Source organism: Nocardiopsis sp. iso_40 (assembly GCF_056173285.1).
Genome location: NZ_CM149666.1, coordinates 5780006 through 5837037 on the forward strand (window position 1 = coordinate 5780006; position 57032 = coordinate 5837037).

General features: G+C 71.2%; 48 protein-coding genes and 1 tRNA gene (1 of these 49 cut by a window edge). 27 read left to right on the plus strand and 22 right to left on the minus strand.

Annotated elements, in window-relative coordinates; translation table 11 throughout:
* On the minus strand, positions 1 to 51 hold the start of the coding sequence (locus AC0VYD_RS25295) for a sigma-70 family RNA polymerase sigma factor (protein ID WP_475477810.1). Its footprint begins 2880 nt before the window's first position; only the first 51 of its 2931 coding nucleotides appear in the window; the start codon lies at positions 49 to 51; its stop codon lies off the left edge, out of view.
* Positions 52 to 270: 219 nt separating this feature from the next.
* Between AC0VYD_RS25295 and AC0VYD_RS25300 the strand changes: the two genes are divergently transcribed.
* The 4 genes from AC0VYD_RS25300 (at position 271) to AC0VYD_RS25315 (ending at position 5584) form a co-directional block, all read left to right on the plus strand.
* Entirely contained in the window at positions 271 to 1026 is a 756-nt protein-coding gene (locus tag AC0VYD_RS25300) for a hypothetical protein (protein WP_475477811.1), read from the plus strand.
* A 230-nt stretch (positions 1027 to 1256) separates the two neighbouring features.
* Positions 1257 to 3131: a hypothetical protein gene (locus AC0VYD_RS25305; protein ID WP_475477812.1), complete on the plus strand. Its 1875-nt coding sequence runs from the start codon at positions 1257 to 1259 to the stop codon at positions 3129 to 3131.
* Between the two features lie 9 nt (positions 3132 to 3140).
* Entirely contained in the window at positions 3141 to 3791 is a 651-nt protein-coding gene (locus tag AC0VYD_RS25310; protein WP_475477813.1) for a hypothetical protein, read from the plus strand.
* A 1205-nt stretch (positions 3792 to 4996) separates the two neighbouring features.
* Entirely contained in the window at positions 4997 to 5584 is a 588-nt protein-coding gene (locus tag AC0VYD_RS25315) for a hypothetical protein (protein ID WP_475477814.1), read from the plus strand.
* On the opposite strand, the gene AC0VYD_RS25320 is transcribed toward AC0VYD_RS25315, so the two are convergent.
* From AC0VYD_RS25320 to cutA, 3 genes are all read right to left on the minus strand, one after another.
* A complete protein-coding gene (locus tag AC0VYD_RS25320) occupies positions 5581 to 6237 on the minus strand; it encodes a GNAT family N-acetyltransferase (RefSeq protein ID WP_475477815.1) in 657 nt (218 codons plus the stop codon). The two genes, AC0VYD_RS25315 and AC0VYD_RS25320, sit on opposite strands and share 4 nt — an antisense overlap.
* A gap of 72 nt (positions 6238 to 6309) precedes the next feature.
* Positions 6310 to 6891 carry a hypothetical protein gene (locus AC0VYD_RS25325; RefSeq protein ID WP_475477816.1) on the minus strand — a complete coding sequence of 194 codons (582 nt, stop codon included), beginning with the start codon at positions 6889 to 6891 and terminating at the stop codon, positions 6310 to 6312.
* On the minus strand, positions 6888 to 7229 hold the full coding sequence (cutA, locus tag AC0VYD_RS25330) for a divalent-cation tolerance protein CutA (protein ID WP_475477817.1): 342 nt from the start codon (positions 7227 to 7229) through the stop codon (positions 6888 to 6890). Before cutA ends, AC0VYD_RS25325 begins: the two co-directional genes overlap by 4 nt.
* A 71-nt stretch (positions 7230 to 7300) precedes the next feature.
* Between cutA and pyrE the strand changes: the two genes are divergently transcribed.
* Both pyrE and AC0VYD_RS25340 read left to right on the plus strand, forming a co-directional pair.
* Positions 7301 to 7834 (plus strand): orotate phosphoribosyltransferase, encoded by a 534-nt coding sequence (gene pyrE / locus AC0VYD_RS25335; RefSeq protein ID WP_191267811.1) that lies wholly within the window; start codon positions 7301 to 7303, stop codon positions 7832 to 7834.
* A gap of 179 nt (positions 7835 to 8013) precedes the next feature.
* Positions 8014 to 9351: an IS4 family transposase gene (locus AC0VYD_RS25340; protein ID WP_475477818.1), complete on the plus strand. Its 1338-nt coding sequence runs from the start codon at positions 8014 to 8016 to the stop codon at positions 9349 to 9351.
* 25 nt (positions 9352 to 9376) lie between these two features.
* On the opposite strand, the gene AC0VYD_RS25345 is transcribed toward AC0VYD_RS25340, so the two are convergent.
* On the minus strand, positions 9377 to 9760 hold the full coding sequence (locus tag AC0VYD_RS25345) for a RodZ domain-containing protein (RefSeq protein WP_452543557.1): 384 nt from the start codon (positions 9758 to 9760) through the stop codon (positions 9377 to 9379).
* 417 nt (positions 9761 to 10177) lie between these two features.
* Here AC0VYD_RS25345 and fbaA point away from each other — a divergent pair, with 417 nt between their 5' ends.
* Both fbaA and AC0VYD_RS25355 read left to right on the plus strand, forming a co-directional pair.
* Positions 10178 to 11200, plus strand: a complete 1023-nt coding sequence (fbaA, locus tag AC0VYD_RS25350; RefSeq protein ID WP_452543319.1) for a class II fructose-bisphosphate aldolase — start codon at positions 10178 to 10180, stop codon at positions 11198 to 11200.
* Positions 11201 to 11890: 690 nt separating this feature from the next.
* Entirely contained in the window at positions 11891 to 12223 is a 333-nt protein-coding gene (locus AC0VYD_RS25355; RefSeq protein ID WP_475477819.1) for a hypothetical protein, read from the plus strand.
* A gap of 187 nt (positions 12224 to 12410) precedes the next feature.
* Here the strand turns inward: AC0VYD_RS25355 and AC0VYD_RS25360 are convergent, their stop codons facing one another.
* Entirely contained in the window at positions 12411 to 12608 is a 198-nt protein-coding gene (locus AC0VYD_RS25360; protein WP_475477820.1) for a hypothetical protein, read from the minus strand.
* 986 nt (positions 12609 to 13594) lie between these two features.
* Between AC0VYD_RS25360 and AC0VYD_RS25365 the strand changes: the two genes are divergently transcribed.
* From AC0VYD_RS25365 to AC0VYD_RS25395, 7 genes are all read left to right on the plus strand, one after another.
* On the plus strand, positions 13595 to 14275 hold the full coding sequence (locus AC0VYD_RS25365) for a hypothetical protein (RefSeq protein WP_475477821.1): 681 nt from the start codon (positions 13595 to 13597) through the stop codon (positions 14273 to 14275).
* Between the two features lie 45 nt (positions 14276 to 14320).
* Positions 14321 to 14737 (plus strand): DUF3151 domain-containing protein, encoded by a 417-nt coding sequence (locus AC0VYD_RS25370; RefSeq protein WP_452543310.1) that lies wholly within the window; start codon positions 14321 to 14323, stop codon positions 14735 to 14737.
* 227 nt (positions 14738 to 14964) lie between these two features.
* Complete coding sequence (locus tag AC0VYD_RS25375; protein WP_475477822.1) at positions 14965 to 16248, plus strand: adenylosuccinate synthase; 1284 nt, start codon at positions 14965 to 14967, stop codon at positions 16246 to 16248.
* A gap of 49 nt (positions 16249 to 16297) precedes the next feature.
* Positions 16298 to 17548 carry a phosphoribosylamine--glycine ligase gene (gene purD, locus AC0VYD_RS25380; RefSeq protein WP_475477823.1) on the plus strand — a complete coding sequence of 417 codons (1251 nt, stop codon included), beginning with the start codon at positions 16298 to 16300 and terminating at the stop codon, positions 17546 to 17548.
* Positions 17549 to 17643: 95 nt separating this feature from the next.
* A complete protein-coding gene (locus tag AC0VYD_RS25385) occupies positions 17644 to 18549 on the plus strand; it encodes a phosphoribosylaminoimidazolesuccinocarboxamide synthase (RefSeq protein ID WP_475477824.1) in 906 nt (301 codons plus the stop codon).
* Between the two features lie 374 nt (positions 18550 to 18923).
* Entirely contained in the window at positions 18924 to 20219 is a 1296-nt protein-coding gene (gene murA / locus AC0VYD_RS25390) for a UDP-N-acetylglucosamine 1-carboxyvinyltransferase (protein WP_191268060.1), read from the plus strand.
* Between the two features lie 250 nt (positions 20220 to 20469).
* A complete protein-coding gene (locus AC0VYD_RS25395) occupies positions 20470 to 21735 on the plus strand; it encodes a transcriptional regulator (protein ID WP_191267818.1) in 1266 nt (421 codons plus the stop codon).
* A gap of 151 nt (positions 21736 to 21886) precedes the next feature.
* On the opposite strand, the gene hisC is transcribed toward AC0VYD_RS25395, so the two are convergent.
* Positions 21887 to 22969 carry a histidinol-phosphate transaminase gene (gene hisC / locus AC0VYD_RS25400; RefSeq protein WP_475477825.1) on the minus strand — a complete coding sequence of 361 codons (1083 nt, stop codon included), beginning with the start codon at positions 22967 to 22969 and terminating at the stop codon, positions 21887 to 21889.
* Positions 22970 to 23077: 108 nt separating this feature from the next.
* On the opposite strand from hisC, the gene AC0VYD_RS25405 reads away from it, so the two are divergent.
* Positions 23078 to 23797, plus strand: a complete 720-nt coding sequence (locus AC0VYD_RS25405) for a hypothetical protein (protein ID WP_475477826.1) — start codon at positions 23078 to 23080, stop codon at positions 23795 to 23797.
* Here AC0VYD_RS25405 and AC0VYD_RS25410 read toward each other — a convergent pair.
* Both AC0VYD_RS25410 and AC0VYD_RS25415 read right to left on the minus strand, forming a co-directional pair.
* A complete protein-coding gene (locus tag AC0VYD_RS25410; protein WP_475477827.1) occupies positions 23772 to 24761 on the minus strand; it encodes a MauE/DoxX family redox-associated membrane protein in 990 nt (329 codons plus the stop codon). The two genes, AC0VYD_RS25405 and AC0VYD_RS25410, sit on opposite strands and share 26 nt — an antisense overlap.
* Positions 24762 to 24764: 3 nt before the next feature.
* A complete protein-coding gene (locus tag AC0VYD_RS25415; RefSeq protein ID WP_475480370.1) occupies positions 24765 to 25727 on the minus strand; it encodes a hypothetical protein in 963 nt (320 codons plus the stop codon).
* A gap of 273 nt (positions 25728 to 26000) precedes the next feature.
* Here AC0VYD_RS25415 and AC0VYD_RS25420 point away from each other — a divergent pair, with 273 nt between their 5' ends.
* From AC0VYD_RS25420 to AC0VYD_RS25430, 3 genes are all read left to right on the plus strand, one after another.
* Positions 26001 to 26528 (plus strand): SigE family RNA polymerase sigma factor, encoded by a 528-nt coding sequence (locus AC0VYD_RS25420; protein WP_475477828.1) that lies wholly within the window; start codon positions 26001 to 26003, stop codon positions 26526 to 26528.
* Positions 26529 to 26859: 331 nt separating this feature from the next.
* Positions 26860 to 28812: an ATP-binding cassette domain-containing protein gene (locus AC0VYD_RS25425; RefSeq protein ID WP_475477829.1), complete on the plus strand. Its 1953-nt coding sequence runs from the start codon at positions 26860 to 26862 to the stop codon at positions 28810 to 28812.
* Positions 28813 to 28906: 94 nt separating this feature from the next.
* Positions 28907 to 28993 (plus strand) — tRNA-Ser (locus AC0VYD_RS25430).
* 115 nt (positions 28994 to 29108) lie between these two features.
* Here the strand turns inward: AC0VYD_RS25430 and AC0VYD_RS25435 are convergent.
* The 6 genes from AC0VYD_RS25435 to AC0VYD_RS25460 all read right to left on the minus strand — a co-directional run bounded on the left by AC0VYD_RS25435 (position 29109) and on the right by AC0VYD_RS25460 (position 35893).
* Entirely contained in the window at positions 29109 to 30413 is a 1305-nt protein-coding gene (locus AC0VYD_RS25435) for a TrkH family potassium uptake protein (protein ID WP_475480371.1), read from the minus strand.
* A gap of 86 nt (positions 30414 to 30499) precedes the next feature.
* Positions 30500 to 31210, minus strand: coding sequence for a response regulator (locus AC0VYD_RS25440; protein ID WP_475477830.1), 711 nt, complete (start codon positions 31208 to 31210; stop codon positions 30500 to 30502).
* A 142-nt stretch (positions 31211 to 31352) separates the two neighbouring features.
* Positions 31353 to 31922 (minus strand): K(+)-transporting ATPase subunit C, encoded by a 570-nt coding sequence (kdpC, locus tag AC0VYD_RS25445; protein ID WP_475477831.1) that lies wholly within the window; start codon positions 31920 to 31922, stop codon positions 31353 to 31355.
* 1 nt (position 31923) lies between these two features.
* Positions 31924 to 34077, minus strand: coding sequence for a potassium-transporting ATPase subunit KdpB (gene kdpB / locus AC0VYD_RS25450; protein WP_475477832.1), 2154 nt, complete (start codon positions 34075 to 34077; stop codon positions 31924 to 31926).
* A gap of 8 nt (positions 34078 to 34085) precedes the next feature.
* Entirely contained in the window at positions 34086 to 35804 is a 1719-nt protein-coding gene (kdpA, locus tag AC0VYD_RS25455) for a potassium-transporting ATPase subunit KdpA (RefSeq protein ID WP_475477833.1), read from the minus strand.
* Positions 35804 to 35893 carry a potassium-transporting ATPase subunit F gene (locus AC0VYD_RS25460; protein ID WP_475477834.1) on the minus strand — a complete coding sequence of 30 codons (90 nt, stop codon included), beginning with the start codon at positions 35891 to 35893 and terminating at the stop codon, positions 35804 to 35806. The genes kdpA and AC0VYD_RS25460 overlap by 1 nt, the downstream gene beginning before the upstream one ends.
* A 410-nt stretch (positions 35894 to 36303) precedes the next feature.
* Here AC0VYD_RS25460 and AC0VYD_RS25465 point away from each other — a divergent pair, with 410 nt between their 5' ends.
* Positions 36304 to 38892: a sensor histidine kinase gene (locus AC0VYD_RS25465; RefSeq protein ID WP_475477835.1), complete on the plus strand. Its 2589-nt coding sequence runs from the start codon at positions 36304 to 36306 to the stop codon at positions 38890 to 38892.
* A 90-nt stretch (positions 38893 to 38982) separates the two neighbouring features.
* Here AC0VYD_RS25465 and AC0VYD_RS25470 read toward each other — a convergent pair whose 3' ends face one another.
* Positions 38983 to 40953, minus strand: a complete 1971-nt coding sequence (locus AC0VYD_RS25470; RefSeq protein ID WP_475480372.1) for a M3 family metallopeptidase — start codon at positions 40951 to 40953, stop codon at positions 38983 to 38985.
* 100 nt (positions 40954 to 41053) lie between these two features.
* Complete coding sequence (locus AC0VYD_RS25475; RefSeq protein ID WP_475477836.1) at positions 41054 to 42592, minus strand: type 1 periplasmic-binding domain-containing protein; 1539 nt, start codon at positions 42590 to 42592, stop codon at positions 41054 to 41056.
* Between the two features lie 376 nt (positions 42593 to 42968).
* On the opposite strand from AC0VYD_RS25475, the gene AC0VYD_RS25480 reads away from it, so the two are divergent.
* Both AC0VYD_RS25480 and AC0VYD_RS25485 read left to right on the plus strand, forming a co-directional pair.
* Positions 42969 to 44759: an ABC transporter ATP-binding protein gene (locus AC0VYD_RS25480; RefSeq protein WP_475477838.1), complete on the plus strand. Its 1791-nt coding sequence runs from the start codon at positions 42969 to 42971 to the stop codon at positions 44757 to 44759.
* Positions 44756 to 46498, plus strand: a complete 1743-nt coding sequence (locus AC0VYD_RS25485; protein WP_475477839.1) for an ABC transporter ATP-binding protein — start codon at positions 44756 to 44758, stop codon at positions 46496 to 46498. The genes AC0VYD_RS25480 and AC0VYD_RS25485 overlap by 4 nt, the downstream gene beginning before the upstream one ends.
* A gap of 56 nt (positions 46499 to 46554) precedes the next feature.
* Here the strand turns inward: AC0VYD_RS25485 and AC0VYD_RS25490 are convergent, their stop codons facing one another.
* Both AC0VYD_RS25490 and AC0VYD_RS25495 read right to left on the minus strand, forming a co-directional pair.
* Positions 46555 to 46971 carry a VOC family protein gene (locus tag AC0VYD_RS25490; RefSeq protein ID WP_475477840.1) on the minus strand — a complete coding sequence of 139 codons (417 nt, stop codon included), beginning with the start codon at positions 46969 to 46971 and terminating at the stop codon, positions 46555 to 46557.
* 2 nt (positions 46972 to 46973) lie between these two features.
* A complete protein-coding gene (locus tag AC0VYD_RS25495; protein ID WP_475477841.1) occupies positions 46974 to 47573 on the minus strand; it encodes a GNAT family N-acetyltransferase in 600 nt (199 codons plus the stop codon).
* A 178-nt stretch (positions 47574 to 47751) separates the two neighbouring features.
* On the opposite strand from AC0VYD_RS25495, the gene AC0VYD_RS25500 reads away from it, so the two are divergent.
* The 4 genes from AC0VYD_RS25500 (at position 47752) to AC0VYD_RS25515 (ending at position 51217) form a co-directional block, all read left to right on the plus strand.
* A complete protein-coding gene (locus AC0VYD_RS25500) occupies positions 47752 to 48321 on the plus strand; it encodes a DNA-3-methyladenine glycosylase I (protein ID WP_475477842.1) in 570 nt (189 codons plus the stop codon).
* Positions 48322 to 48460: 139 nt separating this feature from the next.
* Positions 48461 to 49453: an ATP-binding cassette domain-containing protein gene (locus tag AC0VYD_RS25505; protein WP_475477843.1), complete on the plus strand. Its 993-nt coding sequence runs from the start codon at positions 48461 to 48463 to the stop codon at positions 49451 to 49453.
* A gap of 52 nt (positions 49454 to 49505) precedes the next feature.
* A complete protein-coding gene (locus AC0VYD_RS25510) occupies positions 49506 to 50363 on the plus strand; it encodes an ABC transporter permease (RefSeq protein WP_475477844.1) in 858 nt (285 codons plus the stop codon).
* A 74-nt stretch (positions 50364 to 50437) separates the two neighbouring features.
* Positions 50438 to 51217 (plus strand): TetR/AcrR family transcriptional regulator, encoded by a 780-nt coding sequence (locus AC0VYD_RS25515; RefSeq protein ID WP_475477845.1) that lies wholly within the window; start codon positions 50438 to 50440, stop codon positions 51215 to 51217.
* Between the two features lie 119 nt (positions 51218 to 51336).
* Here AC0VYD_RS25515 and eda read toward each other — a convergent pair whose 3' ends face one another.
* The 3 genes from eda to zwf all read right to left on the minus strand — a co-directional run bounded on the left by eda (position 51337) and on the right by zwf (position 55378).
* Positions 51337 to 51975, minus strand: coding sequence for a bifunctional 4-hydroxy-2-oxoglutarate aldolase/2-dehydro-3-deoxy-phosphogluconate aldolase (gene eda, locus AC0VYD_RS25520; RefSeq protein WP_475477847.1), 639 nt, complete (start codon positions 51973 to 51975; stop codon positions 51337 to 51339).
* A gap of 77 nt (positions 51976 to 52052) precedes the next feature.
* Positions 52053 to 53903: a phosphogluconate dehydratase gene (gene edd, locus AC0VYD_RS25525; protein WP_475477848.1), complete on the minus strand. Its 1851-nt coding sequence runs from the start codon at positions 53901 to 53903 to the stop codon at positions 52053 to 52055.
* Positions 53900 to 55378 carry a glucose-6-phosphate dehydrogenase gene (gene zwf, locus AC0VYD_RS25530; RefSeq protein WP_475477849.1) on the minus strand — a complete coding sequence of 493 codons (1479 nt, stop codon included), beginning with the start codon at positions 55376 to 55378 and terminating at the stop codon, positions 53900 to 53902. Before zwf ends, edd begins: the two co-directional genes overlap by 4 nt.
* 203 nt (positions 55379 to 55581) lie before the next feature.
* On the opposite strand from zwf, the gene AC0VYD_RS25535 reads away from it, so the two are divergent.
* Positions 55582 to 56769, plus strand: a complete 1188-nt coding sequence (locus tag AC0VYD_RS25535; protein WP_475477850.1) for an ROK family transcriptional regulator — start codon at positions 55582 to 55584, stop codon at positions 56767 to 56769.
* Positions 56770 to 57032 lie beyond the last annotated feature (263 nt).

Below are 57032 nucleotides of genomic sequence, written 5' to 3' on the forward strand. Positions count from 1 at the left end.
TTCGGCGTCACCGATCAGTGTCTCTGTGTGATCGCCTTCGGCGTCGGTCACCCAGCGCCCTTTCGTGGTCAGCTCCCCCGCCGCGAGCCAGCCGGGGGCACGGGGGCGGGGTCGGTGTCGAAGAATCGCGTGCTCGAAAAAAATATCCCGTATCCGCGTCATAGCCGCCACCGATCTCCGTGATTGGAGTGAGGGAGAACGGAGGGGTCCACCGCGGGGGCGCGGACCCACCTCCGTTCACCTGGCCGAACAACGACCGGGAGCAGTGCCATGGGCGAGATCGATGTGGGTGCCGGGGCGCGGGACCGTATGGTTCGACGCGCCCGGGAACTGCGTGCGCCGTGGGGGCGCCGGAGCAGGGAGGAGGGGTGGAACCCCGCCGAGGACTGGTGGACGCCCTCGGTGGACGCCGTCTGTGAGGCCCACGCGAGCGGGGGCGACCTGACCGGTGCCTGCTCCCGGCTCGGCCAGGCCCGGGCCCGCTCCGGGATCGGCATCGGCCGGGCCCTGACCGACCTCGACGCCTTCGCCCGGGTCGCGGGCTGGGACCCGGTCCCGTTCCACCTCGTCCTCGCGCTGGCCGAGGGCTGGGTGGAGGGCGGACGCGGACGGAACACCTGCCAGGACCCGCTCACCGGCCTGGCCGGCGAGGAGTACCTGCGCACCCGGGTCGGTGAGCTCTACCGGGGCGCGAACGAGACCGTCCCCGCCGCTTTCGGGCACCAGCTCGTCGTGGTCGCGCTGGACCCCTCGCTCGACCCCTGGCGACGGACCGCCCGGATGATCGTCCTCGGACACGAACTGCGCCGCTTCTTCACCCGTGGAGAGTCGGTGTGCCTGGTCAGCCGCGGCCGGATCGCCGTGGTCACCAGGGACGGCCCCGGGTTGACCGCGGAACTGGACGAGCTGCGCGAGGGGATCTGCTGGGACCACGGAGCCGCCGTGTGGTCGGTCCCGTTGCCCGGAACCCACCGGGAGGCCGCTTCCCTGCTCGACGGCCTGGGGAGGCCGCGACGGGGCGGATGACCCACTGACGCCGTCCCGGACCGCGCGGCCCTCCTTGAGGGGGGAGGGCCCGGTTCGGACGGCAACGCCGACCGCCGCGCGAAGCTGAGGGGACGAGCGCGAAGCGGTCGGCACCGTCCGACGGGGTCCCCGGGCCCTCTGGCCCCCACGAGAGGGCGGCCCGCGGGATCCGTCGGACGGTACAGGCGCCGCGCGACGGCGGCGCCCGGAGGCGCGCTCACACAGGGGAGGTGGGCGCGCCTTCCGTCATCTCAGCGGATGACCGGGCCCCGGGTGAGAGGTCATCCGACCTTGAGCAGACCGAAGCTGGCCCGGAAGAGCGCCCTTCCCAGCAGGGAGGCGGGCACCGCCCGCACCCCGGCGATGCGCTCCTCGAACAGAACGGCTGGGCCAGCGACAACGAGGAGTACCTCGACAACCTCGAGACGGCCTGGACCGACACCGCTCTGGACGCGGGGGAGCTGTTCGGTGTCCGCAACGAGGACGGCTGGCTCTACGACTACCGTAGCGACGACCCCACGGAGAACCTCAGCTGGGACTGGTGGCTGGGCAACGCCAAGAACTCCCTGGGCGAGGTGTGGGAGGGCCACTCGGCGTGGTCGAAGCGCGAGAGCGATCCCGCGTACACGGGAACCCACACCGCGATCAACACCGCCATGCTCGTGACCGGCCCGGTCAAGTTGGGCATCGAGGTCCTCAACCTGGGCAACGGCCGTTCCGGAGACGGTGCGGGGGCCGAGGCCGGTCCGTACGGCGGCCAGGGCTGGAGTCCCGGCGTCGGAGAGTCGGACCGCGAGATCGCGGACATCATCGGGGAAGGCCGTACTCCGATCACCGAGCGCCTCGGGGACGTCCTGGAGCAGACACCCACTCTGCCGCCCATCGCCCCGGACCGCCCCAGCACACCGCCGCCCTCAGGCCAGCCCGACCCCGTGACACCGACGCCGGGCCAGACCCCCACCAACCAGGGCCCCACTCAACAAGACTCCACCCAGCAGGGCTCTAACCAACCGGACCCCAGGCCCACAACCGCCCCACCTGTGAACGGGAGGGACGGTCAGGGTAACGAGCCCAGACAGCCAAGGAGTGAGGAAAGCTCACACGATGATGACCGACAGGGTCACGGGCCCGGTGACGAAGAACGTCGCGGCAATGACTCGCCCACACACCCCAGAAGCGAGGAACAACATCCAGAGAGGCCTCCTGGTCGCCGTAACGACGAGCAGGGGCAAACTGGACAGGAGAAAACCGGATCCGAATCACGGACGAGGCAGGATGAAGAAGCGGAACTGCCCCCTGAGGCAGACGCCGGTGGTAGTGGAAATGGCAATAGAGATGGGGATCCGCCAAGAACCGAAGGTGAGGATGGTGACGGTGATGGCGACAACGACCGCGATGGCAGCGACAATTATCCCCAAGATCGACCTGAACCTACGCATCCGGACAACCGCAAACCGGATCACGACGGACCAATGCCACCCGAACTCCGGCCCGCTCTCAAGGAAAGCATCCAGCAGGTCCCTGGTTTCAAACAACTCGGCTTCAACGACAAAGATTTTGCAAACCTGTTCAACTCACTAGAAAACAAGAGATCCAACACCGGAGCACAAACAGCCGATATAATCTTACAAGGACGCCTGTCCAAATTTGAGGGATTCAGCGAAATAATCGCTTCACTGAAAAATAAAAACGACCTCCCTGCAAGAAACCAAGAAATGAGAATAGCCCTGGATCTTCTGGATTCCGGATTTCCGGAAGATCGTGTTTCATTCCCCGGGAAAAACCAAATAACCGGTGAGGATCTTGACGTGGCCGCAAGGAGGGATGATGGGGCCATCGAGTACGGCTACCAGGCCAAGGTGGTCGAAAACCCCGAGGGCATCAGGAGTGCGCTAAGGAAGATCAAAAAACAGTTCCCCCAAACCTCTGAGGCGAGCCACAGAGCTGGGGTCATCGAGGCTAACTTCAACATTGACCAGCTTCTGGACAGAGACTTGAAGCCTCTTCATGACGCGATCAAAAAGCAGAATATATCATTCCATATCCATTTTCAGGATGGAACTCTCGATTTCCCCCCAGGGGCCTCAATCTACCCGAACAGATAAGGAAAATATATGCCAACTCTCATGCGGTCACCTGATGAAGTCGGATCGTGGCTCTGGTACGTAGAAGCGCCCGAAAACCCTGACATAAGAGACTGCCTCGATGTCCTTGCCAGGGTCGCAGGAGTTTTGGAAAAACACGACCTGATGAAGTCGAATGTCATAGAAACCTGCTGGAATCAATATGGCAAGGGAAAGATCGGAATCTGGACAAAGTCATCTCTCAACACCCCCTTCTCCGATCCTTCATCCGCAGAATTCGTACAGCAGAGCAAACCTGCTGGATTCCCTGATTCTTATGCTGATTATATCGAGACCGTGAGCCTTGGCACCTGGATCGACGCAACTGGCCGAAGGCGCCAGGAGATACAACTAATAAATTTGTCAATATCTCCCGAACCCGGAGAGATTCAGGTGGAAATTCGTGTTCACCATGATATCTGGTCCTGGTACGACTTCTCGGGGCACCCCCATCCCAAGGTATACAAACAGAACGCTCCACGTCTTGCTGCGGCGCTCGAAGAAGTGGGAAAAACGCTCGAAGTCGATACTGAGAACGGAGAAAGTACGTACTTCGGTGTCTCGGAAGGCTTCTGGATCAAGCGCCCAGACGAAGAAGAACTTGTGGATGGACTTGCCATGGATGCCACCGACAGACTGTGAACCATGGAAAAGGAAATGATTTTCTAAAATTAACCAGGAGAAGACCAGGGAAGCGTGAACTTGGTTTTGACCTACCTCACGCGCGAGCGCACCCACCCCAAGGAACATGCCACCGACCGCGGAACCTGCCTGCCACATACTCCTTGAGGATAAATTTATGAAGACTCAAATAATACAGGCCCTCGAATGGAGAAATAAATAAGACAAGGAGAGAGGTTATCTGCGGAGACATCTGAAGGAAACAGCTTCACCAAGATTCGGTCCTTGAAGGCGTATCGGGATCACGCCACCGCGGAGCTGGCGGTAGGAAGCACCAGCAGAAACGTCTCAAGGCAACTGTTGATCCTAGCCTGTCTGGCCAAGGACGGTTGTCCTCCCTGGAGGTCGAGCCCGACTACCTTCCCGCGAGGATAGTGAACGGTGTCTGGCTCAACGCCTTCCCTGTGTGCGCCGGGTCCCTGTTTGTTAATTCCGTGAGGAAGTGAAGCCCATGGTGTTCGTTCGCCAGTTCCGGTGTCGGTCGATCAGACCGGGATCGAGCAGATCGAATCCGGTCTTTCAGCACTCGAACTGAACCTGCCGGTCTTTCCTCCAGCCGGATCTGTTGCGCGCCTTCCTAGATGGTGAGCCGGAGGAGTTCGAGCAGACCCTCGTCCAGGAGCTGGAGTCGTTCAGGGAGTACAACGCTCAGGAGGAAGGGCAGGGGATTCGCTCGCGCAGGTGCTGCCGCTCGGGTTGCCGGTAATCCGGTCGCACCTGGAGTCTCGGACTGATCGCCCCCGAACATGAGACGGCCACCGCTGTGAGCATGTGGGTGTTTTGGAACCAGAGGATCGGCGGCGCCCGTGCCGCCCACCGTAGTAGCGATCGCCCCACTCGACTGGGTGAGGGGGTAGGTCGGGCGTCTCGGCACGGGGCGTGCTCGCGGCCTGACGGCAACGGCGTGGGCGAAGTGCTCAGGCCGCTGTCCCTTCTCAAACACGCTCCGAGTCCTCCGCCGAGCCAACTCAGCCCCGGCCCCCTGCCAGGGGCTTCAGTGTTTCCGGCCGGGGCGGGGATGACGTGGTGGCACGAGGAGGGGCGGCGTGCCAGCACGGGGAGGCAGGCACCCCCAATTTCATTCACCTATGAATCAAAATGCTCAAAACTTCACATAAGACCCAAAAGTCAGTACCGACATCGATAGCGGTTGGTACCTTCCAGGGATGCTCGCACGCTTCTCGGGGTTCTTCGTCGGTTCGGTGTTCGGATTGGCGTTCGTGCTGATCAACAGTGGTCCGCCCCTGCCACCGGCCGTGTCCCTCGCGCTGCGGGCCCTGGCCGTCGCCGTGGCCGTGGCCGTCGTCGTGCTGGCGGTTCTCGCCATGCGCAGGGACAGCCGGAACGCGGGAGGCTCCGCCCACGAGCAGGGGGAACGACCGGTCGCCCCGCGTTTCGGGACCCTCTTCGGCACCGTCACCCTGGTCGAGTTCGCCCTGATCCTCGGCGGGGTGGCGGCGCTCAACTCCTTCGGGGCCCCGCCCCAGACCGGGGTGGCCTGGGTCGCCCTCATCGTCGGCCTGCACTTCTTCCCGCTGGGCCTGGCCTGGCGGCAGCGGGAGATCCTCCACCTCGCCTGGTACGCGACCGCGCTCGGCGCGCTCGGCCTGGTCATGGTGCTCGCCGGGTACCCGGACTGGGTTCCGCTGGTCAGCGGGGTCGTCACCGGCGCGGGGATGCTGCTCGGCGCCCTCACGGCCCTGGTCCTGGTGCACCGCGAGGCCGCCGCCCCGGCGTCCGAACACCCGGCCTAGTCGGGCAGTTCGCCCAGCCCGAAGTAGGGCAGGCACGGCTCCAGGCCCTCGACCGTCACCGGGACCGTGCGGTGCCTCTCCCAGTCCTGCCTGGTGAGTCGGTACACGGTCTCGCTGACCTGCCTGCCCCTTACCGCGACCAGGCGTGAGCCGTCCGGCCGGTACCCCAGCCGCCGGGACACCCCGTGCGAGGCCGCGGAGTCCTGGAAGGCCTCCGAGACGGCCGCGTCCGCGCCCAGGCACTCGAAGGCCAGGTGGAGCACGGCGGCGCGCATCTCCGTGCCCAACCCCATGCCCTGGTGGCTCAGTGCCAGCCACGAACCGGTACCCACCTGTCGGGCGACCGCGAAGTCCTTCGCCGTCATGTCCTGGACGCCGATCACGGTGCCCTCGTGCACCACGGCCGCGTTGAACGTCCACTTCTCCGGTGTCCACGAGGCCATGGACGACCAGTTGTGCTGGATGACCCCGAGCGCCAGGCGGCGGGGCGTCTGGTCGGTCCACGGAACGACGAAGGGCATCCGCTCCGGTTCGTGCACCCCCGAGACCGCGGCCTCGGCCAGTCGGGCGAGGTCGTCGTCGGAGGGCATCCTCAGTTGGAGCCGGGGCGTGTTCAGGCGCAGCCCCCTCGGGGGGAAGTACTCGGCGATCATGTCCCGATTCTGGCCGCGCGGCGCGCCGCTGTCACCCGTGTTTCGGCGCACCGGAGAGCGTCGGGCCGCCGTTCAGCGGGTGAGCTCGCCGACGAGTGCGGCCAGCTCGTCCGCCGCCCGGGCGGGTTCGCCCGTGACGTCCCGGACCACCCACCCGCGCATCCCGGCCAGGTGAGCGGGGTGCGCGAAGGCGGGGTCGGTGAGCAGGTAGCCGCAGGGCGCGTCCGGCCAGTCCGGGACCGTGGGCAGGCGCTCGGTCCGGTAGGCGGCGGGTTCGCCATCCCGGCCGGGGAGCCCGTCCAGCCCCTGGTTCCGGGAGATGTCCGCGCGGGTCGGGCTGCCCGGCTGGGGCAGCGGAGCGTCCACCAGCACGTAACCGAGGACCGGACGGTGCGCGGCGCGCTGGGCGGCGCCGATCGCGCCGAGGAGCGGACCGGAGTCCCCCTCGGCGACGAGTACGGCCGGCGCCCCCTCGGCGGCCAGCCGGTTGATCTCCAGGCTCGCCCGTGCGACGTAGCGGGCGGCGTGGGGCGGCGTGTCGTCGTCCGGAACCTCGGGGAGGACCGGGGTGCGCTCCCGGGCGGTGAGCGCTTCCGCCGCGCCCGGGAGGGAGAAGGGGGTCCGGAGGGTGGGGGGCAGCAGGACGGTGATCACGCGGGTCCGTCCTGGCGGGTCTCGTCCCGGACCCAGGCCAGATAGGCCGGGTTGCCGCCCGCGACCGGCACCGCCACGATCTCCGGCACCTCGTAGGGGTGCGTCCGGACCAGGTGCGCCACCAGACCGTCCAGACGGTCCGCCGCGGTCTTGGCCACCACCAGCCACTCCTGGTCGGCCTGGGTGGCGCCCTCCCAGCGGTAGAAGCTCGTGATCGGTCCGCTCACCTGCGCGCAGGCGGCCAACCGGTGGTCGACCAGCGAACGGGCCACCTCCTCGGCGCCCTCGCGGCTGTCGACGGTGGTCTCCACCCGGACGGTCCCGGTGTGCTCCTGCATGCTCGTCCCAACTCCGGGTCGGGGCAGCCCTGGTCCGCGCGGCCCCACCCGGTGTCCTAGGCTCACTGGTCATGAGCGAACGTGATGAACTCCTGCGTCAGATCAACGATAAGGCGGTCGTGCGCGGGAAGGTGACCCTGTCCTCCGGCAAGGAGGCCGACTACTACGTCGACCTGCGCCGGATCACCCTGGACGGGGAGGCCGCGCCCCTGGTCGGCTCGGTACTGCTGGACACCGTCTCGGACCTGGAGTTCGACGCGGTGGGCGGTCTGACCCTGGGCGCGGACCCGGTGGCCGCCGCGATGCTGCACGCGGCGCACGCGCGCGGCCGCAGGCTGGACGCCTTCGTGGTGCGCAAGGCCGGCAAGGCGCACGGGCTGCAGCGGCGGATCGAGGGGCCGGACGTCCGGGGCCGCCGGGTGCTGGCGCTGGAGGACACCTCCACCACAGGCGGTTCGGTGATGACGGCCGTGGAGGCGCTGCGCGAGGAGGGCGCCGAGGTCGTGGCGGTCGCGTTGATCGTGGACCGCGGCGCGCGCGCACGGCTGGAGGAGGAGGGCCTGGAGTACCGGCCCGTCTTCGAGGTGTCCGACCTGGACGTGTGACCCCGGCTCAGCGGCGGTTCGCGGGCGGGGCCGGTCGGCCCTGCCCCGGACCGGGGCCCGGTCTAGGGGCAATGCTGTTCAGTTAAGGGTTGTGGTGGTCCGTCAACCCTGACCCAGACGAAGAAGGGGCTCCCTGGTAGGACAGCTGTATCTCACCCCAGCTGTTCCCAAGGAGCCCCTTGCCCGACCATTGTGTCACGACCCGACAGACCCACCACGCACCCGGCGCCCTGGCCCCCGGCCACCTGGGAGAACTCACCCAGATCGTGCCTTTTGAGATGGTCGATTCCGTCCTGGAGGAATCCAACAGCCACCAACGACGCTCACGCCTGCTTCCCTCCCGCGTGGTCGTCTACCTCCTGCTCACAGCCGGACTCTTCACCCACTGCGGCTGGCCCGCCCTGTGGCGCAAACTCACCGCCGGGGTGAGCCTGTGCACCCAACCGGCCGCCTCCGCACTGTTCTACGCCCGCAAACGCCTGGGCCCAGCACCCCTCAAAGCTCTGTTCGAGCTGCTCTCTGGCCCCACCCACAGCGCCCACCGCTTCCACGGGCTGCTGGTGTGCGCCATCGACGGCACCCTGCTGGACGTACCCGCCACACAAGCCAACCGGGCCGTGCACCGCTCCAGCGGAGCCACCCGCTGGGCCGGGGCCGGCTACCCCCAAGTACGGTTGCTCGCCCTGGTCGCCACCGGATCCCGGGCACTGCTGGGCGCGGTCTTTGGACCCGTCACCCAGGGCGAGACCACCATGGCCGCCCGTCTGCTCCCAGCCATGGGTCCGGGCCAGCTCATCCTGGCCGATCGCGGGTTCGACGCCGCCGACCTGCTCAAAGATCTTCATACCAGCGGGGCCCAGCTCCTGGTTCGGATGGGCTCGCAGAGCAAACCCCGCCGCCTTCGTCGTTTGGGCGATGGCACCTGGCTGGTGCAGCGCGGCAAGGTACGGATGCGGCTCATCCAAGCCCAGATCACCATCGCCACAGACCAGGGCGAGCGCACCGGCTCCTACCGGCTGGCCACCACTCTGACCGATCCCGACCTGTATCCGGCCACGGGTCTGGTGGCGCTCTACCACCAGCGGTGGGAGATCGAGACCGCCTACTGCGAGCTGAAGTCGGCCCTGCTCGGGCGCCGGGTGCTGCGGGCCAAGGACCCCGAGGGGCTGGAACAGGAGGTGTGGGCGCTGTTGGCCACCTACCAGGTGGTGCGGTGCGCGATCGCTGACGCGCTGACCGCTACCGGGCACAGCCCGCTGCGGGCGAGTTTCGCGGTGGCGGTGGAAAGCGCCCGCGACCTGCTGGTGCGGGCCGAGAACGTCATCGCTGGCGAGCGCATCGACGTGCGGGGGTTGCTCGGGCGGCAGGTGTTGGCGAACCTGCTGCCCGAGCGGCGTCTACGCACAGTGCCTCGGGTGGTCAAACGCGCGATCTCCAAGTACCACGCCCGCTCCAACGGGGTGGATCGGACCACGTACAAGGCCACCGTGGACATCGCGGTGTTGACAGACCCTTGAACGCCTTAACTGAACAGCATTGGGTCTAGGGGTTCAGTGTGAAGGTGTGGCCGGGGCTGCGGTCGGAGATGTCGCGCTGGGTGCCGTTGACGTAGACCTCGACGGCGGCCGGGTCGCCGATGCTGACCTCGAGGCCGTCGGTGTTGTCCGGGTAGTTCACCGAGTGTCCCTGGGCGAGTTCCTGGTCCAGGAGCACGTCCCCGCCGGGTACCCGGACGAACACGTCGCTGGACTCGCCCACCACGCGGATGAAGAGGACGCCCATCTCGTCGGTGTCCACACCCTCGGCCGCGGCCTCTGACGCGTTGGCGCTGACGCTGTCGCCGGTGCCCGGCAGCGAGCGGTACAGGAAGTACCCGCCGAGGGCTACCAGGGTGACCAGGAGCACGACAGCCCCGACGATGGCCATCACCTGGCCGACGCCGCGCGGATCGTTCCTATGCCTTCCCACGGCGACGAATGTAGCGCGTATCACGACAAAAAGCGACAGCAGTCGCCCTGAAGTCCACGATTCACCACTATTCGTGACATAGCTACCCAGGCACTCTCGACTTCCCCGGCACCCCCGCTCCTGGCTTCCACCGATCCCCGTAAGCTGCGGGTACGTAGCCGATCCGGAGCATTTTGGTCTAGACCTTTCCAATGGCTCCGGCTATTCGGGATACTTGGACGACACCCGGTGGACACGTCCGGACGCAAGGCCCGCGGGCCTTCCCCTGACGACCGGTTCCTCCCACCGGGGGCAACGCACGCGGGGTGCCGTCGGCACGCGAGAGCATCGCACCGGCGGTCGCTCGATCCAGGCCGAACCAGGGAGAGTCAAGCCATGCCCATCGCCAGCCCCGAGGTCTACACCGAGATGCTGAGCCGAGCGAAGTCCGAGGGCTTCGCCTACCCGGCGATCAACGTGACCTCCAGCCAGACGCTGCACGCCGCCCTGCGCGGCTTCGCCGAGGCCGAAAGCGACGGCATCGTCCAGATTTCCACCGGCGGCGCCGAATTCCTCTCCGGCGCTTCGGTCAAGGACATGGTCACCGGCTCGGTCGCCTTCGCCGAGTTCGCTCGCGTGGTCGCCGCCAAGTACCCGGTGAACATCGCCCTGCACACCGACCACTGCCCGAAGAACAAGCTCGACGGCTTCGTCCGCCCGCTGCTGGAGATCTCCAAGGAGCGCGTGGCCAAGGGCCAGGAGCCGCTGTTCCAGTCCCACATGTGGGACGGCTCCGCGGTCGAGCTGGAGGAGAACCTCCAGATCGCGGACGAGCTGCTCGCCGCCTCGAAGGCAGCCCGGACCATCCTGGAGATCGAGGTCGGCGTGGTCGGCGGTGAGGAGGACGGCATCGTCGGCGAGATCAACGAGAAGCTGTACACCACCCCGGAGGACGCCCTGCGCACCGCCGAGGTGCTGGGCCTGGGCGAGAAGGGCTACTACATGACCGCCCTGACCTTCGGCAACGTGCACGGCTCCTACAAGCCCGGCTTCGTGAAGCTGCGCCCCGAGGTCCTCAAGTCCGCCCAGGAGGCCGTCGCCGCCAAGTACGGCAAGGCCAAGGCCTTCGACTTCGTGTTCCACGGCGGCTCCGGCTCGACCATGGAGGAGATCCACGAGGCGATCGGCTACGGCGTCGTGAAGATGAACATCGACACCGACACCCAGTACGCCTACACCCGCCCGGTCGTCGACCACATCATGAAGAACTACGACGGCGTGCTGAAGGTCGACGGCGAGATCGGCAACAAGAAGGCCTACGACCCGCGCGCCTACGGCAAGGTCGCCGAGGCCGGGATGGCCGCCCGGGTGGTCGAGGGCGCCCAGCACCTGAAGTCAGCCGGCAACAAGATGAAGTAGGGCCCCGCCCGACCGCTCCCCGGCGGTCCGGCGCCCGGTGCCCGGCGGTCGTGCCACGACCGCCGGGCACCGTCCTTTCCACCCGCGTCCCGCCCCTCCCCCGTGGCCCACCCACCCCGCCCTCTCCGGTGGCACACATCGGTCACGGCACGAAACGCGCCCGCGGACCGTCCGTATTACGCGGACCACTGGCCTCCGGTACCCCCACACGAGAGAAACCGGGGTGCAGTTTTCACTGCATTCCCCCAAATCGCACCCAAGGATGACAACGGGCCGCCGACCTCCGGTTTCGAGATCGGGGGCACGGGCATTCCTCCTGCCGATTTCCCCTCAGGCGGAATGAGGACATGTGAAGGGCAGGAACGGCTCGGTCCGCCTGGCGGCCGTCGGCGTGCTCGTGACGGGCAGCGTGCTCGTCGGAGGCTCGGCGGCCGGTGCCGCGTGGGCGTCGTCGGTCCCAGCCGGAAGCGCGATCGGGAACACGGCCGAGCGGTCCGCTGCCTCCTGCGGGCTCGGCGGCGACAACCCCACCGTGTCGAACGGCACCATCACGGGAATCGGCTCTCGCACCGGATGCGGAGGCACGGTGACCCTCACTGTGCAGGTGCGCAAGCACCGCACCGCCTGGCCTGACAAGGTCGTGGCCGAGAGCAGCCAAACCGGTTTCTCCAACGGGCCGCTCGATAGCGCGTGGGCATCGCCGCGGCCCTCGCCCACGACCCCCGGGTCCTGATCCTGGACGAGCCCACCGCGGGTCTCGATCCGGGGCAACGGCTCCGGGTGCGCGAGGTCGTGGCCGGTCTGGGCAAGGACCGAACCGTGCTGATCTCCACCCACCTCATCGAGGACGTCGCCCACCTGTGCTCCCGGATCGGGGTCCTGGCGGGTGGCCGGATCGAGTTCCAGGGCACCTTCCCCGAGCTGGAGGACCTGATCGACGACACCGCTGAGGCGAGTGCTTACGGTTCCGGGTTCGAGCGGGCCTACGACCGGCTGATCGCCGGGGTCGGAGAGCGCCCGTGAACCCGCTCCGGAACCGGGAGCCCCGAAGCGATGCGGATCGGGGCCCGGCGGCCCAGGGCACGTTGACCCGGAACACGTCGGCCCGGAGCAGGTTGACGACCTCGCCCCTCTTCTGGCCCTTCCCGCCGCCCCTGGTGCTGGTCCCGGCCGGGATCGTCCTCGTCATGACACTGACAGCAACCTGGGGTCAGCTCTCCTGGCGTGCCCTGGACTGGGTGTACCTCTCCGGACAGGTGGGGGTGCAGGCCCGGCTGCCGGTCGTGGTGGCGACCGGAGCCGCGGCCCGGGCGGCCGCCCGGTTCACCCGGCCGAGCCTGGTGTCCGCCCAGCCCTGGCAGCCCCGTCTGGGGCGGGATGTCCCGCTGCGGCACGCGACAGTGGTCACCGGCTGGTGCCTGGGCGCCTATCTGGTGGGGCTGCTGCCGCTGACCGCCGCCGTCGCCTCGCAGGGCGCGGGCACGCCGCACCCCGTGCCCGTCCTGGGTGCGCTGACCGGATTCGCGGCCCTCACCCTGCTCGGCTACCTGTGCGGGGTCGCCCTGCGCGGGCTGACCGCCGTCCCCGTGGCGATCGGTCTTGTCTTCGTGTGCACCAGCCTGCCCCTGGTCGCCGACACCTGGACCGCGCTGTCGCTCCAGCTTCCGTTCACCCCCTCCCTCGGTGCGCGGGAGAGCATCCCGCTCGGCCTCTACCGGCTGGGGTTCTTCCTGCTCCTGGGGACCGCCGCCGCGTGGACGTCCGCCTGGCTCCTGCGGGCCCCACGCCAGTGGTCGGCCCCGCAGGTCACGGCGGTGGCCGCGGTGGCGACCGCCGCTGTCCTGCCCCACCTGTACGCGTTCCCGCTCGTGACCTACGCTCCGGGCGGCTCCGAGGTCTGTGCGGAGCGCGAAGGGGTCCGTTACTGCGTGCACGAGGGTCACGCGGACGAACTCGCCCTGATCGTCGAACTGGCCGCCCCGGTCTTCGCCGCCTACGGGTCGTCCGAAGCCGCCCCCGCGCAGGTGCGCGACCGCAGCCTGGCCACCGGGGACGACGAGGTGCTGCACGGAACCGAGCACGGCGTGCTCTGGATGCGCGTCTATCCGGGCTGGGACCCGTACCAGGAGGTACCCGCGACGGCGGCCGTGTGGCTGCTGCCCGACATGTTCGTGTGCGGCTCCGAGAGCGTGGGCAATACGGACGAGAGGGCACCCTCGGAGCAGCGACGGGTGGCCGTGCTGGTGGAGCTCAGGGCCTGGCTCGCCTCGCGCCCTTTCCCGGCTCCGCCGACGGCGGTCTGTTCGCCGGGGCCGACCCCGACGAGATCCGGGACTGGATCAGCCGGAACGAGGAGCGGATCGCGGCGTGCGAGGTGGAACCGGAGGAACTGCCGTGGCGACCCTGACCCGAAGCCCCGTCCTCACCTCCCTACGCCCCTGCCTGCTGCCGATGCTGCACGCCCTGGCCGCGGCCGTCGCGGCGGTGGCTCTGGGCCTGGCCGCCTCGGGCGTCGTGGTGCCGGTGGCGGTGTTCGACTGGCCCAACGAGGAGCAGCGGATCCCCGTGGCCGAACTGCTGTGCGTGTGCGCGGCCGCGGTCGGCGCGTGGGCGAACCGGCCCCGGCTGTGGGAGTGGGAGCGGCTGGGCGGGGCCCGGACCCGAATCCGGGCGGCCGCTGTGGCCGCGCTCGGCGTACTGCTGTCCGGAGGCGCCGCACTGGCGCTGCTGCCCCACGCGTCGGAGGCGGAGAACTCCTGGCTACTGGTGACCAACGTCCTGCTGGCGGTGTCCGCCGTGTACCTGCTGGCGCCCTTCCTGGACGCGGTGCCGTCCGGACTGGTCGTGCTGGCGGGGATCCTCCTGGGGGCGGCGGCCTGCAACACGGTGCCGGGACTGAACCGGGTGAGCCCCTACGCCTACGTGGGATCTGACGGGTGGAGGGCCCCGGACCTGCTCGCCGGGGCGACGGTGCCCGCCCTGGTCCTCGGGCTGGCCCTGGCCGCGGTGGCGGCGCACGCGGTGACGCACGGCTCCACGACCAGGGTCCGACGGCGCGAGCCGGAGACGGGGTGAGCTCCGTGATCCGGGAAACTCCGGGCCCGGTGGCAGGATGGGGGCATGAACCTGCACCAGAACCTGCTGAACGAGCCGCCCGAGACGCGCCTGCCAGACGACCCCGAGGCCCGTGAGGCCCTGGCCTCCGCCGACGACCCCACCCCGGTCGCCGGGCGTTTCCCGTCCTACTCCGCCGCCTGGGCCCGCCTGGCCGAGCTGGCCCTGGCCGACGGCCAGCCGGTGACCGCCTACGCGTACGCGCGCACCGGCTACCACCGCGGCCTCGACCAGCTGCGCCGCTCCGGTTGGAAGGGCCACGGCCCGATCCCCTGGGAGCACGCGCCCAACCAGGGCTTCCTGCGCGCCCTGCACGCTCTGAGCAGGGCCTCGGAGCGGATCGGGGACGCCGAGGAGGCCGAGCGCTGCGCCACCTTCCTGCGCGACTCCAGTCCGGAGGCCGCCGAGGCGCTCAACGGCTGAGGCCGCCCCGGCCCGAACACCGCCGTGCCCGGCCCCGGGCCTCCGCGGGGCCGGGCACGCGCCTGCCGCCCGCACCCCGAACCGCGCCAACCTCCCACTTAACGCGGTTCGAAGGGTCGTGTACGCTCAATACGCAACGGCCCCTGTCGCTGCCTTGCGCCAGGGGTTCATCCATGTTCGGGGTCGGAAAAGCCCCGGTCAGGTGTCGAGCGAAGAGGTAGAGACCAATGCCGGCGATCACGCTCGTGGGTGCCCAGTGGGGCGACGAGGGCAAGGGCAAGGCGACCGACCTGGTCGGCGACCGCGTGGACTACGTGGTCCGTTACCAGGGCGGCAACAACGCCGGGCACACGGTGGTCATCGGCGACCAGAAGTACGCCCTCCACCTGCTCCCCTCGGGCATCCTCTCGCCGAACGTCGTACCCGTCATCGCCAACGGCGTCGTCATCGACCCGGGTGTGCTGTTCGAGGAGCTGCACGGCCTCCAGGAGCGGGGCGTGGACACCTCCCGCCTGGTCATCTCGGCCAACGCGCACCTGATCATGCCCTACCACCGGGCCCTGGACAAGGTCAGCGAGCGCTTCCTCGGCAAGGGGAAGATCGGCACCACCGGACGCGGCATCGGCCCGACCTACGCCGACAAGGTCACCCGCCAGGGCGTGCGCGTGCAGGACATGTTCGACCCCAAGATCCTGCGCAAGAAGATCGAGCTCGCCCTCCACGACAAGAACCAGCTCCTCACCAAGGTGTACAACCGGCGCGCGCTCGACGCCGAGCCGATCATCGAGGAGTACCTGGGCTACGCCGAGAAGCTGCGCCCCCACGTCGCCGACACCTCGCTGATCCTCAACAAGGCGCTGGACGAGGGCAAGACGGTCTACCTGGAGGGCTCGCAGGGCACCCTCCTGGACATCGACCACGGCACCTACCCCTTCGTCACGTCCTCCTCCCCGACCTCGGGCGGCGCGGCCGCGGGCGCCGGCATCGGCCCGAACCGCATCACCAAGGTGGTCGGCATCCTGAAGGCCTACACCACCCGTGTCGGCTCCGGCCCCTTCCCGACCGAGCTCCTCGACGAGCAGGGCGCCTGGCTGCGCACCCAGGGCGGCGAGTACGGCGTCACCACCGGCCGGGACCGCCGCTGCGGCTGGTTCGACGCCCCGATCGCCCGCTACGCCACCCGGATCAACGGCGTCACGGACTTCTTCCTGACCAAGCTCGACGTGCTCACCGGCCTGGAGCGGATCCCGGTGTGCGTGGCCTACGACGTCGACGGCGTGCGCCACGACGAGATCCCGATGACGCAGACCGACTTCCACCACGCGACGCCGATCTACGAGTACTTCGACGGGTGGTCCGAGGACATCACCGGAGCCCGCAAGTTCGAGGAACTCCCCGAGAACGCACAGGCCTACGTGCGTACCCTTGAGGAGATGGCGGGGGCCCCGATCTCCGCCATCGGTGTCGGACCCGGCCGCGACGAGACCCTCCAGCTGCGTTCCCTGGTCTGAACCGGAGACCACCCGTCCTTCCTCCAGACAGAAGAAGAGGCCCTCTGCAGTGAAAGCCCTCGTTCTCGGCGGCGGAGGCCGCGAGCACGCACTCGTCCGCGCTCTGTCCCTTGATCCGGGTGTCACCAGCATCCACAGCGCCCCCGGCAACCCGGGTATCTCCGACCTGGCCGAGAACCACGTCATCAACGTGACGGACGGGTTGGCCGTGACTGAGCTGGCCGCGCGCATCCGCGCCGAGCTGGTCGTGATCGGTCCGGAGGCCCCGCTGGTGGCCGGGGTGGCCGACGCCCTGCGCGACCGCGGTATCCCGGTGTTCGGCCCCGACCGGGAGGCCGCCCGCCTGGAAGGGTCCAAGGCCTTCGCCAAGGAGGTCATGGAGGCGGCCGGGGTGCCCACCGCCAAGGCCCGGGTGTGCCGTAACGCGGGCCAGGTCTCCGAGGCCCTCGACGAGTTCGGGGCGCCGTACGTGGTCAAGAACGACGGTCTGGCCGCGGGCAAGGGCGTCGTGGTCACCGAGGACCGCGCCGCCGCCGAGAAGCACGCCCGCGAGTGCGGCCGCGTGGTCATCGAGGAGTACCTCGACGGACCCGAGGTCTCGCTGTTCGTGCTCACCGACGGGGCGCACGCGCTCCCGCTGCTGCCCGCGCAGGACTTCAAGCGCGCCTACGACGGCGACCAGGGCCCCAACACGGGCGGCATGGGCGCCTACGCCCCGGTGCCGTGGGCCCCCGCCGGGCTGGTGGACGAGATCATGGAGTCGGTCGTGCGGCCGACCGTGTCCGAGATGAACCGCCGCGGCCTGCGCTACCAGGGCCTGCTCTACGTGGGTCTGGCCCTGACCGGCAAGGGGCCGCGCGTGGTGGAGTTCAACGCCCGCTTCGGCGACCCGGAGACCCAGGTCGTGCTGGACCGCCTGGCCACCCCGATCGGGACGGTCCTGCAGGCGACCGACACCGGCGGCCTGGGGTCGATCGGTTCGCTCCAGTGGAAGTCGGGTGCCGCGGTGACCGTCGTGGTCGCGGCGGAGAACTACCCGGGCGACCCGGTGAAGGGCGACCTCGTCGGCGGCCTGGCGGCCGCCAACTCCCTGGAGGGCGCCTACGTGCTGCACGCGGGCACCGCCTGGGACGGGGTGCGCGACGTCAAGTCCAACGGCGGCCGGGTGCTGAACGTGGTCGGCACCGGCTCGGACCTGCGCCAGGCCCGTGAGCGCGCCTACGAGGCCGCGGGCAGGCTCGAACTGCGCGGGTCCTTCTACCGCACCGACATCGCCGAGCGGGCGGCCGCGGAGGTCTAGGGCGTGCGTCCGCGAACACGCGCCCCGGGACACCGGCAGGACCAGAGCACCGCCCGCACCGCGGTCGCACGGCAGAACCCCCAGAAAGCAGCATCATGAGTGGCTTCGTCACCGTTCCCGAGCCCGTCGAGGTTCCCGGACTGACCCACCTGCACACCGGCAAGGTGCGCGACCTGTACGCGACGGCCTCCGGCGAACTGGTGATGGTGGCCAGCGACCGGGTCTCGGCGTTCGACTGGGTGCTCCCCACCCGGATCCCCGGCAAGGGCCGCCTGCTCACCCAGCTGTCCCTGTGGTGGTTCGAGCGCCTCGGCGACCTGGTCGCCAACCACGTCGTCTCCGACGTCCCGCCCGAGGGCGCCCCCGCGGACTGGGCCGGCCGCACCCTCGTCTGCGAGAGGCTGGACATGGTGCCGGTGGAGTGCGTGGCCCGCGGCTACCTCGCGGGCTCCGGGCTGTCCGAGTACCGGGTGGACCGCACGGTGTGCGGCGTCGCGCTCCCCGAGGGCCTCACCGACGGCTCAGAGCTCCCCGAACCGGTCTTCACCCCCGCCACCAAGGCCGAGGTCGGCGACCACGACGAGAACGTCTCGTTCGGTGTCGTGGCGGCCAGGCACGGCGAGAAGCTCGCCGCGGAGCTGCGCGAGCTCACCCTGCGGGTGTACGGGCGCGGCCGGGACACCGCCCGGGAGCGCGGGGTCATCCTCGCCGACACCAAGTTCGAGTTCGGCCGGAGGCCGTCCGGCGAACTCGTCCTCGCCGACGAGGTGTTCACCCCGGACTCCTCCCGTTACTGGCCCGCCGACGAGTGGAGCCCGGGACACGCCCAGCCGTCGTTCGACAAGCAGGTCCTGCGTGACTGGCTGACCTCGCCCGTGTCGGGGTGGGACCGTGCCTCCGACACTCCGCCGCCGGAGCTCCCGGACGACGTGGTGGAGCGCACTCTGTCCCGTTACACGGAGATCTATGAGCGTCTGACCGGCGGGAAACCCGAGCTGTGACCGCCGTCAACCGCGTGATTCAACGCACGCGGACGTCGTTTCGGCTGCGGGAGCGCGTATGGTGGTGGAGTCGTATGCAACACCGGAGTAACGGGCAGCCGTGCGTACGATCCCTGGTCTCTCCCTCCGGCGTAATGCCTCTTTGGCCGTTTGGCGGGACTTCAACCGCGATCTGCGGGTATACCACGTTCTGGACCGGTTGGCGTGAGCTGGTTGCTATAGAGTCTTCGCGAACCGACCGGTTCACCGGCCGCGCAGGTCACACGCAAGATGGTCGCAACGTTCCAGGGGAAACCCGCGTCTAAAACGCATACAGGCGATACCCGACGAGGGTGACCTTTTTTCACATCTGCCTCACAAAGGAGCACATGAGCATGGGCCAGGAGGTTCGTTACCGCGTTCGCGGCGGACGCCCCCTCAGCGGAACGGCGTTCATCCAAGGCGCGAAGAACGCCGTCCTGCCGATGATCGGGGCCGCCCTACTGGCGGCCAAGGGCCGTACTGTGCTGCGGAACGTCCCGGTCATCGAGGATGTCTACCGCGCACTGGAACTCGCCGAGCACGTGGGCGCCAAGGTCGCCTTCCACGAGGCAGAACGTACCGTCGTCATCGACGCGTCCGGTCTCAACGACCCCGAGCGCGCCGTCCTGCCCGCCGACATCGCGGCCCGCTTCCGCGGTTCCGTGCTCTTCGTCCCCGCGCTGATGCACCGCACCGGCCACGCCCGCATCGAGGGCGTCGGCGGCTGCAACCTCGGCAGCCGCAACCTCGACTTCCACTACCGGGGCTTCGCCCGGCTGGGCGCCGAGGTCACCGAGGACCTCGAGCGCAACCACATCAACGTCGAGGCGAGCAAGCTCCGCGGCGGCCGCCTCTACCTGGACACCCCGTCCCACACCGGTACCGAGAACCTTCTCATGGCGGCCGTCCTGGCCCCCGGTACCACCGTGATCGAGCACGCGGCCCTCGAGCCCGAGGTCATCGACGTCATCGACTTTCTCAGCGCCATGGGCGCGAAGATCAGCGGTGGCGGCACCGGCCTGATCACCGTCGAGGGCGTCGAGGAGCTCACCGCCGTCGAGCACACCATCATGTCCGACCGGATCGACGCCGGCGTGTTCGCGATGACCGTGGCCGCCACCGGCGGCGAGGCCAGCCTGGTGGGCGCCAACCTGGACCACCTGGGCGTGGCCCGCTGGAAACTCGAGCAGATGGGTGTCGGCTTCTCCCAGGAGGGCGCCGTTCTGCACGTGCAGCGGGACCCCTCCGTGCCGCTGCGGCCGATCAACGCGGTCACCTCGCCCTTCCCGGGCTTCGCGACGGACCTGCAGTCCCCGCTGATGGCGCTGGCCAGCCTGGCCGACGGCGAGAGCTACATCCACGAGGCCATCTACGACGGCCGCTTCGCGCTGGCCGACGAGCTCAACAAGATGGGCGCCAAGATCGAGGTCGAGGGCACCCGCGCCATCGTGCACGGTTCCACGAACCTGCGCGGCGCCGAGGTGGTCGCCCACGACCTGCGCACCGGTGCGGCCTTGGTCCTCGCCGGACTGGTCGCTGAAGGTGAGACAATCGTGGCGCCTGGTTATCTGGTTGACCGCGGTCACGCTCAGTTCGCGTCGCGGCTTGCCGCGCTGGGCGGTGACGTGGAGCGCGTCACCGTCTCGTAGGAGTCGTAAGCGCAGCTCAAGCCGGGGTGGGGGGTCTCCTCCCACCCGGGCTTTCGGCGTTGATATGGAAAACGATCTTCTTTGGCCCCGCACAATGGGTACGATCTCGGCAATCATGCCGTGACAGAGATCGGGTCGGGAAACCAGTGGGCGCACATAGTGAAGAGCGTGGAATGGTAGCGGGGAGCAACCCGAGGTGAGTGCCCAGCGTACTGGCGATTTGACGATCGGCGTCATAGGGCCCCATGAGGTGGTCGAACGGGTCATGCTCATGGGTCCGGGGTCCACAGGCCCCCTCAACGCCAGACTCATCGCCGCCGCATACCGAGATGAGCAAGAGGCGACGGACAAGGTCGTCAGGCTGGGTTCGGCGATCGACGCCTATCTGTTCGCCAGCCCTGTCCCGTACGAGTTCGCGCGGAAGGCGGGCGTGCTGACCATGCCCGCGACCTTCGTGCCGCTCGGCGGGGCCAGCCTGCACGAAGCCCTGCTCCGAGCGACCCTGGACGAACGTTACGACCCGACCAGAGCCAGCCTCGACGTGCTCAGCCGCGCCGACGTGGTGGAGGCCTACTCCGAGGTCGACCTGCCCGTGGACGGCATCCACGTGCACGAGGAGCTGACCAACACCGCCCAGCTCACGTCCTTCCACGAGGGCCTGTGGCGGCGCAAGGCCACCAAGATGGCGATCACCTGCGTGCGCGGGGTCGCCGAACGCCTGGAGGCCATCGGGGTACCGGTGATCCGGCTGCGGCCCACCAACGCGGGCGTGCGCAGCGCCCTGCAGACCGCCGGTCTGCTGGGGGCGCACCACCGCCTGGAGGAGGCCCAGCTCGGTGTGGTCGTCGTGGACGTGCCCACGCTGCGCGACTCCTCCCGGCGCTCCACCCCGCGCTACTGGCGTGACGAGCTGCGGCTGTCCCTGCACCGCCTGCTGCTCCAGGAGGCCCACCGGATCAACGCGACGGCGCACCGGCTGGACGACCACTCGTTCATGGTGACCGCCACGCGGGGCTCCCTCGTCACGGCGACCGAGGGGTTCCGGCAGCCTCCGTTCGTCGAGCGGATCAAGGCGGAACTGGGCATCGCGATCGAGGTGGGCATCGGCATGGGCCGGACCACCCAGGACGCGGAGTCCCACGCCCGCGCGGCGCTCAACCGTGCCCAGGCCTCCCGGCAGAGCTTCGCGGTGGACCGGGAGGGCCGTTCGCTGGTCCCGGCGCAGCGCGCCCCCGCCCGCCAGTCCTCCGAGCCCCTGCGCACCAAGGGCCGGGAGACCCTCGTCCGGCTCTCGGAGAAGATCGCCGAGGAGGACGGCCCGCTGGTCGTCGACGCGGAGAACGCCGGGCGGATGCTCGGCGTCACCTCACGGACCGCGCGCCGACTGCTGCGCACCCTGGTGGAGGAGGGCCTGGCCTGGCCCCTGCCGCCGAACCGCACACTCCAGCCCGGCCGTCCGCGCCAGCTCTACCGGTTGATCGTGGAGAAACTGGACAAGGACGCGGCGGGCAAGTAACCGCGCCCCGCCCGCACCGTCCCGTGCACCGGCACGGTGCGGGCGCACGGGACGACAGCACGCCCGACGGGGGCGGCCCACGCAGGGCCGCCCCCGTCCGCGTGTCGGCGGGCACTCCGGCCGGGACCCGTCCCGGCCGCGGGCCTCCGGGTCAGCGACGCCTGGCGTAGCCGGTCGCGACGGAGAGGAACGCGTCGTTCTCCTCGGGGGTCCCCAGGCTCACCCGGGCCCCCTCGCCGTCGAACGGGCGCACCGCGACGCCGGCCTCGGCGCAGGCTCCGGAGAAGTCCATGGTGTCCTCATCCAGCCGCAGCCACACGAAGTTGGCCTCGGTCGGGGGCACGGTCCACCCGGCGGCCACCAGGGCGTCACGGACGCGCTCACGCTCCTTCACGGTGGCGGCCACGCGCTCCAGGAGCTCGTCCTCGGCGTCCAGGGAGGCGACCCCGGCGGCCTGGGCGATGTGGTTGACCGCGAAGGGCACCACCGTCTTGCGCGCCGCGGAGGCCACCGGGGGGTGGCCGACGAGGTAGCCGAGGCGCACCGCGGCCAGGCCGTAGGCCTTGGAGAAGGTGCGCAGGACCGCGACGTTGGGGCGGCCGGTGTACAGGTCCAGGCCGTCGGGCACCTCGGGGTCGCGCACGTACTCGCGGTAGGCCTCGTCGAGGACGACGAGCACGTGCTCGGGGACGCGGTCGAGGAAGTCGACCAGCTCCCGTTCCCGGACCGCGGTGCCGGTCGGGTTGTTCGGGTTGCACACCAGCACCATGCGGGTGTCATCGGTGATCGCGGCGAGGATCGCCTCGAGGTCGTGGGTCTCGTCCCTGAGCGGCACCCGGACCGACGTGACCCCGGCCAGTTCGGCGAGCAGCGGGTAGGCCTCGAAGGAGCGCCAGGCGTAGACGACCTCGACGCCCGGCTCGCCGACGGCCGTCAGGAGCTGTTGGAGCAGGCCCACGGAGCCCGCGCCGAGCGCGACGTGGTCCTCGGGCACACCCAGGCGTCCGGCCAGTCTGGCGACGAGCTCGGCGGCGCCCGGGTCCGGGTAGCGGTTCAGGTCCGCGGAGGCCCGGGTGACGGCCTCGCGCACGGACGGGAGCGGGCCGTAGGGGCTCTCGTTGGAGGAGAGCTTGACGGAGCGCCCGTCGGGCCCGACGACCCTGAGTCCGGGCTTGTAGGCGGGGATGGACTCCAGTACCGCCCGCAGATATGGCGATTTCGACTCCGACACCATTGTCCTTCCTCAATACTTTGTGCTAACCCCGCGGCACTCTCGGCGATGAGAGGCCCGGGACGGCCACCGCTCCAAACGGAAATATTGCACAAACGAGGAGATACCACCATGCGTTTGCGTCAAAGTCCCGCCCGCTCCACACCGAGCGCGGCCCTGCCCGTCGCGATCGCGCTGGCCTCGGCGGTCGCCCTGACGGCCTGCGGCGGGCAGGAGGGGGAGCAGAGCGAGGACCCCAACGCGGAGGCGGCGGCGCAACTGCACGACGCCCAGCCGCTGAACGTCGAGGACGTGACGCTGCTCCCCGAGAGCAGCGAGGCCGGGACCTACTCCGAGCTTGTCACAGTGCAGTACTCGGAAGAGGTCCGGGCCAGCACCGAACTGGACAAACCCGAGTGCACGGACGCCGCCAACCGCTGGAGCGACCTGGAGGCCGTGCGGGAGGCCCCCGCCTCCGTGGCCGCCTACGAGTGGGACCGGGGCAACGTCTCGCACATCCTCGTCCGGCTCGACGAGGGCTCCGCCGCCGAGGCGCTGGCCGTCGAACCGCCCGAGACCTGCGCCGAGTACACCGCCACCTACGAGGACGGCAGCAGCTCCGACTACGGGGTCGCCGACCTGGACGTCCCCCCGGTCGGCGACGAGTCCCGCTCCTTCAGCATCCGGGTCAGCGACGACGGGGGCGAGAACCACATGTACACCGTCATGTACCGCAACGGCGGCCTGCTGGGCACCACCTCGGTGATGGGCCCCGGCGACGCCGAGGACTACGAGCAGATGCTCGTGGACTTCAGCGAGGCCGCGATCAAACGGCAGGACCAGATGCTCTGACCCCGTCCGGCAGAGCGCGCCCGGACTCCCCCGGGGGTTCCTCGGCGAGGGTTCCCGGCCGCGCGCCGCCCCGCCCCGCGGCCTCGTCCAGCCTGGCCGCCCGACGCGGGCTGGGCAGCCTGCGCGGCGGCCCCTGGAGGTCGAGGGTGGTCACCGCACCGAAGGTGGCGACCACCGTGCCGCTCTCCCGGTCCACCAGGGCCGCGCGCACCCCGGTACGGTGCGGGCCGCCGATCCGGACCGCGTAGACCACGTCCACACGGCGGCCGTGGCGCATCCCGTCGTAGCGCAGGAACCGCCAGCAGCCGTGGCGCCACGTCTCCTCGGGTTCACTCCTGATCATGACCTTGGCGTTGGTCCGCCAGACCTCGCTCCCGCGCAGGCGCCGGCTGGTCCGCCGCTCGGAGACCTCGCGCAGCGCGCACGGTTCACGGGTGGCGGCCCGGGCGGCCACCTCACGCAGTTCGGGGCTGAGCAGTGCCAGCACGACCAGTTGCACGCCCAGGACCGCCCCGTGGAGCGGATCGGGCGCAGCGGCCACCTCCCACCCGGAGAGCGGCAGCCCGACCGTGGCGGCCGCGGCCACGGCGAGCAGGGCGGCCCGGGCGAGCGTGCGCCAGCCGATCGGCGCCCGGCTCAGTCCGCCGAAGCAGCCGCACCCGGCCTCGGGATCGCGGCGGCGGGCCGCCAGCAGCAGGACCACCGACACCGCGAACATCAGTGCGGTGGCGACGCGGGCCGCCTCGCCCGGGAGACCGGTCGCTGTCAGCAGCGCCACCGCGAGGGCGGCCTCGGCCAGACAGGTGGCGAGCGTGGCCGGTCCGCGCAGCCGTTCGGGCAGCAGGACGGCCGCACCAGTGCCCGCCGAACGCGGGCTGGCCTTGGCCGCCGCGCCGAGCAGGAGCAGCGCCGCGAGCAGCGGCAGCTGGAGCTCGCGGGCCGCTTCGAGAACCTCCGGGAACATCGGTCACCCCTCTTGTTCGGCGACGGTCATGGTCGCGTTGAAACAACCGGCCTCCAGCCGCCCGCCCAGGGCGACGAAGGAGGTCATGGTGAGGGAGGCGAGCCGGCCCGCGCTCTGGTTGCCGCAGGCCGGGCACAGGTCGCACAGCCAACTGTCGGCGGCCGCGCAGCCGACGACGGGGACCACGGCCGTGTCCCGGGTGCAGTCGTTGCGCAGGTTGAGCGAGGCCCCGGCCGACAGCAGCGGCAGGGGCAGGCAGGAGGTACGGCGGTCGCACCGGCCCTCGTGCCCGACGGGGTCGAGCGCCGGGTAGGCGGCCCCGTTGACCAGGGCCCTCGGGTCGAGGTGGCTGGAGCGCCCCCAGGCCGGGTCGTACCAGGTGGCGATGCCGGTGACGGTCGTGGAGTACCGCCGGACGGGCGGACGGCGCGGGGCCGAGTTCAGCGGGTACGGCGGCTGGGTGGTGACCGGGCGTGCGGCCCGGACCTCACCGTCGTGCCAGGTTCCGACGGCGTCGAACAGGTATCCGGGTTCCAGTCGCGGATGCCGGACGGCGATACGCCCGGAGCTGCGGTAGGGCAGGACGACGGTCAGGCGGGGGCGGCCGTGCCCGGGGTCGATCCGCAGACTGTCGCCCTCGCGTTCGACGATGACGCCGGTGGCCCGGGCGGTCTGGGCCCAGACGCGTTCGGCGACCAGGCGTCCGTCGTGCGAGCACAGCACCACCGCGTCGTCTCCGGAGCGCAGTTCGGTGGGCAGGACCTCCCCGCCGCGCCAGAAGGTCGTGGCCCGCTCGTAGAGGAAGCGCTCCTCCCCGTTCGGCGTGGCCAGGCAGAGCATGTAGGCGGTGGAGTCGACGACCACCCCGCGGGCGACGCGGTGGTGGACCGGCGTGGGTTCGGGAGCGGCCGCGGCGCCGAGCACGGCGGCCGTGAACCGCCGACGATCCCGTCCGCTGTCCGTCATCACTGACATGTCCTGAGCGCCCCCTTGTCGACCGACTCGTCCGTTGGTGCCCATTGTCGCCTCCGGACTCGCGAACGAACGCGCACACGCCGAAACGGAACCGTTCGTTTCGGTGAAATGCCCTGGGTATTGCACTGTTCCGCCCGGTTTGTCGGCACGTGGCGCCCAGATTCCCGAGCCTTTGCGTCTGCTGTGTGAGAGTGAGGACCAAGGGCGGCGCAGAGCCGCGGTACACAGCGAGGACGCGCCTCGAACCGGCGCGGCCGGAGGTCGGTGATCGGCGTGACGGGAGCCACCCGGACCCCCAGGTCCGACGAGTTCAGCCGCTACGTGTCCGAACGCGGACCGGCCCTGCTGCGGATGGCCCGCTCCCTGACCAACAACCACGCCGACGCCGAGGACCTCCTGCAGGCGGCGCTGGTCAAGACCTTCCTCGCCTGGGGGCGCATCGCCAACCCCCGCGCCCGCGACGGCTACGTCCGCCGGGCGATGGTCAACACCCAGATCTCCGAGTGGCGCCGCACCCACCTGGACGTGTACCCCACGGACGAGATCCCCGAACAGCGGGTGGACGACCCCACCTGGCGCAGCGACCTGGCCGACGTCGTGGGCCGCGCCATCGAACGCCTCCCCCAGCGCCAGCGCGCCACGGTCGTCCTGCGCTACTACGACGACCTCACCGAAGCACAGATCGCCGAACGCATGGGCGTCACCATCGGCACCGTCAAGAGCACGCTCTCCCGCGCCGTGGACAAACTCCGCAGCGACGCCGACCTCATCATCGAACGCACCACCAGCTGACCGCCCGGCACCGACCAGACCTGGCCACCAGGTTTCCCGGGGCCGCGGCGGCCCCCCGTTGTTGCGGACACCGCCCGGACCCCGGCCCACCAGTCACCGGCACCCTCCCCCGGTGCTTTGCGCGCGGCCGATTCGTACTGGTATTCGGATCGCGACTTTCCCCTCGGATCCGTCCCGCCCCTCGGCCCCCGAGTGCCCGGCCCCGCCGGGCACCGCTCCCCCGGGTCCGTGATCCGGTCCGTCCGCAACCTTCGGCCCCTCTCCCGGACGTCGTGCTCCGGAGCGATGATCGGCAGCGCCCGAACCGCCCCGACCCCCAGGAGGAACCGCCGTGCGCACCACACACGTCCCCTCAGACCGAGGACAGGACCATCCCGCACAAGGTCTCGACCTGCCCGAACTCGCCCCGCCCAGGTGGATGCGGCACAGCGGGACCATCGCCGGGGCCTCCTGGTTCCGGATCGCCCGCCGGATGCCCGCACTGGTCGGCCGGGCCGCCGTCCTGGCCTGGCGGAGCGGCCCCCGGGACGTCGTGACCACCGTCCTGTTCAACCTCGGATCCGGGGCCGCCACCGCCTGGGCCCTGGTCGCCACGACCGCCGTGCTCGCCGAGCTCTTCGCGGAGGTGCCCACCCCGGACCGGGTGACGGCCGCGCTCCCCGCCCTGTCCCTGCTCGCCCTGGCACTCGTCGCCCGGGGCGGCTGCGGCGCCCTGGCCGGACGGGCCCAGGCCCGGCTGGAGCCCAAGGTGGTCCTCGCCGCCGAACAGCGCCTGCTGCGCGACGCCGCCTCCGTCGAACTCCGGGCCTTCGACGACAGCGAGTTCCACGACCACCTCTTCCGTTCCCGCACCCGGGGCTGTGACGAGGCGGGCATGCTGGTCAGGCAGACCACCGACCTGCTCACCGGCCTCGTGGGCATCGTCGCCGCGGCCGGGGTCCTGAGCACCCTGCACCCGGCGCTGGTCCCTCTCCTGCTGCTGGCGATGGTCCCCCAGTGGTGGGGCGCGGCCGCGTCCGCGCGGATGCGGTACCGGATGGTGCTCGCCTTCACCGAGGGGAGCCGCCGCAAGCACATGCTCGAACAGCTCCTGACCGCGCGGGACAGCGCAGCCGAGGTCCGCTCGTTCACGATGGAGCGCCGGCTGCTCGCCGAGTTCGACCGCGTCGCCCACCGGGAGCTGGACATCCACCTGGGGCTCGCCACCCGCCAGTCCGTCGTCAGGCTGGCCGGGTCCGCCGCCAGCGGCCTGGTGACCGCCGGGGTGTTCGCCGTGCTCGCGGTGCTGCTCGCCCGGGGCGTGGTGCCGATCGCGGTCGCCGGGGCCGCCGTGGTCGCCGTGCGGGTCGCCCAGGGCGCGCTGGGCAACGCCCTGCACGCGATGACCAGGGTGTACGAGTCCGGCCTGTACTTCTCCGACTTCGTGGCCTTCCAGCGCCAGGCCCGCGCCCGGCTGCCGCGCCCCGGACTGGTGCCCGCCCCGGCGGGGTTCGAGCGGATCGAACTGCGGGACGTGACCTTCGGCTACCCCTCGGGGGAGGGCCCGTCCCTGACGGACGTGAACCTCACCCTCCACCGCGGCCGGACCGTGGCGCTGGTCGGGGAGAACGGTTCGGGCAAGAGCACGCTGGCCAAGCTGCTGTCCGGGCTGTACACGCCCCAGCGGGGCAGCGTGCGCTGGGACGGCACCGACCTCGCCGGGGTGGACGGGGTGAGCCTGCGCGAACGGATCTCCGTGATCGCCCAGGACCACACGCACTGGCCGCTGACCGCGCGCGGCAACACCGTGATGAGCAGCGCCGAGTGCCCCGAGCGCTTCGCCCGGGCGACGGCCGCGGCCCAGGCGGACAGCGTCGTCGCGGAGTTCCGGAACGGCTGGGAGACCCTGCTGGACAAGCGGTTCGCGCACGGTGTCGAGCCCTCGGGTGGCCAGTGGCAGAGGCTGGCCGCCGCCCGCTCCTTCTACCGGGGCGACGACGGTGACGAGGTGCCGCTGCTGATCGCCGACGAACCCACCGCCGCCATGGACGCCCGCGCCGAGCACGGCTTCTTCACCTCCGTGCACGCCCACGCCCGCCGCACCGGCGCGACGGTCGTGTTGATCACCCACCGGCTGGCCTCGGTGCGGATGGCCGACCACATCGTGGTGCTGGACGGGGGCCGGGTGGCCGCCCAGGGCAGCCACGCCGAACTGATGGCCGGAAACCGCCTGTACCGGGAGTTGTGGGAGCTCCAGGCCAGCGCCTACCGGACCCCGACCGTGCCGAAACCGCGCACACCCTGACCTCGGGCGGGAGGGCTCGGACACGCTGCCGCCCTCCCGCCCCGGACATTCGTTTTGCGCAGGACCTCCGCGCTCTGTAGGCTGGTCGCAGCCAGGAGGATTCGCCTAGAGGCCTAGGGCGCCGCACTGCTAATGCGGTTGGGGAGCAATCCCCTCCGGGGTTCAAATCCCCGATCCTCCGCCGGTAAGAAGGGGTCCCTGCCCACGTGGTAGGGGCCCCTTCGTCTTTCCCGCTGTTCCCGGCCGTCGGACCCGCCCTCCGGGGCGGGCCCGACGGAACCGGGGGACCTGCGCGCTCAGCCCACGATCGGGCGCTCCTCGGGGAGTTCGTAGGCCCGGCTGCGCCGCCGCATGGCCAGCGCCGACGCCAGGGTGATCGGGCCGATGCGCCCGACGAACATCAGGAACACCAGGACCAGCTGTCCGGACACCGGTAGATCGCCGGTGATGCCGGTGGACAGCCCGACGGTGGCGAAGGCCGAGGTGGCCTCGAAGAGGACCTGGTCCAGGGTGAACGGCGTGACCGTCATCAGGACCAGCGTCGCGGACAGCACCAGCCCCAGCGACAGCAGTACGACGGTGGTGGCCTGGGACACCGTGGCCTGGCTCAACCGCCGACCGGCCGCGTGGACCGTGGGCTCCCCGCGCACGTTGGCGTAGGCCACCAGCAGCAGGATCGCGAAGGTGGTCACCTTGATGCCGCCCGCGGTGCCCGCGCTGCCGCCGCCGATGAACATCAGGATGTCCGTGGCCAGGAGCGTCTGGGTGTTCATCGACCCGAAGTCCAGGCTGTTGAAACCGGCGGTCCGGGGCATCACGGCCTGGAAGAAACCGGTCAGCAGCCTCTCCCGCACGTTCAGGGCGCCCATGGTGGCCGGGTTGTTCCACTCCAGGGCCAGGAAGGTCACCAGGCCGATCAGCAGCAGACCCGCGGACATCCCCATCGTGATCTTGGCGTGTACCGACCAGTGCCGGGGTTCGCCCCTGCGCCTGGAGAACCGCCACAGCTCCACCCACATCGGGAAGCCGATCCCGCCGGCGATGACGGCCAGGGCGATGGGCACCGTGATCCACGGGTCCGTCGCGTACCCGACCATGCTGTCGGAGTAGAGGGAGAACCCGGCGTTGTTGAACGCCGACACCGAGTGGAAGACCCCCGTGTACAGGGCGTCCGGGAGGGACATGCCGTAGGCGAGCCACCAGCGCAGTGTCAGCAGGACCAGCAGTACGCCCTCGAACAGCAGGGTCACGTAGAGCACCCCGGTGACCAGTTGGCGCACCTCCCCCAGGGAGATCCCCTTGGCCTCCGAGCCGGTGTAGACGGCCATCCGCAGGCCCAGGCTGCGCCCCACCACCAGCGCCAGCACCGTGGCCAGGGCCATCACTCCGAAGCCGCCGACCTGGATCAGCAGGAGGATCACCGCCTCGCCCATCGGTGACCAGTACGCGGAGGTGTCCTCCACCACCAGCCCCGTCACGCTCGCCGCCGAGGCCGCGGTGAACAGGGCGGTGAGCGGAGGTGCGGACCCACCGCTCTCGGTGGCCTGCGGAAGCGACAGGAGCCCGGTGCCCGCCAGCACCAGGGCGGCGAAGGCCACCACGATGAACTGGGGAGGGCTCGCCCAGAACCACCTCCCCCGCCGGTGCCACCGGCGGACCCGGCCCGACCTGAGGCGTCGTCCGGGGATCACGTGTCCTGCTCCCCCGTGCTGAACCTGTACCCCAGCCCCGGCTCGGTGAGGAAGTACCTCGGTCGGGGCGGGTCCGGCTCCAGCTTCTGCCGGATCTTGGTCATGAAGACCCGGAGGTAGTTGGTCTCCCGACCGTAACCGGGGCCCCAGACCTCCTGGAGAAGCTGCCGGTGGGTGATGAGCCGGCCGCGGTTGCGCACCAGCACCTCCACGATGTGCCACTGGCGAGGTGTCAGCTGCACCGTGTCGCCGCCCCTGGTGATCTGCTGGGCGGCCAGGTCCACGGTGAAGTCCGCGGTCACCACCGAGACCTTCTCCTCCGCGGGCGCGGTCCTGCGCATCGCCGCCCGGACCCTGGCGAAGAGTTCGTCCATGCCGAACGGTTTGACCACGTAGTCGTCGGCTCCCAGGTCCAGGGCCTGGACCTTCATCGGCTCGGTGTCGCGGCCGGACAGCACGACGATGGGGAGCCCCGTCCAGCCGCGCAGCCCCCGGATCACGTCCAGGCCGCTCATCTCGGGTAGCCCCAGGTCCAGCAGCACCAGGTCGGGACGGTGGTGGGCCACGAGTTTGAGCGCGCGCTCCCCGGTGTCGGAGAGCAGGGCGGTGTAGCCCCTCGCACGCAGGTTGAGGTCGAGCGCCCTGAGCAGACGGGGGTCGTCGTCGACGACCAGGACCACCGGTGCGGCGGTGTTCCGCTCGTTCATACGGGTCCGTTCTGTGCCGAGTCAGCGCGTTCTTCCCTTGAATGACGCCTGAACTGGGTTTTCGTCTTTTCGTCCGACATCACGATGGTAGGAGGGTGTGCCCACTGCGAGGTCCGGGGCACACCCGAGAACCCCCTTTTGCTCAGAGGGCCGCTTCGTCCAGGGCGAGGTTGAGGGTGAACACGTTGACCCCCTGCTCGCCCAGCACCCTGACGGACCGCGGCGTGGTGTGCGCCTCGACCAGGGCCTCCACCTCCTCGCGCGTCGCCCCCCTGGCCTCGGCGACCCGCCCTGCCTGGAGCCGGGCGTTGGCCACCGATACGTGCGGGTCGAGCCCGGAGGCCGATGCCGTGACGGCGTCCACGGGCACCCGGCTGTCCCCGGGGAGGCCGTTGACGGACCGGTAGTCCTCCGCGCGGGCGGCGACGTCCTCCAGCAGCCCCTCGTCCAGGGGTCCCAGGTTGGCGCCGCCGCTGGCCGCACCGTCGTGGTCCACGGCCGATGGGCGGGGGTGGAAGTACTCCCGGCCGGTGAAGCCCTGGGCGAGCTGTTCGGATCCGACGACCCGTCCGTCCCTCTCCACCAGGGAACCGTTGGCCTGGTGGGGGAAGGCGGCCTGGGCCGCTCCGGTGACCACCAGAGGGTAGAGCAGGCCGGTCACCAGGGTGAACAGCCCGAGCATGCCCGCGGCTGTGATGAGGTAGCGAACCATGTCAGAGCACTCCCAACGCGGATACGGCCATGTCGATGGCCTTGATGGCGACGAACGGCGTGATGAGCCCGCCCACGCCGTACAGCAGCAGGTTGCGCCTGAGGGCCGCGGTGGCCGTTCGGGGGCGGAACCGGACCCCGCGCAGTGCCAGCGGCACGAGCGCGATGATGACCAGGGCGTTGAAGACCACAGCGGAGAGGACGGCCGACTCAGCGGACTGCAGGCCCATGATGTTGAGGCTTTCCAGGCCGGGCAGTGCGGCGGCGAACATCGCGGGCAGGATCGCGAAGTACTTGGCGACGTCGTTGGCGATGGAGAAGGTGGTGAGCGCCCCCCGTGTGATCAGCAGCTGTTTGCCGACCCGGACGATGTCGATGAGCTTGGTCGGGTCCGAGTCCAGGTCGACCATGTTCGCGGCCTCGCGGGCGGCCTGGGTGCCGGTGTTCATGGCCACGCCCACGTCGGCCTGGGCCAGGGCGGGGGCGTCGTTGGTACCGTCCCCCGTCATGGCGACGAGCGCGCCCCGCTCCTGTTCCTCGCGGATCAGCCGCAGTTTCCGTTCCGGGGTGGCCTCGGCCAGGTAGTCGTCCACACCCGCCTCGTCGGCGATGACGGAGGCCGTGCGCCGGTTGTCTCCGGTGACCATGACCGTGCGGATACCCATGGAGCGAAGCTGTTCGAAGCGTTCGCGCATACCCGGTTTCACGGTGTCCTTGAGGTGGACGACCCCCAGTGCCCGGGCCGGGTCTCCGGGCCCGGAGACCTCGGCGACGACCAGCGGGGTGCCGCCCTGGTCCGCCACGCCGGCGGACAGTGACTCCAGTTCCCCGGGTACCTCCCCGCCGTTCTCGCGGACCCAGCGGGCGACCGCGTCGGTCGCCCCCTTGCGGACCAGACGGCCGTCCTCGTCCAGGCCGCTCATCCGGCTCTGGGCCGTGAAGGGCACCGGGGTGCCGCAGGACGGGCCCGACTCGCCGAGCACGGGGTGGCTGACCCGGGCGAAGTCCACGATGGAACGGCCCTCGGGCGTGGTGTCGGGCAGGCTGGAGCGGTGGGCCGCCTCGGCGAGCTCCTCGACCGGAACGCCGGGCAGGGGCAGGAGGTCCGCGGCCTGCCGGTTCCCCAGGGTGATGGTGCCGGTCTTGTCCAGCAGCAGCGTGGTGACGTCCCCGGAGGCCTCCACTGCCCGCCCGGAGGTGGCCAGTACGTTGCGCCTGACCAGCCGGTCCATGCCCGCGATGCCGATCGCTGACAGCAGGGCGCCGATGGTCGTGGGGATCAGGCACACCAGCAGGGCCACCAGGACGAGCGTGTCCTGACGGGCCTGTGAGTAGATCGCCATCGGCTGGAGGGTGACCACCGCGACGAGGAAGACGAGGGTGAGCCCGCCCAACAGGATGTTGAGGGCGATCTCGTTGGGTGTCCTGCGGCGTTCGGCCCCTTCGACCAGCGAGATCATGCGGTCCAGGAAGGTGTCACCGGGGCTGCTGGTGATGCGCACGACGATGGTGTCGGAGAGCACGGTGGTGCCCCCGGTGACGGCGGAGCGGTCCCCTCCGGACTCGCGGATCACCGGTGCGGACTCACCGGTGATGGCGGACTCGTCAACGCTGGCGACGCCCTCGACCACCTCGCCGTCCCCGGGGACGGTCTCCCCGGCAGTGACCAGGCAGGTGTCGCCGATCCGGAGTTCGGTCGCCGGGACGTGCTCGGTGGCGCCGTCGGGGCGGCGGACCAGTGCGGTCGTGCTGCCGCGGACGGCCCGTAGGGCGTCGGCCTGGGCCCTGCCGCGCCCTTCGGCCAGGGCCTCCGCGAAGTTGGCGAACAGCACGGTCGCCCACAGAAAGAGCGTGACCAGGGCGCCGAAGACCCGTTGCCCGGGCTCCGCCGACCCGGCACCGGCCAGGAAGACCACGGTGGACAGCGCGCTGCCGACCAGCACGACGAACATGACGGGGTTGCGGACCAGGGTTCGGGGGTCGAGTTTGCGCAGGGCCTCGAACATGGCGCGGCGCAGGATCCGCCCGGTGACCAGCGCCCCGCGGGGCGGTTCCGGCGCCGGTTCGCCGGTGACGGCGGGCGCGTCCGGTCCGTCCTGGGGGCGGGGGGCCGTGTCGGCTCCCCGCGGTTGGAGCGAGGGTGTGTTCTTTTCCATGTGTGCGCTCACAGTGCGAAGTGTTCGGCGACGGGCCCGAGGGACAGGGCAGGCAGGAAGGTCAGGCCGGCGACGATCACGACCACGGTGACGGTCAGCCCGGCGAAGAGCGGAGTGTGCGTGGGAAGGGTGCCGACGGTGGCGGGAAGCGGCCGTTTTCGGGCCATCCCCCCGGCGAGCGCCAGGACCGGGATGATGAGCAGGAACCGGCCGACCAGCATGGCGATGCCCATCGTGACCGTGTACCACCAGGTCGAGGAGTCCAGGCCGGCGAAGGCCGACCCGTTGTTGTTCGCCGTGGAGGCGTAGCCGTAGAGGATCTCCGACAGCCCGTGCGGCCCCTGGTTGCCGAGCGAGGCCAGAGCCGCCCCGTTGACCGCGGTGGCCGCCGCGAACCCCAGCAGGACCAGCGGCATGGCCAGGACGTAGAGCATGACCAGGGTGATCTCGGCGGAGGTGATCTTCTTGCCGAGGTACTCCGGGGTGCGTCCGATCATCAGTCCGGCGATGAACACCGTCAGGACGGTCATCACCAGGAGACCGTTGAGGCCGACGCCCACACCGCCCGGACTGAGCTCGCCGAACATCATGTGCAGCATGGTCGCGCCGCCGCCGAGCGGGGTGAGGCTGTCGTGCATGGCGTTGACCGAGCCGTTGGACGTCCCGGTGGTCGAGGCGGCCCACAGCCCGGAGGCCGCCGGACCGAACCGGGTCTCCTTGCCCTCCATCGAGCCGCCGGACTGCTCGGCCGTGACGGACTGGTCCACCCCCATGGCGTCCAGCCGCGGGTTGCCCGCCCCTTCAGCTCCCATGACGGCCAGGGAGAACGCCGCCCATACGGTGAACATGATCCCGAGGACCGCCCACCCCTGGCGCCGGTCCCGGACCATGTGGCCGAAGGCGAAGGCCAGGGCGAAGGGGATGACGAGGATCGCCCATGTCTGGACGAAGTTGCTCAGGGCCGTGGCGTTCTCGAAGGGGTGCGCGGAGTTCATGTCGAAGAACCCGCCGCCGTTGGTGCCCAACTGCTTGATGGCGACCTGGCTGGCGGCCGGGCCGCCGGGGATCGCCTGTTCCCCTCCCTCGAGGGTGGTGGCCGTGGTGTGTCCGCTGAAGTTCTGCACCACCCCCTGGCTCACCAGCACGGACGCGACCAGAAGGGAGAGCGGCAGCAGGATGCGCAGAACGCCCCGGGTCAGGTCCACCCAGAAGTTGCCGACGGTGCGGGCCCCGCGCCGGGCCAGTCCCCGGATGAGAGCGGCCATCACGCCCATACCGGCCGCTGCGGAGACGAAGTTCTGTACCGTCAGCCCGCTCATCTGGGTCAGGTGGGTCATCGTCGACTCACCGCCGTAGGCCTGCCAGTTGGTGTTGGTCACGAAGCTGACCGCGACGTTGAAGGCCACGTTGGGTTCGAGTCCGGGCAGCCCGAGGGGGTTGAGCGGCAACAGGCCCTGGGTGCGCAACAGCGCGTACAGGGCCAGGAAGCCCACCGCGCTGAAGGCCAGGAGGGAGAGCGCGTACCTGGTCCAGTGCTGTTCCCGTTCGGGGTCGACCCGGCAGATCCGGTAGACCAGCTTCTCCACGGGCAGGAAGAAGCGGTCGCCTGGCGCTTCGACGCCCTCGCCGTATCCGTAGACCTTGGCGGCGTAACGGCCGAGCAACGGGGCCGTGACGGCCAACGCCACGATCAGCAGGGCGAACTGGGCCCATGCGGTCGCGCTCATCAGAATCTCTCCGGAAACAGCAGGGTGGCGAGCAGGTAGAGGAACAGGGGGAGGGAGACGGCCAGTGCCAGGCCCTCGTCCCAGCTCATGAGGTCACCGCTTTCCCTGCGGCGGGGCGCCCGGTGCGTCCGTCGGTTCCCTCTGCGGAACCGGTGCGGTCCGCCTGGTCGGGGTGCGACGGGTCCGGGTCAGGCCCCAGGAGGCGTTCACACATACGCACGTACAGAGCGCACAGGCCGAGGAAGCCCGTGCCCGTTAGGAGGAGGAGTAGATCCGCCATGTTCTCGTCCTTGTCGTAGCCGCGACCGAATGCGGAGTGGGGCGGGAGAGCCCCGGGGCGCTCGAGCGCCGGAGTCGACTGTGGGGCAGGTCAGGACGCGGATGGCGCCTCGGTAGCGCTCCGTTAGCGGCAACCTGAGGGGATTTAGCGGACAGTTAGCGCCAATAAGCACCAAAACACCCGATGACCGGTGAGGATGGTCATTGAGGAGGTAGCGCTGTGACACGTGGGAGCTTGCGGGTCTATCTGGGAGCGGCACCCGGGGTGGGCAAGACCTACCGGATGCTGGACGAGGCCCACCGGCGCCGTGACCGGGGTGCGGACGTGGTCGTGGGGTTCGTCGAGTGCCACGGACGGGTGATGACCGAGGCGATGATCGACGACCTGGAGGTGGTCCCGCGCACCCGGCTCAACCACCGGGGCCGCTCCTTCGAGGAGATGGACCTGGACGCGGTCCTGGAGCGCCGTCCCCAGGTGGTCCTGGTGGACGAACTCGCGCACAGCAACGTCCCCGGCAGCCGCAACGCCAAGCGCTGGCAGGACATCGAGGCGCTGCTGGACGCCGGCATCACCGTGCTGTCCACGCTCAACATCCAGCACCTGGAGTCCCTCAACGACGTCGTGGAACGCGTCACCGGGATCCGCCAGGGCGAGACCGTGCCCGACGCGTGGGTGCGCGCCGCCGAGCAGATCGAACTCGTCGACATGACCCCCGAGGCCCTGCGCAAGCGGCTCGCGCACGGCAACGTCTACCGCCCGGAGAGGATCGACGTCTCCCTGGGCAACTACTTCCGCAGCGGCAACCTGTCCGCCCTGCGGGAACTGGCCCTGCTCTGGCTGGCGGGCCGGGTCGAGGACGAACTGGAGAGCTACCGCAGCGACCACGGTGTGACCGACACCTGGGAGACCCGGGAGCGGGTCGTGGTCGCGCTCACCGGCGGTTCCGAGGGCGAGACGCTCCTGCGCCGCGCCGCCCGTATCGCCCGACGCGGCCGGGGCGCGGACCTGCTGGCCGTACACGTGGCCCGCAGCGACGGACTGACCGGCGCCGACCCCGCTCTGCTGGCCCGGCAGCGCGTCCTGGTGGAACACCTCGGCGGCACCTACCACCAGGTCCTGGGCGAGGACGTGGCCCACTCGTTGATCGCTTTCGCACGCGGTGTCAACGCCACACAACTGGTGCTCGGGGCCAGCCGCCGGGGCCGGATCGCCCGGTTGCTCTCCCCCGGGATCGGGGCCGCCGCCACCGCCCTGTCCGGACCGATCAACGTCCACCTGGTCTCCCACGAGCAGGCGGGCGTCCGGCCCCCCTCGGGTCCGGGGGCCACCCTCTCCCGGCGCCGCAGGCTGGTCGCCTGCGGGCTGGCGCTGCTGGGTCTGCTCCTGGTGGGGTTCGGGCTGGGCATTCCGGCGGACGAGGCCTACCTGAGCAGCGCGATCGTGCTGGTGTTCGCCACGGTGACGGTGGTCGCCCTGGTCGGGGGGATGTGGCCCGCGCTGCTCACCTCGGTCAGCGGTTTCGCGGTGCTCAACTTCTTCTACACCGAGCCCTACCTCACCTTCACCGTCGCCCGGGTCCAGAGCGTTCTGGCGCTGGCGGGCTTCGTGGTGGTGGCGGTGTCGGTGAGCGTGGTGGTGGACCAGGCGGCGCGCCGCACCCGGGAGGCGGCGCAGGCGGGGGCGGAGGCCCAGATCCTGGCCACCGTCGCTGGCAACGTCCTGCGGGGCTCACGCCCGCTGGAGGCCCTGATGGAACGCCTGAGGGAGACCTTCTCCCTGACCTCGGTGGCCCTCCTGCAGCGCAGGCCCGGTTGCTCCGCACGGCCCGACCAGCGACGGGACCAGCAGGGGTGGGAGGTCGTCGCCGCCGCCGGCGAGGACCCTCCCCGCTCCCCGACGGACCGGGACACCGAGGTGCCGGTGGACGAGAGCCTCACCCTGGTGCTGCGCGGGCGGCGGCCCCAGGCCGGGGACCGCCGGATCATCGAGGTGTTCGCCGCCCAGGCAGCGGTCGCCCTGCGCCAGGAGCGGTTGGAGCGGGAGGCGGCTTCGGCGCGCCCGCTGGCGGAGGCCGACCGGATGCGGACCGCGCTGCTCTCGGCGGTCAGCCACGACCTGCGGGCTCCGCTGGCCTCGGCCAAGGCCTCGGTGACCAGTCTGCGCAGCCGCGAGGTGCACTTCAGCGACCGGGACCGGGACGGGCTGCTGGCCATGGCGGACGAGTCCCTGGACCAACTGACCCGGCTGGTGACCGACCTGTTGGACATGAGCCGGCTCCAGGCCGGGGTGCTGGGGGTGACGGCGCGCCCGCTGCAGTTGCGCGAGTCGGTGTTCTCCGCGCTGGACCAACTGGACGGGTCGGGGGCCGACCGGGTGCGGGTGCTGGTCCCCGAGGAGCTTCCGGACGCGGTGGCCGACCCCGGGCTGCTCGACCGGGTCCTGGTCAACGTCGTGGGCAACGCCCTGCGGTTCAGCCCCGGGGACCGGCCGCCGACGGTCTCCGCCTCGTGGGCCGGCGACCGGATCGAGGTGCTGGTGGCCGACCACGGGCCGGGGGTGGCGGAGGAGGACCGGGAGAGCATGTTCGTGCCGTTCCAGCGGTTGGGGGACACCGACAACCACAGCGGTCTCGGGCTGGGCCTGGCCCTCTCGCAGGGGCTGGCCGAGGCCATGGGCGGTTCGCTGGAGGCCGACGCGACGCCCGGTGGCGGGCTGACGATGCGGTTGACCCTGCGGGTACCGGAGTCCGGGCGGGGACCGGACGGGCCCGGGCAGAAGGGCCGCGGCCCGGCGGACCGTCTGCCCTAGCTGCCCGCAGCAGAGGCGGTAGGGCTCCAGCGGGCCGGCCGTCCGGTCACCCGGGCGGCCGGCCCGGTGGGCTGGCCGGAAGCCCCCGGCCTAGTTCAGGCCCTTGCGGGCCAGCAGGGGCTCCATGCCGGGCGCGCGGCCCAGGAAGTCGGTGACCGCCCCCATCGGGTCGACGCTGCCGCCCAGGGACAGCACCCTCTCCCGGAAGCGGTCGCCGCCCGCGCGGGTCAGTCCGCCGTTCTCCTTGAACCACTCGACGCTCTCGGCGTCCAGGACCTCGCTCCACACGTAGGAGTAGTAGCCCGCGCTGTAGCCGTCGTCGGAGAAGATGTGCTGGAAGTACGCGCTCCGGTAGCGGGGGCGCACCAGCGGGTGCAGGGCGCCCGCGGCCTCCAGGGCCCCGGCCTCGAAGGAGGCCGGGTCCTCGACGGTCTCGCCGGGCGCCAGACGGTGCCACGCCCAGTCGAGCAGCGCGGCGGCGAGGTACTCGAAGGTGGCGAAACCCTGGTTGAACCGGCTGGCCGCGGTCAGCCGCCGCACGAGTTCGTCGGGCACCGGCTCACCGGTCTCGTGGTGCCTGGCGTAGTGGGACAGCACCTCCGGCCACAGCGCCCACATCTCGTTGACCTGCGAGGGGAACTCGACGAAGTCGCGCGGCACGCTCGTGCCCTCGACCCTGGGGAAGCGCACCGCCGACAGCAGCCCGTGCAGGGCGTGGCCGAACTCGTGGAAGGCCGTCTCGACCTCGTCGAAGGTGAGCAGGGTGGGGCCGGAGACGGGCTTGGTGATGTTCAGGTTGTTCACCACGACCGGCCGCTCGTCCAGGAGGAAGGACTGGTCGACCAGGTTGTGCATCCACGCGCCGCCGCGCTTGGTCGGACGGGCGTAGGGGTCCAGCAGGAACAGGCCCAGCGCGGAGCCGTCCCCGTCGAGGACCTCCCAGGTGCGCATGTCGGGGTGGTACCCCGCCAGGTCGGGGCGCTCGGTGAAGGTGACCCCGTAGAGCAGGGTCGCCGCGTGGAAGACGCCGTCCTCGATCACCCGGCCGAGTTCGAAGTAGGGGCGCAGGACGCTCTCGTCGAAGTCGTACCGGGCCTTGCGCACCTGCTCGGTGTAGTACGGCCAGTCCCACGGTTCGATGTCGTGCCCGGCGTACTCGGCCAGTACCCGGGCCTCCTTCTCGACGTTGCGCCGTGCCGGGCCGACGAGCTGGCCGAGCCGATCCTCGACCGCCTCGACGGTTCCGGCGGTCTGGTCGGCCACCTTGTACGCCGCGTGGTCGGGGTATCCCAGCAGCCGGGCCCGCTCGGCGCGCAGCTCGGCCGTGCGGGCGGCGATCTCCAGGTTCTCCGGGGCGCGCCCGACGCTCAGCGTGTACAGGCGCTCCCGGGTGGCACGGTCGGTGAGCTGGGCCAGGGCGGGTTGCACGGTGGTGTTCAGCAGCGGGAGGACGTACTCCCCGTCCTTCTCGATCGCGCTGAGCTGTGCCTCGTCCAAACCGTCGAGGTCCGCGGCGTCGGTGGTGACCAGGGAGGCCTCACCGGTCGCCCGGACGACGTTGGCGGAGAACTCCGTGCCGAGCTCGGCGAGCCGGGTGTTGAGCTCGCGCAGGCGCTCCTGCTCCCGGTCGCCGAGGTCGGCCCCGGCCTTGACGAAGTCGAGGCGGTACCGCTCCAGCAGCCAGGCCTCCTGCGGGTCGTCGGTGGTGACCTGCTGGATGCGGGCCCACAGGTCCCGGTTCAGGGAGACGGCGTCCCCGTGCTGCGAGGCGCGGGGGGCGATCTCCCGCTCGATCTCCCGGATGCCCTCGGTGGCGTCGGACCCGGCGAGGGTGTGCAGGACGGTCTCCACCCGCTTCAGGGTCGCGCCGGAGCGCTCCAGCGCCGCGATGGTGTTGTCGAAGGTCGCGGGCTCCGGGTCGGCGACGATCGCGTCGACCTCGGCGAGGTGCTCGGCCACCCCCTGCTCGAAGGCGGGCAGGAAGTGCTCCTCGCGGATCGCCGCGAAGTCGGGCAGCCGGTAGGGGAGTTCGCTGGGTGACAGGAACGGGTTGGCGGTCAAGGGGTGGTGCTCCTCGTTCTTCGGGGCCAGGGCGCTGGTCACGGCCTGGGCGCTCGTGCCGTTCTACCTTGCCGGCCGCGAGCTGTCACCCGGGTTCGGCTCACCATTCCCCGACGACGTGCGGGTCGGGCAGCGGCTCCTCCCCGTCGGCCATGGGCAGCTCCACGATGGGGACGTAGCGTCCGGTCGCCTCCCCGGCGCCCTCCGGACTGTAGGCGAGCGTTCCGCCGCCCGCGCGGACGTCGTGTGCGGAGTTGAGCAGCATCAGCCTGGCCCTTACCTCGGCGGGGGTCGGGGTGCTCCCCTCCGCCCCCAGCCCGTTGGTCATCCGAACCGCGTGGGCCGCGACCGCCACGGCGTCGTGGGTGACCAGCGCGTAGCCGTTGCCGAGCCCGTCGACGCGCGCGGCCGGGGCGTACTCCAGGTAGGCGTCGCGGAAGTCCGGGTAGCCGGGCGGAACCGCGTTCGAGGCGGGGTCGGCGGTCTCCCACCGGGTGTCGGTCCCGGAGGCGTACACCAGGGAGATGTCGTTCTCGGCCAGGAGCGCCATGGTCTCCTCGTCGCCGAGGACGCTCAGCCCGGTGGCGACGAACAGGATGCGCAGCGGACGGGAGCCGCCGCACCTGTTCGAGGCCAGGGCGGCCAGGAACTCGTCGAGGTCGGGGGAGCGTCCGGCGAACAGGATCGTGTCGACCCCGGCGCCGCACACGTTCTGGGTCACGTCGTGGAACAGGCCGCTGACCGGGGCGTCGCCGACGGTGGTCCCGTCGTACTGCTGGGTGGAACCGTCGATGTGGTCGTGGAGCTGCTCCTGGTAGGCCTCGTACAGCGTGGAGACGAACAGGTCCGGTTCGGTCCGGTCGTGCACGATGAGCGCCCGGACCGGCTCGGAGAGCCCGTCGAGGTAGGCGTCGAGCGCCCTGACGTACTCGGTGTTGCTGGGGAGCACCCGGATCACGCCGGGCAGGGCCGGATCCTCCTCGGTCCCGGCGTCGTCCAGCCCTCCGGGGCCGTGCGCCAGGCCGTCCGCGGTGAGCGCCGAGGAGACCATCGGGATGTCGTTCCCGTTCAGCCTCGCCGCGGCCTCGCGGGTGCTCTGGATGCTCACACCCATGCCGGTGACGGCCACCAGCGGGCGGTCCTCGTCCCGCGACATGGCCACGAGCTCGTCCACGACCGGCTCCCACTGGCGCTGCTGGCTGCCGATGTTGGCCAGGACCAGCTGGATCTGCGGGGTCGGGTCCGCGAAGTCACGGGTGTGGTTGGCACGCATGACGGCGGTGTAGGCGCCCTCCAGGGATCGGCGCATCCGCTCGGGGTCCATCGGGCTGACCCGGTCGAAGGTCAGGATGCCGAGGAACGCGATCCGGACCACGGGGGTGCTGTCGGAGAGGGCGTCGACGCGCTCGTTCTCCTGCCTGATGAGTTCCTGGATGTCGGTGAAGTCCTCGTGGAAGACGTGGGAGCCGTCGGTGACGCCGACGCACTGGCCGCCGGTCTCCCGGACCCCGTTGCCGGGACCGCCGCAGGTGAACCGGTCCCACAGGGCCACGGTGGTGACGACGAGGGTGACGGCGAGCACGGCCGCCGACCCCAGCAGCAAGGCTCGTCTCCAGTCCTTACCACCCGTGTCGGCCATCCGTGGTCACCTCTCCCTCTGCGGTCCGCTTCCCCCGGCGGCTCGCCCGGTCCGCCCTCCGACGGGGCTTCCGGAATCTGGCCGCTGGACGGTCAAGGACCCATGATGCGCGTTTTTCCTCGATGTATGAGTGGCTCCGCCTTTCGTAACGCAGGCGTTATAAGAATTCCCTCACTTTTTCCACCGAAAATCACCGGAATCACTTTTGGCACCTCAAGTCGACTTCGGGACCTGAGGCCCGAACCACGCCCCACACACCGTTCCCCACTCCCCTCCCTCTCGGACAGAACCGTCCGTTCCCGGCCCGCACCCCGCCCGGAGACCCTCTCGGGACTCTGGTTACATGGGCGTGCGCCAGCTCACACGGAGGTGTCAGTTGCCCGACCCCGCAGGCGTCCCCGGCCCCTGGGGGACCCGGCCGCTCCCCCGCACGGCCCTTCCGCCCACCGGCACCCCCGACCTGCGCGGCCCCCTCCGCTACGTGTGGTGGCTGATCTCCGCCCAGCCGTGGCGCGTCCTGCGCGGCTCCCTCTACGGCACCCTGTGGATGGCGGGGCTGATGGTCCCGCCCTACCTGCTCTCCCGCGCCATCGACGACGGTCTGCGCGCCGGGAACACCGGGGCCCTGTTCCTGTGGGCCGGCGTCACCGCCGCGGCGGCCGTGGCCACCGCGGCCGTGTCGATCCTGCGGCACCGGACGCTGTCCCTGGTCCGGATGGACGCCGCGCACCGGACCATGCGGGTGGTCACCCGGCACGCCACGGTGCTGGGCGCGTCCCTGTCCCGCCGGGTCACCTCCGGTGAGCTCTCCACCGTGCAGGCCTCGGACGTGCTGCTGATCGCCCACATCCTCACCCTGACCGGCCCCGGGGTGGGCTCGGTCATCGCCTACGCGGGCGTCTCGGTCCTGCTGTTCACCGTCTCCCCGCTGCTCGCCGCGATCGTCGTGCTGGGCCTGCCGGTGCTGGCGGTCGTCATCGGCCCCCTGATGGGGCGGCTGCACGGTCGGCAGAGCGTCTACCGGGAGCACCAGGGTCGGACCACCGCCCTGGCCGGGGACATCGTGTCCGGGCTGCGGGTGCTGTACGGGATCGGCGGCAAGGCGCACTTCGCCCGCCGGTACGGGGAGCGGTCCGGGGAACTGCTGCGCCAGGGCTACCGGGTCAGCGAGACCACCAGCTGGTTCCAGGCGGTGAGCTCCTGCCTGCCGGTGGTCTTCCTCGGCGCGGTCACCTGGGTGGCTGCCCGGATGGCCGTGACCGGGCAGATCACCGTCGGCGAGACCGTCGCCGTCTACGCCTACGTGGCGGTGCTCGTCCCCCCGGTGTTCTTCCTCGTCGAGGGGGTCAGCACCCTGGTCCAGGGGCTGGTCTGCGTGCGGCGGGTGCTCGACCTGCTCACCCTCGAACCCCCGCTCACCGGTAGCGGGAGGGACCGCCCCGGGCCGGCCGAGGGCTCGGAACTGGTCGAACCGTGCTCCGGGGTGACCGTCCCGCCGGGCCGCACCACCGCCCTCGTCTGCGCCGACGCACACGGGACCGCCGCGGTCGTGGACCGGCTGGGCCGCTACACCGACTCCGACACCCGGTGGGGCGGCGCCTTGCTGCGGGACATGGCGCTCGACGAGGTCCGCCGCCGGATCCTGGTCAGCGACAACGAGTCCTACCTGTTCGCCGGTTCCCTGCGCGAGGTCCTGGACCCGCACGGGACGCACACCGACGCCGGGATCCGCTCGGCGCTGCACGTCGCGGGCGCCGACGACGTGGTCGCGGCCGTGCCCGACGGCCTGGACTCCGCGGTGGAACCGCAGGGCCGCAACCTCTCCGGCGGCCAGCGCCAACGGGTCCGGCTGGCCCGGGCGCTGCTCGCCGACCCCGAGGTCCTGCTCCTGGTCGAACCCACCTCGGCCGTGGACGCGCACACCGAGGCCACCGTCGCCGACCGGCTGCACGGGGCGCGGGCCGGGCGCACCACGGTGGTCGCGGGCACCTCGCCCCTTCTGCTGGACCGGGCGGACCGGGTGGTCCTGCTGGCGGCCGGGCGGGTCGCGGCCGTGGGGACCCACGGCGAACTGCTCGCCAGCAGGCCGGACTACCGGGCGCTGGTCTTCCGCGGCGCCCTGGGTGAGGAGAACAGCGAAGGGAGAAGCGAGGGGACCCCGGTATGAGTGAACGGCTCCCGGTCGCCGACCGCGCCCAGGTGCGCCGCGACACCGCCCGCCTGCTGGGCGCCGAACGCGGGCGGGTGGCCTGGCTGGTGCTGTTGACCTGTCTGGCCACCGGGGCCGGGCTGGTCGGCCCCTACCTGCTGGGCCGGATCGTCAACCTGGTGGAGGACGGCACCGCCACCCTGGGCGCGGTGGACCTGCTCGCCGCCGGTGTGGTGGCGGCGGCCTGCGTCCAGCTCCTGCTGACCCGGTACGCGCGCCGGGCCGTCCACCGCTTCGGCGAGCACGTCCTGCGGCGGCTGCGCGAGGACTTCGTCGGCCGGGTGCTGGCGCTGCCCGCCCGGGTGGTGGAGCGTTCGGGTACCGGCGACCTCACCACGCGTGCCTCCTCGGACGTGGTGACCGTGGGCAACAGCCTGCGCGGGGCGCTGCCCGAGATCGGCACGGCCCTCCTCCAGGTCCTGGTCCTGCTGGCCGCGATCACCTGGATCCACCCGCTGCTGGGGCTGTGCGCCCTGCTGGGGGTCCCCCTGATGTGGCCGACGGCACGCTGGTACCTGAAGCGCTCGCGTGAGACCTACCTGGCGGAGGGGGCCGCGCTCTCGACCGCCCTGGAGGGCACCACCGCCACCGCCGAGGGCGGACGCACCGTGGAGGCCCTGGGCGTCCAGAAGGACCGCCGGGAGGTGACCGACCGGGACCTCGGCGTCCTGTACCGGGCCCGCCGGGGCGGCCTGCGGCTGCGGTCGGTGCTGTTCCCGGTCGCCGAGTCGGTGCTCGTGCTGCCGACCGCCTTCGCCCTGTTGGCGGGCGGGGTGCTGTACCAGGGCGGCGGGATCGGCCTCGGTGCCCTGGTGACCTGCCTGCTGTACGTGCAGCAGCTGGTGGACCCGATGATCGCCATCACCCAGCGGCTGGAGGAGCTCCAGCGGGCCGGGGCCTCCTTCGCCCGGCTGCGGGGCGTGCAGCGGCTGCCCGAGGAGTCCTCCGCCCCCGGCGGGGTCCCCCGGGACGACCGGATCGAACTGCGCGGTGTCCGCTACGCCTACGTGCCCGGGCACGACGTCCTGCGCGGTATCGACCTGGGCGTGCGCCCGGGCGAGCGGCTGGCGGTGGTCGGCCCGTCAGGGGCGGGCAAGACCACGATCGGCCGCCTGCTGTCCGGGGCGGACGTCTCCGGCTCGGGCCGGGTCCTGCTCGGCGGTGTGCCCGTCACCGAGCTCTCCCCCGAGGTGCTGCGCGAGCGGATCGTGCTGGTCGACCAGGAGCACCACGTCTTCACCGGGACGCTGCGGGAGAACCTGGCCATCGCCGCCTCCGGCGCGGACGACGGGAGGCTGCTCCGCGCCCTGGACGCGGTGGACGCCGACTGGGCGCGGGAGCTGCCCGAGGGCCTGGACACCCGGGTGGGCTCGGGCGGCCGGACCCTGGACCCGGCCCGGGCCCAGCAGGTGGCGCTGGCCCGGGTGGTGCTGCTGGACCCGCACACCGTGGTCCTGGACGAGGCCACCTCGCTGTTGGACCCGAGGACGGCGCGGCAGGCGGAGCGGTCCCTGGCGGCGGTACTGGAGGGGCGGACGGTGATCGCGATCGCACACCGGCTGCACACCGCGCACGACGCCGACCGGGTCGCGGTGGTGGAGGCGGGGCGGATCAGCGAGCTGGGGACGCACGACGAGCTGATCGCCGCGGGCGGGGCCTACGCGGCCCTGTGGAGCTCCTGGCACGGCAGCGACTGAACAGCGGCGGCCGAGGGGCGCGGGGCCGACGGGCGGGTCCGTTCCCCGCGCGCCGGTCAGTCCCGGGTACCGGCCGGGGTGATGAACTCCAGGCGGTTGCCGTTGTTGTCGCGGGTGTGGAAACGGCGGTACCCGGGGAGGTCGTCGTTCCAGACGATCTCGTACCCGGCGGCGGTGAGGCGCTCGGCGAGGGCGTCGAGCTCCCGGACGAGGATGCCGGGGTGGGCCTTGCGCTGCGGGGCGAAGTCCCCCTCCACACCCAGGTGGAGCTCCAGGCCGTCGGCGCGGACCCACAGGCCGCCGCGCGCGGCCAGGGCCGGGGGCTTGGGGATCTCGACGAAGCCGAGGACGTCCACGTAGAAGGCGCGGCACGCCTCCTCCCCGCCCGGGGGCAGGGAGATCTGGACGTGGTGGAGCCCGAAGCCGAACCGCGTGGCGGTGTCCGGGGTGTCCTCGGCGCGGGGGGTGGCCATACTTACCTCTCTCGGTGCGCAGACTGCTCCCGGTGCACGGGCGGCGGGGGTGAGGGGCGTTCGTGGACGTGTTCCAGGCCGTCGATGTCGTCCCACTGCTCGCCGACCCGTTCGAAGCCGAAACCGGCGATGGTCGCCAGGGATGCGGCGTTGTCCGGTCGGATCGAGGCCCGCACCGTGGCGACCTCCGGGGAGGCGTCGGCCCTGCGGAGCAGCTCGGCCAGGGTCGCCCGCGCGTAGCCGCGGCGGCGCAGTTCGGGCACGACGGAGTAGCCGATCTCCACCATCCGGCGCTCGTCCGGGGGACCGTGGAAACCGGCGTGGCCGACCGCCCGGCCGTCGTCGGCGTCCACGACCACGTATGCGAGCCAGCCCGCCCGGCCGGGCACGGCCCGGAGCTGGCCGAGGCGGTACCGGCTCAGCCAGCGCATCTCCGCACTCGCGAAGTGCTCCCCGAGGTCGGTGCCGAGCAGGGCACCCGCGGCCTCCGTGTCTCCCTCCGCAAGGGCGGCGAGCACGGGTTCGACCATCTCCACCAGCCGTATCCGGGGTGTACTGGCGCGTCGCGGTCCGAGTGGCGGGTCCGTGTCCGTGTCTGTCACCGTTCCATCCTTCCCCCCGCGGGCACCCGGTACAACGTGTTTTCGCCCGCCCCGCGTCCCTGGGCGGGGTTCTCCCGCCCGGCGTTCCGTGCGGCGTTCCGTCCTGCGGCCCGCGAACCGTCGGAGCCGTCCGGGACGATGGACGCAGCCGTCCGTACCGCCTCTTCGGGGAGCACCTTTGACCGACACCGACGACCGCCGCTGCGCCTGGGCGCGGAACGCGTCCGAACTGATGACCGCCTACCACGACACCGAGTGGGGGCGCGTCTCGCACGAGGACGGGTACCTGTTCGAGATGCTCGTCCTGGAGGGCGCCCAGGCCGGCCTGTCCTGGTCCACGGTGCTGAACAAACGCGAGAACTACCGGCGCGCGATGGACGGTTTCGACTACGAGCGGATCGCCGCCTACGGGCGGGCGGAGACGGATCGGCTGCTCGCCGACCCCGGGATCGTCCGCAACCGCCTCAAGGTCGCCTCCGCGGTACGCAACGCCCGGGCCTTCCTGGCGGTGCGCGAGGAGTTCGGGAGCTTCGACGCCTACCTGTGGGGGTGGGTGCCGGGCCCGGTCGTCGGCCACTGGACCTCGGCCGGGCAGGTCCCGGTGACCACCGACCTGTCGGACCGGCTGAGCCGGGACCTGAGGAGGCGGGGGTTCAACTTCGTGGGGAGCACGATCGTCTACTCCTACCTCCAGGCCACCGGTCTGGTCGAGGACCACCTGGAGGACTGCCCCGCCAAGCCCGGGTAGGCCCGTCCGAGGACCCCTCCCGACCTGCCCCGGAAAGAGGGCACCAGAAAACTTTATGCCCTAAGGAATTATCTCCCCGGATTCCCGCGTTCCCTTCTCCGTACGCCGTACTGTACGAGGTACGAACGAGGAGGGGCCCATGGCACCAGCACCAGCACCGGCGCGCACAGCTCCAGCCGTCAGCGCACGCGGGATCGGCAGGAGGTTCAAGGACAGGTGGGCCCTGCGCGGGTTCGACCTGGAGGTCGGCCGGGGCACCGTCCACGGCCTGCTCGGGCCCAACGGCGCCGGGAAGTCCACGGCGGTCCGCGTGCTCACCACCCTGCTCCGCCCGCACGAGGGCACCGCGCAGGTCGCCGGGTACGACGTGGCCGCACAGGGCGCCCGGGTCCGCCAGCGGATCGGGCTGGTCGGCCAGAACGCCGCCGTGGACGAGATCCTCAGCGGCCGCCAGAACCTGGAGCTCTTCGGCCGACTCCACCACCTGGGCGGCCGCGCGGCCGCCCGCCGGGCCGCCGAACTCCTGGAGCGCTTCGGCCTGTCCGACACCAGGCGCCCGGTCGGCACCTACTCGGGCGGGATGCGCCGCAGGCTCGATCTGGCCGCCGGGATGATCCTCGACCCGCCCGTGGTGTTCCTCGACGAACCCACCACCGGCCTCGACCCGCGCGGCCGCGACGAGGTCTGGTCCGCCGTGCGCGGCCTGGTCGACGGGGGCACGTCCGTCCTGCTCACCACCCAGTACCTGGAGGAGGCCGACCGGCTGGCCGACCGGATCTCGGTGGTCGACACCGGGCACGTGATCGCGGAGGGCACGCCCGCAGAACTCAAGTCGGGGATCGGCGGGGACCGGATCGACGTGGTCCTGCACGAGGGGCACGCCCTGGCGGAGGCCGCCGCCCTGGTGGAGGGGGCCACCGGGCACCCCGTGCGCACCGTCCCGCAGGAGCGGCGGATCAGCGCCGAGGTGGACGACCGCGCCGCCTCCCTGACCCGGGCCGTGCGCGCCCTGGACGAGGGCGGGGTGGCCGTGGCGGACGTGGTCCTGCGCGGCCCCAGCCTCGACGAGGTCTTCCTGCACCTGACCGGCCCCCGCGCGCGGGTACCGGCTCTCCCGCCGCCGCCCCGGTGACCGGCGGCACCGCCGCACCCGGGCAGCAGGACACCCGCCAGGAGGTCCAGCGATGAACCGCACCGCCCCGAACCCCGCCGCGCCCGCCGTCCCGGCCCCCGCACCGCCGTGCGGGCCCCTGGCCCGCCTGGCCTGGGCCGCCGCCGACGGCTGGACCGTGGCCCGGCGCGACGTCACGCACTGGCTGCGACAGCCGTGGGAGCCGCTCTTCGGACTGCTCTTCCCGGTCCTCATGGTGCTGATGTTCGTGTACCTGCTCGGCGGAGCCATGTCGGTACCGGGCGGCGGGGACTACACCGAGTACCTCATACCCGGCATGTTCGCGATGGTCATGGTGTTCGGCCTCGGGGAGACCGTCACCGCCGTGGCCGCCGACTCCGCCCGCGGGATCACCGACCGGTTCCGCTCGATGCCGATGTCCGCCTCCGCCGTGGTCGTCGGCCGCTGCCTGGCGGACATGCTCCGCTCCACGGCCGCCCTGGTGGTCCTGGTCGGGTTCGGGATGCTCGTGGGCTGGCAGTGGCACGGGAGCGCGGGGGCTGCCCTGGCCGGGTTCGGGCTGCTGCTCCTGCTGCGCTTCGCCCTGGTGTGGATCGGCGTCTACGTGGGCCTGGTCATGCGCGGCCAGGGCGGCATCGCCGTCATCCAGACCCTGGAGTTCCCGGTCGGCTTCCTGTCCAACGCCTTCGTGGCCACCGCGACCATGCCGGTGTGGCTGGGCGCGGTCGCAGACTGGAACCCGGTGTCGTCCACCGTGGCCGCCGCGCGCGGGCTGTTCGGCAACCCGGCGGCGGCCGGGGACGGCTGGGTCGCGCAGAACGCCCTCCTGATGGCGGTGGTCTGGCCGCTGCTGCTGGTCGCGGTGTTCGCGCCGCTGTGCGTGCACCGGTACCGCAACCTCGGCGGCTGATCCGGCCCGGGCCGTGCCCCCGCCCGGCTTACACTGGCCCGTACCCCCTACGGAACCAGCACCAGGACGGACCGATGTCCCCGCAGCACAGCAAGAGTGGCGACCCCGCGCGCAGCCTGGCCCTGCTGTGGCGCACCCAGGAACCCGCGAGCCGCCGCCGGGGCAGGCCGGATCTGAACGTCGACCGGATCGTGGCGGCCGCCACCGCCCTGGCCGATGCCGAGGGCCTGGCCGCGCTCTCGATGCGCAGGGTCGCGGAGGCCCTGGACGTGGGCACGATGTCGCTCTACACCTACGTGCCGGGCAAGGGCGAGCTCATCGACCTGATGGTGGACACCGCCTACGCCGACCTGGACACGCAGGAGCGCTCCGGCACCTGGCGGGACCGGCTCCGCCGGATCGCGCACGCCAACCGGGAGCTGTACATCCGCCACCCGTGGATGCTGCAGACCGTCACCGTGCGCCTGCTCGGCCCGAACGTGATCGCCAAGTACGACCACGAGCTCTCCGCCGTGGACGGGCTCGGCCTGAGCGAGATCGAGATGGACTCGACGGTCAACCTGGTCAACGGTTACGTGGAGAGCTCCACCCGGCAGACCCTGGGCGCCGAGCAGGTCGCCCGGGAGTCCGGCATGGACGACGAGCAGTGGTGGCGGATCCACGATCCGCTGCTCGCCGCGCTGGTCGACGGCTCCCGGTACCCGACGGCCTCCCGGGTGGGCACCGCCGTCGGTCGGGCGCACCAGGCGGTCCACGCCCCCGAGCACGAGTTCTCCTTCGGCCTGGAGCGGGTCCTGGACGGCGTGCAGGTCCTGGTGGACGCCCGTTCCGCACCGGCTACGGGTTCCTCCTGACCGCGGCGTGCCACGGGTGAACGAGCATGACGGAACCCCCCTGGATAGACATGCAGACTATTGCATACCTTCACAGGAGGGTTCCAGGGTTCTGCAGGCTCCGGGTCAGGCTCCGGGGCTCAGGAGCCCAGTGCGGCCGCCTCCCGGGCGAGTTCGGTGACCGTGTCCCAGCGCCCCCCGGCGACCAGGTCCGCGGGGGTCAGCCAGCTACCGCCCACGCAGCCGACGTTCGGCAGGGCGAGGTAGTCCGGGGCGGTCCGGGCGGTGATGCCGCCGGTGGGGCAGAACCGGAGCTGCGGCAGCGGCCCGTTGAGGGACTTCAGGAACGCCGCCCCGCCGGCGGCCTCCGCGGGGAAGAACTTGAGCTCGGTCAGGCCCAGCTCCAACAGGGCCATCGCCTCGGACACCGAGGCCACCCCGGGCAGGGCGGGCAGGCCGGTGTCGGCCATCGCCCGGGCCAGGTCCGGGGTGCACCCGGGGCTGACCAGGAACCGGGCCCCGGCCCTGGCGGCGGCCGCGGCCTGCTCGCCGTTGACGACGGTGCCCGCGCCCACCACGGCCTCGGGCACCTCCTCGGCGACGCGCTCGATCGCGGAGAGGGCCGCCGGGGTCCTCAGGGTCACCTCGATGCCGGGCAGGCCGCCCGCCACCAGGGCGCGGGCCAGCGGGACCGCGTGCTCGACCTCCTCGACCACCACCACGGGCATCACCGGGGCGAGGGCGAGGACGTCCGCACCGGAGCGGGGGAACGTCGTCATGGCTGTCTCCAAGGGGTCTCGGGTCGAAGGGGCGGGGCGTACGGACGCCTCGCGGTCGGAGTCACGGACGGAGGGGCTCAGTGGCCGAAGACCCCTGCCCCGGTCTCGGCCGGTCCGACCGCTCCGCGCAGGGCGGCGAACAGTTCGCGGCCGGTACCGGTGGAGGAGTCCACCGTGGGCCGGGCGTCCTCGCGGCCCTCCAGGTCGGCCAGGACCTCCAGTGTCCCCTTGACCGCGTCCAGCCTGATGATGTCGCCGTCCCGGACCCGGGCGAGCGGTCCGCCCGCCTCCGCCTCGGGGGAGACGTGGATGGCCGCGGGCACCTTGCCGGAAGCACCGGACATGCGGCCGTCGGTGACCAGCGCGACCTTCTGGCCCCGGTCCTGGAGGACGGCCAGCGGCGGGGTGAGCTTGTGCAGTTCGGGCATGCCGTTGGCGCGCGGGCCCTGGAAGCGCACCACCGCCACGAAGTCGCCGTCGAGCTCGTCGGCGGTGAAGGCCGCCTGGAGCTCGGCCTGGTCGGCGAACACCCTGGCGGGGGCCTCGACGACGTGCCGCTCGGGGGCCACCGCGGACACCTTGATCACGGCGCGGCCGAGGTTGCCCGCGAGCATACGCAGCCCGCCGTCGGGGGCGAAGGGGTCCTCGACCCCGCGCAGCACCGTCTTGTCCGAGCTCTCCACGGGACCGTCCACCCAGGTCAGCGTCCCGTCCTCGGCGAGCTGGGGCACCTGCCGGTAGCGGTTCAGCCCCGGCCCGGCGACCGTCCGGACGTCCTCGTGCAGCAGCCCCGCGTCGAGCAGGGTACCGATGAGGAAGGCCATGCCGCCGACCTCGTGGAACCGGTTCACGTCGGCGGCGCCGTTGGGGTACATGCGGGTGAGCAGCGGCACGGCCTCCGACAGGTCGGCGAAGTCGTCCCAGGTCAGCTGGATCCCCGCCGCGTGGGCGATGGCGACCAGGTGGAGGGTGTGGTTGCTGGAGCCGCCGGTGGCCAGCAGGGCGACGACCGCGTTGACGATCGCCTTCTCGTCGATCTGCTCGCCGACCGGGTTGTGCCGGTCGGTCAGGGCGGTCAGCCCGAGCACGCGGCGCCCGGCCTCCGCGGTCAGGGCCTCCCGCAGCGGCGTGCCGGGCTGCTCGAAGCTGGCCCCGGGCAGGTGCAGGCCCATGACCTCCATGAGCATCTGGTTGGAGTTGGCGGTGCCGTAGAACGTGCAGGTACCGGGTGAGTGGTAGGAGGCGGACTCGGCCTGGAGGAGCTCCTTGCGGTCCACCTTGCCCTCGGCGAACTGCTGGCGGACCCGCGCCTTCTCCTTGTTGGGCAGGCCGGAGTGCATCGGCCCGGCCGGCACGAACGCCACCGGGAGGTGGCCGAAGGACAGGGCGCCGATGAGCAGGCCCGGCACGATCTTGTCGCACACGCCGAGCATGAGCGCGCCGTCGAACATGTCGTGGGACAGGGCCACGGCGGAGGCCATCGCGATGACGTCCCGGCTGAACAGGGACAGCTCCATGCCCGCGCGGCCCTGGGTGATGCCGTCGCACATGGCGGGCACCCCGCCGGCGAACTGGGCGACGCCGCCCGCCTCGGAGACCGCCTTCTTGATCAGGGCCGGGTAGGTCTCCAGCGGCTGGTGGGCGGAGAGCATGTCGTTGTAGGCGGAGACGATAGCCAGGTTGGGGGTGACGTCACCGGCCAGGGAGAGCTTGTCGCCGACCCCGCAGGCGGCGAACCCGTGTGCGAGGTTGGCGCAGCCCAGGGAGGTGCGGGCCGGGCCCTGGGCGACGGCCTCGCGGATGCGGTCGAGGTAGGCGGAACGGGTCCGGGCGCTGCGCTCGGCCAGGCGCCGGGTGACCTCGGCGACGACCGGGTGGGTCCTCGCCCCTGCTCCCGGGGCGCTGGTGCTGGGGGTGTGCGCGGTCATGTCTGCTCCTCTTCGTGCCACATGCGGCCGGTCCGGCTGATGAGCCGCTGTGCTCCTGCGGGGCCGGAGCTACCGGCGGGGTAGGTTTCGGGTGCGGTGCCGAGGCCGTTCCAGGCCTCGATGATGGGGTCCACCCACCGCCACGCGGCCTCGACCTCGTCGCGGCGCATGAAGAGGGTGGAGTCCCCGGCCAACACGTCCATCAGGAGCCGCTCGTAGGCCTCGGGCGAGCGGGTGGAGAAGGTGTCGGCGAAGCTGAGCTCCAGCGGGACCGGCCGCAGCCGCAGCGCGCCGGCGCCGGGCGTCTTGGTCAGCATGGTGAGGTGTATGCCCTCGTCCGGCTGGAGGCGGATGACGAGGCTGCCCGCTCCGGGGGCGGTGGCCGCGCCGGGGAAGATCGTGTGCGGGACGTCGCGGAAGCGGATGACGATCTCGGAGCGGGCGTGCGACATGCGCTTTCCGGTGCGCAGGTAGAAGGGGACGCCCGCCCACCGCCAGTTGGCGACCTCGGCGCGCAGGGCCACGAAGGTCTCGGTGTCGCTGGCAGGAGGGCCGCCCGCCTCGTCCAGGTAGCCGAGCGCCTCCTCACCGTGGACGGTGCCGCGGGTGTACTGGCCGCGGACGGTGTGCTCGGCGACCGCTGACCCGGAGATGGGTCTCAGGGACTGGAGGACCTTGAGCTTCTCGTCCCGGACGGCGTCGCGGTCGTAGCTGGCCGGGGGCTCCATGGCGGTGAGGCAGAGCAGTTGGAGCAGGTGGTTCTGCACCATGTCGCGCATGGCGCCGGAGGAGTCGTAGTAACCGCGCCGGCCGCCCACCCCCACGGTCTCGGCCGCGGTGATCTGCACGTGGTCGATCCACCGGGAGCTCCACAGGGGTTCGAGGAAGACGTTGGCGAACCGCAGCACGAGCAGGTTCTGCACGGTCTCCTTCCCCAGGTAGTGGTCGATCCGGTAGGTGTGGGCCTCGTCGAAGACCGCCCCGACCTCGTCGTTGACGGCCTGGGCGGAGGCGAGGTCGCGACCGAGGGGCTTCTCCATGACCACGCGGGAGTCAGGGGTGACCAGGCCGGCGTCGCGCAGGCCCCGGCAGATGGCGCCGGAGATCATCGGCGGCACGGCGAGGTAGAAGACGCGGTCGCGTCCGGGGGTGAGCGCGGCGGCGAGGTCCTCCCAGTCGGCGGGGTCCCCGCCGACGTCCACGGTCACGTGGGAGAGGCGTCCGCGGAAGCGGCGCAGGACCTCGGGTTCGACGACCTGGACGGCGCTGTGGCCGCGGACGGCGGAGGACGCCTTGTCACGCAGGTCGGCGTCGGTGAGGCCGTCCCGGGAGACCGCGATGACGCGGGTGTCCCCGACCAGGTGGCCGTCGCGGTCCAGGAGGTAGAGGGAGGGGAGCAGCTTACGCATGGACAGGTCACCGGTTCCGCCGAAGACCACCAGGTCAGTGGGACGGGGGTCGGGCTGCTGCGGCATTCGGTTGGCTCCTGCGGGAGGGGAGGTGAGCGTAGGGGGCTCCGGGGACGGGGCCCGGGGCTCCGGGCTGTTGCCTGGGGGACTTACGGCCCGGTTTCGACCCTAATCGCACTATGGTAAAAAACCAAGCACACTTCAGAACATAAATTTACATAAGTGAACGGCCTTCGAGGCGCCGAGCCGAGTGAATGGTTCAATGAGGCATGGCCAGAACCCCCGGACGCTTGTCCTCCACCGCCACCAGCGGGCACATCCTGGAGATGATCCGCACCGGAGCCGCCGCCAGCCGGGCGGAGATCGCCCGCGCGACCGGCCTGTCCCGGCCCTCCGTCGCCCTGCGGGTCACCGAGCTGATCGAGAGCGGGCTGGTCACCGAGGGGACCCGGGCGGCCTCCAGCGGGGGACGGCCGCCCACGCTGCTGGAGTTCAACGCCTCGCACGGGCTGATCCTCACCGGGGCCCTCGGCATGGCCCGCAGCCAGGCCGCCGTGTGCGACCTCGACGGCCGGGTACTCGTGCGCGCCCCGGGCTCCCCCGAGATGGAGCAGGGGCCCGACGCCACCGTCCCCTGGCTGCTGGACACCTGGTCCGAGCAGCTCCGCGAGCTGGGCCGCTCCCCCGACGACGTCCGCGGCGCCGGCATCGGCCTGCCGGGCACGGTGGAGTTCCACACCGGGCGGGCCGAGGACCGCCCCTTCCTCGGCAAGTGGGCGGGCGTGGCCCTGGCTCCGCTGGTCGCCGAGCGCTTCCCGGTCCCGGTGACGGTGGACAACGACGTGAACGTGATGGCACTGGGAGAGCACATCGCGGGCGGTCACGGCCACACCGAGGACATGGTGTTCGTGAAGGTCTCCACCGGGATCGGCGCCGGGCTGGTCTCCGGCGGCAACCTGCTGCGCGGTGCCCTGGGCGCGGCCGGGGAGCTCGGCCACATCCCCGTGCGCGACGGGGGCGGCCTGCCGTGCCGCTGCGGCAACACCGACTGCCTGGAGGCGGTGGCGGGCGGACGCCGCCTGCTGGTCCGCGCGGCGGAGCAGGGCAGGCAGGTGTCGGGGCTCAAGGAGCTGGTGTCGTTGGCCGCGGAGGGCGACCCGGTCGCGGTCACCCTCGTGCGCGGGGCCGGTCGGCGGTTGGGCGAGGCGCTCGCGGGCGCGGTCAACCTGCTCAACCCGGAGCTGATCGTGCTCGGCGGCGACCTGTCCGAAGCCTACGACCACCTGGTGGCGGGGGTGCGCGAGGCGGTCTTCCAGCAGTGCACCGCCCTGGCCACCCGTCAGTTGCGGATCGTGTCGAGCTCCCTGTGGGACGACGCCGGTGTGCGCGGCTGCGCGGCCGTGGTCAGCGAGGAGATCCTCTCGCCCGAGGCCGTGAACAAGTTCCTGGCCGGTTAGGGCCGCCCGGAGACGTCTTCGGGCGGGGCCCGGGGAAGAGGGTCCGACCCGGGAGAAACAGCAGGAGGGGGCCGGTCGGACCGGGAGCCGTCCACAGCCTGTGGACGGGGACGTTTACCCGGCCCGGGTGCGGGCAAGCGGTAGACAGGGCGAAGTGTCGACAATGCCCCCGTCCGTACTGACCTGCGAAGGCGCCGCCCCTGCGAGCGCCCGCCCCGTCGTGACCCTTGACAACGAGTACTGATCTGCCGAATAGTCACGCA

What these genes read in the sequence shown, in the direction of transcription:
- AC0VYD_RS25535 (WP_475477850.1), top strand. Translation starts at nt 55,582, where the DNA reads ATGGCCAGAACCCCCGGACGCTTGTCCTCCACCGCCACCAGCGGGCAC.
- AC0VYD_RS25410 (WP_475477827.1), bottom strand. Translation starts at nt 24,761, where the DNA reads ATGTTCCCGGAGGTTCTCGAAGCGGCCCGCGAGCTCCAGCTGCCGCTG.
- murA (WP_191268060.1), top strand. Translation starts at nt 18,924, where the DNA reads ATGGGCCAGGAGGTTCGTTACCGCGTTCGCGGCGGACGCCCCCTCAGC.
- AC0VYD_RS25485 (WP_475477839.1), top strand. Translation starts at nt 44,756, where the DNA reads ATGAGTGAACGGCTCCCGGTCGCCGACCGCGCCCAGGTGCGCCGCGAC.
- AC0VYD_RS25440 (WP_475477830.1), bottom strand. Translation starts at nt 31,210, where the DNA reads ATGAACGAGCGGAACACCGCCGCACCGGTGGTCCTGGTCGTCGACGAC.
- AC0VYD_RS25460 (WP_475477834.1), bottom strand. Translation starts at nt 35,893, where the DNA reads ATGAGCTGGGACGAGGGCCTGGCACTGGCCGTCTCCCTCCCCCTGTTC.
- AC0VYD_RS25415 (WP_475480370.1), bottom strand. Translation starts at nt 25,727, where the DNA reads ATGACGGACAGCGGACGGGATCGTCGGCGGTTCACGGCCGCCGTGCTC.
- AC0VYD_RS25385 (WP_475477824.1), top strand. Translation starts at nt 17,644, where the DNA reads ATGAGTGGCTTCGTCACCGTTCCCGAGCCCGTCGAGGTTCCCGGACTG.
- AC0VYD_RS25370 (WP_452543310.1), top strand. Translation starts at nt 14,321, where the DNA reads ATGAACCTGCACCAGAACCTGCTGAACGAGCCGCCCGAGACGCGCCTG.
- AC0VYD_RS25490 (WP_475477840.1), bottom strand. Translation starts at nt 46,971, where the DNA reads ATGGCCACCCCCCGCGCCGAGGACACCCCGGACACCGCCACGCGGTTC.
- AC0VYD_RS25320 (WP_475477815.1), bottom strand. Translation starts at nt 6,237, where the DNA reads ATGATCGCCGAGTACTTCCCCCCGAGGGGGCTGCGCCTGAACACGCCC.
- kdpB (WP_475477832.1), bottom strand. Translation starts at nt 34,077, where the DNA reads ATGGAAAAGAACACACCCTCGCTCCAACCGCGGGGAGCCGACACGGCC.
- hisC (WP_475477825.1), bottom strand. Translation starts at nt 22,969, where the DNA reads ATGGTGTCGGAGTCGAAATCGCCATATCTGCGGGCGGTACTGGAGTCC.
- kdpC (WP_475477831.1), bottom strand. Translation starts at nt 31,922, where the DNA reads ATGGTTCGCTACCTCATCACAGCCGCGGGCATGCTCGGGCTGTTCACC.
- eda (WP_475477847.1), bottom strand. Translation starts at nt 51,975, where the DNA reads ATGACGACGTTCCCCCGCTCCGGTGCGGACGTCCTCGCCCTCGCCCCG.
- pyrE (WP_191267811.1), top strand. Translation starts at nt 7,301, where the DNA reads ATGAGCGAACGTGATGAACTCCTGCGTCAGATCAACGATAAGGCGGTC.
- AC0VYD_RS25375 (WP_475477822.1), top strand. Translation starts at nt 14,965, where the DNA reads ATGCCGGCGATCACGCTCGTGGGTGCCCAGTGGGGCGACGAGGGCAAG.
- fbaA (WP_452543319.1), top strand. Translation starts at nt 10,178, where the DNA reads ATGCCCATCGCCAGCCCCGAGGTCTACACCGAGATGCTGAGCCGAGCG.
- zwf (WP_475477849.1), bottom strand. Translation starts at nt 55,378, where the DNA reads ATGCCGCAGCAGCCCGACCCCCGTCCCACTGACCTGGTGGTCTTCGGC.
- AC0VYD_RS25505 (WP_475477843.1), top strand. Translation starts at nt 48,461, where the DNA reads ATGGCACCAGCACCAGCACCGGCGCGCACAGCTCCAGCCGTCAGCGCA.
- edd (WP_475477848.1), bottom strand. Translation starts at nt 53,903, where the DNA reads ATGACCGCGCACACCCCCAGCACCAGCGCCCCGGGAGCAGGGGCGAGG.
- AC0VYD_RS25515 (WP_475477845.1), top strand. Translation starts at nt 50,438, where the DNA reads ATGTCCCCGCAGCACAGCAAGAGTGGCGACCCCGCGCGCAGCCTGGCC.
- AC0VYD_RS25475 (WP_475477836.1), bottom strand. Translation starts at nt 42,592, where the DNA reads ATGGCCGACACGGGTGGTAAGGACTGGAGACGAGCCTTGCTGCTGGGG.
- AC0VYD_RS25310 (WP_475477813.1), top strand. Translation starts at nt 3,141, where the DNA reads ATGCCAACTCTCATGCGGTCACCTGATGAAGTCGGATCGTGGCTCTGG.
- AC0VYD_RS25345 (WP_452543557.1), bottom strand. Translation starts at nt 9,760, where the DNA reads ATGGCCATCGTCGGGGCTGTCGTGCTCCTGGTCACCCTGGTAGCCCTC.
- AC0VYD_RS25300 (WP_475477811.1), top strand. Translation starts at nt 271, where the DNA reads ATGGGCGAGATCGATGTGGGTGCCGGGGCGCGGGACCGTATGGTTCGA.
- kdpA (WP_475477833.1), bottom strand. Translation starts at nt 35,804, where the DNA reads ATGAGCGCGACCGCATGGGCCCAGTTCGCCCTGCTGATCGTGGCGTTG.
- AC0VYD_RS25405 (WP_475477826.1), top strand. Translation starts at nt 23,078, where the DNA reads ATGCGTTTGCGTCAAAGTCCCGCCCGCTCCACACCGAGCGCGGCCCTG.
- AC0VYD_RS25315 (WP_475477814.1), top strand. Translation starts at nt 4,997, where the DNA reads ATGCTCGCACGCTTCTCGGGGTTCTTCGTCGGTTCGGTGTTCGGATTG.
- AC0VYD_RS25510 (WP_475477844.1), top strand. Translation starts at nt 49,506, where the DNA reads ATGAACCGCACCGCCCCGAACCCCGCCGCGCCCGCCGTCCCGGCCCCC.
- cutA (WP_475477817.1), bottom strand. Translation starts at nt 7,229, where the DNA reads ATGCAGGAGCACACCGGGACCGTCCGGGTGGAGACCACCGTCGACAGC.